This window comes from Trichocoleus sp. FACHB-40 (genome assembly GCF_014695915.1).
GTDB classification, from domain to species: domain Bacteria; phylum Cyanobacteriota; class Cyanobacteriia; order Cyanobacteriales; family FACHB-T130; genus Funiculus; species Funiculus sociatus.
In genome coordinates this window covers 1-57,671 of record NZ_JACJPF010000037.1, presented here as the reverse complement: position 1 = coordinate 57,671, position 57,671 = coordinate 1, and the positions used below count along the sequence as shown (strand labels likewise).

The window sequence follows — 57,671 nt, the reverse complement described above, 5'->3', positions numbered from 1 at the left end:
AGGCAATTTGGGCATTGATTCCCCGCGAAAAAGGGCGGAGCTTTGGAAGATGGCAGCAAAGGGCTAACGCGATCGCTTGAACCGCGTTCCCGAAAAAGCAGTAACGGAAAATTCCGTCTCAACCGGGACACAAAGAAAATCTGACCCTTGCACTCAGGCAGATGCAATGAGGCTCGGATGCGATCGCGGCGGCGCTAAAGTTGTACCAGCGATTGCAGGCAGATGCAATGAGGCTCGGATGCGATCGCGGCGGCGCTAAAGTTGTACCAGCGATTGCAGTCAAAGCGCGGCGACAAAGAGGCAAGCAACTTATGAACACTTGATGACCCCATGAACGCTTGGATACCCCATGAATGCCATTGGGAAATAAAATTGTTAGCTGCTAATCGAAATCTAAGATATGAGCGGACTCCTTATTTCGGGGAGTAAGCGATCGCTAGTTGTAGTTCATGAGCGCGGTATACCGCGCCCATGGGATTGAGCGATCGCGTTTGTCGTCGGAGCGATCTCGCTCGTTTAACTATTGCAATGAGATCGCACCAACAATTGTGTGCCAATCGTAGTTAGCAGAAAATTTACTACAAAACCACAACCTCGCCCTTATGCTTAGGCGTGGGCGTTAAGCTTTAAGCTAACGCCCACGCTCCTGTCCCTTTGTAAAGTCGCTAGGCTCAGAATTAACAGGACTTTTCAAACCCAAACAAAGTGTTTGAAAAGCCAGCTCCAAAAAACACCTTTTGGGAAGCAACAGAAGAAATTGATATCCAGAGCCAAAATTATCTCAACTTAATGCGCTTCTCTATGTCTATTCTGAAGGATTCTTGACCGATAACGGCGGCGGTGGAGGCAAAGAACCTGTAGGTAAAGACTGCAACGCCATTAATGCAGGAGCCACCTTTTGTTCAGGAGTACGACGGTCGTAAACCTTGCGCTGCATCTCTGGAGAATGAGCCATCAGATCAGCTAAAGCCACCAGCACCTCATCTGACGTACCAGAGAGTTTCAGATGAGTGACAATTGCATCTCTAACCATGTGGGGTGTAAAAGCCTGGCCCGTCAAGCGATAAACTCGTTTCCGCACATAGTTGTACAGAGATCCATCAGTCATCGGTTTCCCATTGGGTTGGGTGAAAACATAGGGATGAGTTGGTTTGAAAACCTGCCGCCATTGAGATAACCACTCCTCAAGCAACGGATAAACATTCGCTGGAAGCTCAACAATTCGTTTCTGACCATTCTTGCAGTAGCTGTCTCCAGTTTTAAAGTCAGCAGCAGTGTGTTCAACGAACCACTTACCATCCCGATTAATTAAAGTTCGTCCTACCTCCAATTCCCGAATTGTGCGTCCCCGGTCAGGGAAAAAACTTAGCACCAGAAAAATTAAAGCGATTTGATGACTTTGAGCCACAGTCTGCTCCGAACGTTTATTACCGCATTTAGTTCGGGGTGCACATTCTTCTAACAAACGCTCCGCACAGGCTTTAAACATCGGCCATGTTATCCACTTCTTCGACTCATCTGATTTGCGAGGCGTATTGTTAACCCGCACCATAATTTCGCATTCCAACCGCCGCAATTCCTCAATAATTGGAATATCTCTGTATCCAACCCGTTTGTTTGACACCACCTGGCGAGATTGGCATTTAGATTCCTTGTGATAGAGAAACTTAGCGATTGCCACACTAGCTTCCACAACTTTTAATTCAGTATTGGGGGATGCCTCGCGAGTCTCTCGTAACCATTGCAGGTGTTCGTCGAGCAAGTCCATTGTTTTATCGATAGCCGCTTCATCTCGCTGACCATCAGGGGTTAAGCCACTACCAAAAACGAGCTGTTTAAGGTTTAACTCTTCCAGGAGTACGCCTTTGTAATAATGAAGCCAACCCAACAATCTTTTGGCTGAATTAACGTGACCTTTAGCGCTACCTTCACGTATGGGTCCATCTTGGCGTTTGCGAGTGCCAATCACGCTGGTCTGAAACTTTAAAAAATCGTTGAGAGAGGCTTGTAATTCCCTGGGAATTTCCGGGTTTTTTAACCCATAAGAAAAATTAGGAGAACTAGGCGTTAGCTTTTTATTAGTGACCCGAACATTGTCGCTGACTCGACCTCTGCTGATCCGAATTGGGGGACAACATTGGTGAGCATCCGTTTTGGCAGAAACTTTCCACCAAGACTGCTGATGGCACCAATCCACCATTCTTTTTAGATGCAAGCGATAAGTACGAGAGCTACCAGGATTGCCCAAACTGACAAAAACTTCTTGTTGGTACTCAAGAGCATGATTCAATTCATGAATAGGAACCTGTTTCATAAAATCTAAACCAGCGTTAACATCCGCTTGTGTGAGCTTTTTCCGATTCGGTAAGGGAAATCCCCATTTAGGTAAGGTAAAGCGAATTAAAGCAGTACGAGTCGAAGCTGTTACATCAGTTTCCTTATCCAAATGTTGCGATTTAAGAGCATCGGAATAAAGCTGATAAGCATCGGCGAGAGTTTGCGGGCGGTTGATTAAGAGATACATTTTGTTTTCTCCGAGAGTGGTTATTTGTAACGTAGTGGGATAAACGGTATGGCACACTCAATTTATCCAAATTTCCTCTAACCTTTGACTGACAAGAAAGCTGGAAAAGCTTTTAGAATATCAGGTTGAAGCTTCAAGGTATTTGCCCAACGTAATAAATATTTGTTAGCAATATTTATTACGGCTATTTAGGCTAAGTTCCTAACTATTTGGTGGAAATTTATTTAGCCCAAAAAACAAAAAGGGCGGCTCAATACAGAGTCGCCCTTTTTGGGATTGGATATTTAATTAGTGCTGCTATAGAGCATAACCTTTAGCCGATTAAAGTGTCAAGGGCTTGCTGGCGAAGATATTTTTCCATCATTAGGATAGAATGCCTCACTAACTCTTCTGACTGTTCTTTGACTCCATGTTTACTGCTACCCACTCAACTTGCTTTGTAGAAAGTAGTTATACGGCTCATAGATATGTAGCGACCTGCATATTTACTCTTCCCTTTTTTGGATTTCACTAACATTTTTAAGCGTGCATAACCTTAGTGAATAACCCCGTTAAGCGACCCGGTGGAGTTTGAGCCACGATGTTTATATCAGTGCGAGCGCTCACACAATAATCTACCCACCCGCACCGGGTGCAATCCCAATGTACTAAGGGTGGCTTCTTCATCTCAAAGGGTATCTCACAGCAGGGACATCTGCCCGTAAACATGGGGTAATAATCCAGCAGCTCTAGCTTTGACTCTGGCGTGAATCGTTGCCAAGGCATAGACCCTGGTCTGCTGTCATAAATTGGTTGCTCCAGCACGGGATCGTTATCAACAAACCTCGTTCCCTTTTGTGCCCACAATTCAGCAGGTTCAACAGAGGGTTGAAAGTCGAGACAGCGATCTCTATCTAATCTCGTGGAATACACGGCAAAAACTATACAAGGATTACAAAGATTAAGCTGGTAGCGATCGCGCTTTAGCGAATCCCCCAGAAATCGATAGATTACTGCTTCTCAGCTCCTTGGCGGTGTCAAACCGTTTAATCAAATCTGTAATGATACGTGGGTGATTAGTCTTTAAGCCCACCTCTGGCTCTGTACTTGTGGTATCGGTAAAAAGTTGGACTTCTGGGTAGTCCATGAGCGATCGCCTGAAGGTGACAAACGCGATCGCGCTTCAACATCTGAGCGATCGCGCCTCACTCCGCCCTAAGTGTCTCTTTCGATTCCTTTGGTGTTTTCTCAAAAACTTGGATGTTTGGCTCCAGTAGCACAAAGCCGTTTTCACTCGTTTGGCCCATCTTTCCAGCGATCGCCAGTCGGGATAGGTACATTTCTCGACCGGCGATCGCCCTGGTGTCCGCTCCGTTTCTACATCGTCATACACTGATTGAGCGTCCGGTTCTCAACCGCTTCAATGAAAGGGTCATTTCCTTGAAGCTTTGCCTGCCAGCAGTTGGAGACAACGAAATAGAAAGCAGCTAGATGACCCCAGTAAGCTTTCTGGTCTTCTGTCTGAGCATATTTCAGAAGGCTTTTACTAGAAAAGTACATCAGGTACTTGGCTATAGATGGTTCGAGACTGGATGAGAAAGGGTTCATCTTTAAGAAGTGGTTTAAAGTTCAGAGTCAAGCGTCTTGAAGTGCGAATTGAAGCGGCAGTCTCGGCGGCTATCTTGCCGTGCGATCGCTTCCTGTTGCGACAGTCATTGGTAATTAAACATCTAAACATCCAATTGTTTAAACATTTAAACAATTGGATGCTTAAATGCTTAAATGCTTAGAACTGCGATAGAATTTGTCCATCAGGACTCATTGCCGCATCCCATGATTGTGACAGTGGATCTAAGCTTTTAAACATTCAAGCATTTAAGCATTTAGATGCTTTTCGCTTTGAACTGCGATAGAATCTGTCCATCAGGACTCATTGCCGCATCCCATGATTGTGACGGTTGCTTCATTTAAAGGAGGGGTGGGGAAAACAACCACGGCCTTACATTTGGCTGCCTACCTTCAACAGCATGCTCCAACTCTTGTGGTAGATGGGGATCTTAACCGCAGTGCTAGTGAGTGGGCTAGTCGAGAGAAATTACCGTTTAAGGTTGTGGATGAAAAGCAGGCAATCCGCTTTGCCAAACAGTACGAACATATTGTGATTGATACACCCGCCCGACCTGCTCCAGAGGAACTCAAAACCTTGGCATCAGGCTGCGACCTACTGGTCTTGCCCACTTCGCCTGATGCGCTGGCTCTCAGTGCCATGCTGCAAATGGTGGCGGCGCTGCATGCCCTTACTTCCAACTACCGAATTTTGCTAACTCTGATTCCTCCTCATCCCAGCAAAGTAGGAGCAGAAACGAGAGCTACGATTGAAAATGCCTCTCTACCTATCTTTAAATCGGAAATTCGACGGCTAGCAGTCTTCCAACGAGCTGCCTTAGAAGGGGTTCGTGTGTGTGATGTGAAAGATCCCTATGCTAAAAATGCTTGGCGCTGCTATACCGCTGTTGGGGAGGAGATACTGCCATGAGCCGTTTTGACGAGCTATTCAATGCCGCTAAAAAAGTACCTGCGCCTGAGGCCGAGCAGACCAAAAGTACCAAACTATCTAAAAGCAAAGACCCCAACTATATCCGTACAACTGTTTACCTTCCCAAGGAATTACATCGACAACTGAAGTCTGTAGCGGTGTCGGATGAGCAGGAGATGAGCCAGATTGTTGAAGAATCCCTTGCCCAGTATCTGAAAGCTCGATCGACTCATCTAGATGTTTAAATTCTTGTGCGATCTCGCCACTACGTCCTGATAGCGGCGATGGTAGCTACCAGCGCCTATTTTTCTGCCTCATCTCCCCGAAACAGCTATTGAGCCAATTGGTATATTAATGTTCTACTAGCTGGATTTCGGACTTTTCCTGGTGAGTCAGTAGTAGTGAGAGCGCTACAGATAGGCTATAGGCAAATTTGGGGAAGCAAGCACGGAACAAATATATCTCCTTTGAAGGCAGATAGCTCAGTTCTGAGCGGTCATTAGACTTCTTGCACGAATCAGGTAGAAAATGGCTTTCATTAGATCAGAGTGAGGAATCACCCATGACCTACGAACACCTCAAAGACCTAAAGCATAGTGCCTTCAAGCGACGAAGTGGCATTAATGAATCCAGCAATGATTGACCCACTAGCTCTCCCCTCACTACCACTGCTTGAACATCGTCATCTACCCAAGTGTCCAGCTATTTACTTTGCTCTGAAAGGCAATAAAGTTCTATCGCTCTTGTGTCACTTTCGGGAAATTCGACGAGTTTACGTTGTATCAGCCCACGAAAAATCAAGGTTTCATCCCAGTTTGACAGAAAAGCGCTACATTGGCAGAGCTAACAATCTCTATCGCCGCTGGCTAGCTCATCATCGTTGGAATCAATTTCAGAGTCTAATAATTACTGAAAACATTCAGATAGCATGGCTGGAGTGCGATGACACCAACTTACTACCGGAGATTGAGAAGGCGTTGATTAAGTATTTTTAGCCACGCATTAACGGCGCTAAAAATCGCCTCATGCGTCGAAATCCCAATGCCTCATATGTTTGTACATACATAACCCATGAAATGAAAAAAGAGTTGGAAGAATGGGCAAATGAGGAAGAACGCTCTATGTCTTGGCTTGTTGCCAAATTGATTGAGGAAGCGCTTCTTAGGCGTCGGTAACAGAAGCGCCAACAATCGTCGAGACAAAGTGAGAAGTAGCGATGCCTGTGACCCGAACTACGCACTCCTGACCCCAACCTAGGCAGAACGTAAGCAGGTTTTCAAAAGAACTGTCCAGCACAAATTAGATGTAGTTTAGTAAAAAACTGGATATAAATGTTAAGAAGCAGACGCACTCAGATTAAAAATTCTGCTAAACAACTCCAACAAGAAAGCGAGTTGCAATCCCCGGCTTTATTAGAACTAGCTAGAATTCTTTATGCTCGTTTAAACGAGCAAGGATTTGAATTTCCCAATGAAATCAAAAAGAGCTATCCAGAATTAGAAAAGTTTTTAACCACTAAGCTAGCAACATTCGCCGCCGAAGCCTTGCTGGAGCAGATTAATTTTAAAGACCTACCTGTAGAGGATATAACTGCTCTACTAGGACTTGAAAAAAACCCGACACCCGTCACAGAACCCAAGCTTTCAACCTTAGAAGAGATTCCTTCCTCATCTCCCTTTAGAGTAGGAGTAGAATCTTGCTACCGAATTGATAAATGGAAAAATAGCCCTGACAACTGGGGAGTTTTTGAATCTCCTTGCAAAAATAAACCTAGCAATAGTGTAGAAGTTTATATATCAGGGGGGAATGATGGCGAAATATTAGCGCTTGAAGCCGCCTTGCAAATCATCGATCTAATTGGCATAGATGCAGCAAAACTTCAGTTAGTTTTTGCTTCGCATCTACTTAATCAGCCTAACCCTTGTCTTGCTAAGTTTTCTTTGAAAGGAACCGAAGTCATCAAACAAATAGGCTGGGATAAAAAACATCGGTTAACCATTTCTGAAAAGCTAGCTCAACTTGCCAGCATTTCCTTCCATTTAGGAAGAATGCTGATGAGCTGTACGTGGGTTGAAGGAAAGCCCAAAGGCAATAAAGTTAATGCCAGTGTTAGCGTCTCTCCTCTGTGGGTTGTTAAAACAGATGTGATAGGGCAAAAGAACTTACTTACAGGGAAAGTAGAGCAGCCTGATGAGGTTTATATCACTGTCAGCCCTGGCCCTTGGGTTGATAGCTGGTTAAACCGTGTTGGAGCAAGAGCTGGTACGGCGTTATGTCAGTTTGGCTGGCTAGCTACAAACATCTTGAAAATTGACCCCTACCACGATGAACTTGCTCTCAAGCTGGCAATTCACCTGACCATGTTAAGCCGGATTAAGGCTAGGGATCAAAAACCCTACGAACACAAAGTGGGGGAGCTTTTAGAGGCGGTAGAACTGGAATCCCGAATTAATGCAGCTCGTTCTAATAGGGATAAAGCTCGCGACCTAAAGAATGACTGGAATAAGGCCGTGAGCCTGTTGACGAGTTTGGGTTGGCGAGTCATCTTTGACGATGCCACCTACCCAGAATGGTTAAGGCCCAATAGCAAATGTGAAAAACCCTCTGGCTGGAAAGACAAGAAAATCATTGATTGGCTCTGGGAAGCCAAACTGACGATTATTCCACCAGAACCAATTCCAGCCCTGCTAGCCACTAAAACGGAGCCTAAGCAACTAAAGCCAGCCCTCAAGCTCGAAAAGGTATCACCTCTCACACCATCTCAAGTGCGACAAGCGCGGCAGGCCAAAGGATGGAGCCAAGCTAAACTAGCGGGATTTCTGGGAATGTCGCAATCGCTAGTAACTAAGATTGAACGCGGCGAGCGTCCAATAAATCCAGAACTAGAGACTAAACTGCGAAAACTATTGGACATTCTGCAAGACTAGGAAGCGTTTCAGAACCTAAAACCAGCCCTTTCGTGGGCTGTTTTTTTTTCTAGAGATTAATACAAACTTGTATTAGAAAAAATTACCCAGGAAAATTGGCTTCAAACCTTTACAGTACAAAGGTTTCAGCTTTAGTACAAAAATGCCCCATCGTCCCACCAAAACGCCCCATCGTCCCACCAAAACGCCCCATCGTCCCACAAGGCTTTTTTGGAACCATTGCCCTGTAAAGCTTTCAGCGTTTTAGTACATCCCGATCAGTTTGAGAAGTTTGATGGGCGTACAGCCCTCCTTGAATCCGGGCTGGCATAATTAGGAAAAGAAAAAACAGCGCCGCGTCGCGAAAAAAACCACCGCTGATGGCAAGGCACAAAAACCACCAAAAATCAGCCGATGGCAAGGCTAAACAGCAGCAGATGACGACTTGGGGAAACCCAAGAAGCCAGCTAACCCTTGACGCGGCACTTAGCACATTGACTAGCAATGTGCTGGAAGACGCCCTAACCCAAACGCATTAGGCGATCGCCTAGTTGCCCTAAAGTAAAAACACACCTATTTAGAGGATTGCTTATGAGGCTGCGAAAAAAGCAGCCATAGTCAAAACCCTAAAACAACAACACCCCCACTCAAACGAGTAGGGGTATCGTGCAGACCTGTTGGTCTGTGGTCATCTTAATAAACGGAGCAAAGTCGCTCAGACAGTCCAATTAGGGAACGCTCTTTATCTTGGCGGATACTCGTTCTCTATCGCACTGGCTGGAACGCGGTTTTAGTGGTCTTCGATGCCTTGTAGCTATAAATTGGCATTCGTAGCTACAGATTGGCTTTGGCTAATTACTATCTAGCTTATCTCGAAATCCAAAGCCAGCGCAACACGCACGCGCCACCACAAACCGCACGACTTTGACTCCTACAAACCATACCCTGTAAGGAGTTTAGCTTGTGCCACTACAAATATTGGAGTTATTAAAGCGCGTGTGCCGCTGTCAACCTCACTTAGAGGTGGCAGCATGAGTCAATTCAAACTCTTTAAGCGCGGTAGCTGCCCCATCTGTAACGGTCTTCGGAAAGACTGCCGTGAGAACGCCCACACCCAGATCGTCCACTGTCGAGCTGATGTTGTTTCAGCGCCCCTTTACCGCTTCATCAAGCAAGACACCTGGGGCTTCAATATGTGGGCTGTTGACCGGGGACAAGATTCTTGGAACGAGCAAGAGTGGGAAACCCACCGTCGTCAGATAGCAGCCGAACGAGAGCAACGACTGCAAGAAGAAGCCAAACACTTTGCTTCTCTGCTTAATGTTGAAGAGCGAGATCGCCAAATCCGCAAGCTTCACCAACAGATGGGGCTTTCTACAAAACATCGGCAGAAATTAAGCCAACGAGGGCTAACAGATGCCCAAATTGACGCGGGGTTTTTCTTCAGCATTGCACCTTGGCAAGAAATCAGCGGCATCAATGCGAGACTCGCCGGGGTAGATTTGTGGGGTAAAAAGCTGTTAATTCCTGCTTCTGGCATTGGATGCCCCGTAAGGGATGAATTAGGGCGTTTAATCGGCTTCCAGACCCGCTTTGATGATGCCACTGATAGCAAGTACAAGTGGCCCACCAGCCGCACAGCCAAGCGTCCAAACGGTGCCACTTCTCACCTGCCAAACGGAGAGTTACCCATCAGCTGTTGCCGTCCCGCCACGACGGGCGAGATGGGCAGAAGTTACCTCACCACCCCATCCCCCAGCTCAACTAAAAGCATCGGGTTAGCAGAAGGCTTCCTCAAATCCTATATTGCCGCCCAAAAGCTCAATTCTGTAGTCATCGGTGCTGCTGGGGGGAACTTTACCGCTAGCCGTCAACAACTCAAGACATATCTGGAGGCGCTATCGGCTGAACTCAGCACTCACACAGTTAACTTGTACCCAGATGCGGGAGCCGTTGCCAACCCCTCTGTGATGCGGCAATATCAGCTGACGATTGAGTTAGTGCAGGGGTGGGGGTACGAAGTCCAAGTAGCTTGGTGGGGTCAGCTGACCAAAGAATCCCCTGACATTGACGAGCTAGAAGGCCTGGAAGCGATCGCTATCATTACCCCAGAGGAATTTTTAGCTAAAAGCCAATACCAGAGACAATTCAGCATCAATCTTCCATTGGAAAACGCTCCAGAGAGCGAACCCGACTCTGAAGAATACGCCGCCTATGTGCAGCGGGAAGCGGCAGAGGAAGCCCTAGAAGCCGCACAAGCAGCCCAACGGGAAAAGCTTCAGAAGGAGCAGTACGAGCAGCGCCTAGCAGCCGTACAAGCCCAACTGAGCGCTCTATCTTATCCACCGACGCTTTCCCTCAACCAGCGTTACTTAGGGAAAGACATTTGGAACAAGTTACCCAACCTCAAAGGTTCTATCTGTGGCATTAAGAGTCCCAAAAACACTGGGAAAACTTGGGCATTAATTGCCCTTGTAGAAGCCGCCAAGAGAAGAGAACAGAAAGTCTTGTTGATTTACCATCGGCGGATTTTAGGGCGCGAGGGCTGCCTGAAAGTCGGTGCGGACTACATTGACGACATCGGTGTAACTGGCAATTATGCGCTGTCTATTGAACTCTTGGGACATAATCCCACCTTGGGGCTTTGCTTTGACTCCCTGTGGAAATTAGATCCCTCTGACTGGGAAGGAGCAACTCTAATTCTCGATGAAGTCGAGCAATCCTTAAATCACCTGATGATGTCTACTACCTGTGAAGAGAAGCGGGGACTACTTCAACTAAAGTTTGCCAAAATCATCGAAACCGTACTTTCCACCGGAGGACAAATCATCGCCTTAGATGCCGATTTAACCGATTTGTCCCTCAACTACATCAAAGCCTTTGCTCCGGATACTACACCAGTGCATTTAGTTTTGAATACTGTACTCGCTCCATCTTGGAAGGTACAATTTTCCACCAATGCCATGAAATCAGGCATCGAAGCCACAATCATTCACTCTGTATCCGCAGGTAAGAAAATCGCTATAGCGGTAGATTCCCAAAAAGAAGCGGAAGCATTAGAGCGCGACATTCTCAATTCTTACCCGAACGTGAAAGTGCTGCGGATTGACCGCAAGACATCAGAACAGGAATTAATCAAGGATTTTGTCAAGCGTCCTAACGAGGGCTTGCAGGCGCTTGAACCACAGGTCTTAATCTACACTCCCACAATGGGAACTGGTGTCAGCATCGACATTCCCTATTTTGATGTAGTGGTGGGAATGTTCTTCGGACGCATTACCGACACTGAAGCACGGCAGATGCTGGGACGAGTGCGAGCGCCAGTCCAGCGGCTGGTATGGTGTAAGAAGTTTGCCTCTGACTCTGGCGTGAGTACATCGCTACTTCCCGATGTAGTTAAGCGTACCTGCCACCAGTTCCACAAAAGCACCTCTCGGATAGTCGATTTGGCAGCTGCACTAATTGAAGCTGAGGTTGACGCTGTTGAATTGTTTGAAACAGCGGCAGCACTCCTGAAAGGGAATAACTTTAATTGCTCTCATTTTGATATGTGGGCATCTTTGCAAGCGCGGCGTAATGGCTCTTTGACGAATCTTCAAGAGAGGTTAATCGCAGGACTAAAAGCCGAAGGGCATGATGTTGAAGTGGTTAATATCGGTCAATCAAAGGAAACGGCTCATACCATCAAAGGGATTAAGGAGGAATTAGAGTGGGAAGAGGCGACAGCACTCGCCACTGCCAAGGAGATTCCCTTAGAGGAAGCCAAGCGAATTCTTAAGACTGACCGCTCTACTGAGGAGCAACGCTTTCAGGCTCGTAAAGCTGTCTTGAAAGACAGATTACCAGGAATTGAGCTGACACCGGAGTTTGTTTACAAGGCAGCGATCGCCGAACATGGTCAATGGCTGCGTCAAATCAAGCTCTACTGGAGTTGTCTCAATCCCGATAAAGTGGCTCTGTTGGACAAAAAGACTTGGTTTTATCATTTAGCGAAGATTCTGCCTTTCCTGCCAGACATCCGTACTTACAGCTTTCAAGTGAAGGTATTGCGAGATTTGGGACTTTTAGACTTAATCGAAACTGGGGAGGTGTTGTCAAATTCTCATCCCCAGGTGCAACAGATCGCACAAAAGGCATTTAAAGACAGACGCCGAATCAAAACTGCCCTCAACCTGACAATCAAGCTGAGAAAGCCGGGAGACGCCAAGAGCAAAGGGCAGACCCCTATGCAAATCGTCAGCCGCTTGCTAGAAAAGCTTGGGGTGGAACTTGAGCAATTGGGGTACGATCACAAGCAGGAAGAATGGCTTTATGGGATTAACGAGGAATTTTGGCACGACAGCGACCGCAATGGGGTGTTACGGGCGCTGGATGAGAAATACGCAGACTTAACGGCTCAAGTGCCTGCTGCGTCTAATGTTCGGGCGGAGGAGCCAAAACAGCGCGATCGCTCGGCGCTTTATATAAATAATATGGAACGAGGCGATCTACCACAAAGCTATATAGAGCAAGCAGTCCAGACCTCAGACAATGCAGTTTTTGTTTCGATGAGAGCGGTTGAGGAATTTGACCAATTTGAGCCAGAAGACGGATATTACATCTCGATTAAAACCTGTGTTCAATTGCTTCAGGATGCTGTTGAGAAAGGCATTGATGCCATCAAATCCCTACTTAAGCCCTGGCGCTCACAGAGACGGTGGGGAGCTGTGCTATTGCTGGAAAGGCTTTCAGAGGAAGCTTTTAGGCGGTTAGAGCAGATGTCTCCGGATTTCTATAACTGGCTCGATGAGTCCTTTTTGCCGCTAGAAGGGGCAGGATAGCGATCTACGGAACGGAGTAACCCACTCCAATAAGGAAGCAGTTGCACGCCTATCTGAGTGCGTCGGCGAGCGTAGCAGAGTTTTTGTCAGAGCAAGAGCCGAAAGTTGACAACAACATAATTCCTGATGCTGACATCTGTTATTCCCCTCAAACAACTGTTGGCTGAATTGTTTGAGCGACACGTTACCGCCGCTGATAATCACCCCATTCTGGCTCCTGGTACAGCGACTACTCCTTGTAGCAGGGCTGCTGCTGCCGCCAGCGCACCCGTGGGTTCGACAACAATCTTCAGGCGCTCCCACAAGAAAAACATGGTGCGAAGAATTGCTTCTTCAGATACAGTCACCATGTTATCGACATAATGCAAAACCAGTGGGAAGGTAATCTGACCCAAGCAAAGCGTGCGAGCGCCGTCGGCAATGGTGTCAAGATTGTGAATTTTATGCAGCACCTTGGTTTGAAAGGAACGAGTTGCATCATCAGCTCGTTCGGGTTCTACCCCAATGACTCGGCAGCTAGGTGACAAGGTTTTGGCAGCAATGGCAGAACCGGAAAGCAAACCCCCACCGCCCCACCGCCCCAGCAGACTAAGAGTAAGTCGGAGATGGAAAAGTTGTTTTGCTTCAGCGAGCGTGAATTTCAAGTATTGTTAGTGTCATTAGTTTTTCGCCACTTGGTTGAGGCAATTTCCGAAACCCTTGATGGTCAGCATTCTAAAATTCGGATTTTCGTATGGCGAAAACTTCGTGGCACTAGCAAGTATTCAGTTCCGAGACTTTCAATTCAACACGCTCTAAATCCTTACGCAAATGTGCAATCCCTAAAAAATAGCTGATTGACTAGCCCAACAAGCTGCTTTTGAAACTGCGAGCGCAGACTTACGTAATTCTACTGTAGCCATTCGACGGTGGTAGCAGACTCCCGTAATTGTACTGTAGCTACCTGACGGTTTGGTGCCTGTTAATTCTAATTAGTAAGTGACTGTGTTTGACTACACTACTACTGACGAGAGGGGGCGCAATGTTTCAGATAACTCAATCCTGGCAGCTTTGGTGCTGGAAATTAGGGCTATTGAGTTCGTTAGCTGTGGGTGGGGCGCTCGCCTCTTCTGGAAATAGCGCCTTGGCTCAAATTACCTCCGATGGCACCCTTGGCGCTGAAAGTTCCGTGGTTAAACCGCTCAATCCGCAAGTTGACCGGATTGATGGTGGTGCCATTCGAGGCGCTAACCTCTTCCACAGTTTTCAGGAATTCAATATCGGTGAAGGACGAGGTGCTTATTTCACCAATCCAGCTGGGATTGAGAATATTCTGAGCCGGGTAACGGGAGCAAACCCTTCCCACCTGTTCGGGACGCTGGGTGTCTTGGGCAATGCCAACCTGTTTTTTCTCAACCCCAACGGGATCATTTTTGGACCCAATGCCAAACTGGATATCAGTGGTTCATTTGTAGCAAGTACAGCTAGCAGCCTGACCCTTCCTGATGGGACGAAGTTCAGTGCTACTAATCCGGGAACACCACCCCTGTTGACTATCAATGTTCCTGTGCCGATTGGATTGCAATTCGAGATGGAGCAGCCAGGAGCGATTGTCAATGCTGGGAACCTAGCGGTGGGAGTGGAACAAAACTTAACTCTAGTGGGGGGTACGGTTGCCAGTACTGGTCAACTGTCAGCACCAAGCGGCGCGGTTGCTGTGGTTGCTGTACCGGGGGCCAAGGTAGACAGTGGTATGCCTGTGGTGCAACTGGGGCAAGTCGGGCAGCTACTGAGTTTGGAGATGCAACCGCGGGCACTGGGCGGCAGCCAACCTTCGACACCAGTTTTATCTTTACCGCAATTGCTGGCTAACGGGGGGGATGAAACGGGTCTGACGGTCAACGGCAACGGACAAGTAGAGCTAGGGTCTGGTCTGCCGGTGAGCGCCGGTGATGCGGTGGTGCGTCAGCTGACAGCTCAGACGGCGACGCTGTCAGCTGCTCACAATTTGACGCTAGCGGAGAGCCAACTGTACACAACAGGAAATTTAAATCTGCTGGCACAGAATACCGTGCGGGTGCGAGATAGTGCGGTGAGTCCTTTTATTGCTTCAGCTGGGGGTCAGTTGCTGGTGCAGGGTAATCAAGGGGTTGATATTTTTGCTCTGAATCACCCTGACAGCGGTTTATTCTCTAATGGGAACATGGTGTTGCGAAGTGCCAACACCGTGGGAGGTGATGCCCGCTACACGACGGGCGGCAGTTTTCGGATAGAAAAGCTGGATGGAACTCTAGGAAAATTGTTCAGCCCCCATGACCCCATTATTCGAGCTAATGGGGATGTATATATCCAAGCCTACGAGGGAGCTTCTTTGCACATTTGGGCTACGGGTAAGGTAGAAATTCCTGACTATGTCTGGATTCAAAGCCCAGATCCAACCAACGGTGTGGTAGAGACAGTTACCTTATCTAATGGCACCTCTGTATCAATTAATGGAAAGAGCGAACCTACTCTTGATATTCGTGCAGGACTGACCCCTGCTGGGCTTAGTACCCCAACTGTAATCACTGCTGGTGGCACTTTCTATCCGCCCGCAACTATTACTACTCCTCCATCCAGTGCAGATATCAGCATCGGCACAATTTTCATTGCCGATGCCTCTGGCAATCCCTTGCCGGGAAGAGTCTTGTTAACGAATAAGTACCAACCCAACTCATTAAATGGAAACATTCAAGTTACAGACACTCAGGGACTGGGAGCAATTTTGATGGGTGGGGTTGCAGGGAATCGCTCAGTCGCTATCGACTCTCGCGGCAGTTTTACACTCGACGGCACGGTTAATGCTTCTGCAACCTCTATTTTTGGCAGTAATGGTGGCGATGTCACTCTGCTGGCCAAGGGCAACATCACGCTCACCTCTGGCTCTTCTATCCTCTCCCAGGGCTTATTGGGGGGTAATATCACCCTCAACAGCAATGCGGCAATCTTGCTAGCCAATAACTCCATCGTCAGCTCCAGCTATACCTCTGGATCGGGCACGGGTGGTGACATTAATATCAACGCTAGATCGATTTCTTTAACTGATGGCGCTCAATTAGGTGTTCTTACTTTTGGTACGGGACAGGGAGGAAATTTGACCGTGACTGCTGAGTCTGTGGAAGTCGTTGGTACCTCAGCAGGGGGAACTTCTAGTAGCTTGTTTGCCCAAACTAGAGGTTCTGGAGCTTCTGGAAACTTGAAGATTGTTGCTGGAAGGTTAACTGTCCAGGATGGAGCAATAGTACAAACTGGAACTTTCAGCGAGGGTCAAGTGGGGAAATTGGAAGTAACGGCTTCCCATTCCGTAGAGGTGGTTGGCACCTCAGCCAATGGTCAGTCTAGTAGTTTAGTTGCTCAAGTAGATGCAAAAGCTACAGGGTCTGGAGGAGATTTGACCCTTGACACTCCACGATTGAGCATCAGAGACGGGGCGCAAGTATCGGCTGCTACATTTGGTGCCGGGAGTGCAGGAAACTTGACAGTGAATGCTACCGACTCGGTGGAGGTGGTTGGCACCTCAGCCAATGGGCAGCCTAGTAGTTTAGTTGCTCAAGTAGAGCTAGGGGCCACAGGAAATGCAGGCAACCTGACTATTGAAACTGAGCGGTTGAGTGTCAGAGACGGGGCGCAAGTATCGGCTTCTACGTTTGGTTCAGGAAATGCAGGAAATTTAGCAGTGAATGCTACCGACTCGGTGGAGGTGGTTGGCACCTCAGCCAATGGGCAGTTTAACAGTAGGTTGTTTGCTCAAGTCAATCAAGTAGCTACGGGATCTGCGGGAGACTTAACTATTGAAACTGGACGATTGATCATTCAAGATGGAGCCTTGGTAGGAGCTAGAACTCTTGGCAGAGGACAGGGAGGCAATGTAACTGTAGCTGCCTCTAATTCTGTAGAAATGTCTGGCACCTCAGCCGATGGTCAGTTTACTAGTGCTTTGATTACTCAGACTGAAGGTATTGGAGATGCTGGAAACTTGGCGATTTCTACGGGGAACTTGATTGTCTGGGATGGAGCACAGATATTAGCTTCTACTTTTGGTTTAGGAAATGCTGGGAACTTAACTGTTGAGGCCAACAAAGTGGAGTTGATTGGCATCTCAACCCATGATCCGACTTCCAGTGGCTTATTTGTTAATGTCGGACAAGCCTCTGAAGGAATTGGAGGAAATATAACCATTAAAACTGGGCAGTTGAGCATCAGAAATGGTGCACGAGTATCAGCCTCTACGTTTGGTGCCGGGGACGCAGGGGATGTAACAGTTAGTGCCTCTGACTTTTTAGAAGTGCTTGGCACTTCAGCTGACGGTCAAATTCCCAGCCTGTTGGTTAGTCAGACTCTAGGGAACGGAGATACTGGAAATTTAACCATTGAAACTCCACAGTTGAGCATCAGAGATGGGGCGCGAGTTGCAGCTCTTACTTTTGATGATGGGGATGCAGGAAATGTGACCGTTCGGGCTTCCGAGGTGGAAGTGACTGGGACTTCATCTGATAATAAGTTTCGCAGCAACTTGTTAACTCAAGTTAACCCAGGAGCTAAGGGAGCTGGGGGAATTTTGACTGTTGAAACTGGGCGATTGCTAGTTGAAAATGGGGCACAGGTAGGATCTGGAACTTTTGGTGAAGGGAATGGGGGAAGGTTGGCAGTGAAGGCTTCTGAGTCCGTGGAGGTGCGCGGCGAAGCACCAGATGGTCTTCAGAGCGGCTTATTTACAGATACTACTGGTTCGGGAACCGCTGGAGATTTGACGATTGAAACTAGGCAATTGAGTGTCCGAGATGGAGCGGCGGTGTCAACTTCTACTCGTGGTTCAGGGAATGCTGGAAATCTATCCATTCGGGCTTCTGAAGTGGAAGTGCTGGGAACCACAGATGATAGTCTTCAGCCTAGTGTCTTGACTGCTGATGTCAAACCCGAAGGTACAGGCAATGGGGGAAACTTGACAATTGAAACTGCACGATTGACTCTCCGGGATGGAGCACAGGTAGCAGCGGGTACTCGTGGTGAAGGAGATGGAGGAAACTTAATTGTTACCGCCTCCGAGTCTGTGAAGCTGATTGGCACCTCAGCTAATGGTCAAACTAACAGTGGCTTGTTTACTCAGACTGAAGGTGCTGGAAATGCTGGAGACTTGACGATTGCCACCAAGCAGTTGATTGTGCAAGATGGGGCACAGATATCAGCTTCTACTTTGGGTCAGGGTCGAGGGGGAAGTTTGGCAGTGAATGCTTCTGACTCAGTAGAACTGATTGGAAGATCAGCAGATGGTCAGTTTGCTAGTAGCTTATCGGCTCAGGCTCAAGATGCTGGGGATGCTGGAAACTTGACGATTGCCACGAAGCGCTTGATTGTTCAGGATGGGGCAGAAGCATCAGCTTCTACTGCTGGCAAGGGTCGAGGAGGAAGTTTGACAGCGAATGCTTCAGAGTCTGTAGAACTAATTGGCACCTCAGCTGATAGTCGGTTTCGCAGCGGCTTGTCTGCTAGCACTATAGGGGCTGGAAATGCTGGGAACTTAAGCATTGCTACAGGAAAGTTAATTGTCCGAGATGGAGCATCCGCAACAGTTTCTACTGTAGGCACTGGTCAGGGGGGAAAATTGGAAGTGACAGCCCCTGAGTCTGTAGAACTGATTGGAAGATCAGCAGATGGTCAGTTTTTTAGTGGCTTGTTTTCTCGGACTTTAGGTTCTGCAAATGCCGGAAACTTGAAGATTGCTACTGGGCAGCTAATTGTTCGGAATGGGGCTCAAGTAACTGTGAGTGGCACAAGCTCAGGGGACGCAGGCAACATAGAAGTCGCCGCTCGCTCAATTTTTCTGGATAATCAAGGAGCCATTACTGCTGAAACTGCCTCCGGTGAGGGCGGGAATATTATGCTACAAGTGCAGGACTTACTGCTGCTGCGCTATAACAGTTTGATATCCACGACCGCAGGCACAGCACAGGCTGGTGGAAATGGCGGCAACATCACTATCAACGCCCCATTCATTGTCGGCGTACGTAAAGAAAACAGCGACATCACGGCCAATGCTTTTACAGGCAATGGGGGTAGAGTCGAAATCACGACCCAAGGCATCTTTGGGCTAAAGTTCCGTCCACGCCTAACCCCTTTGAGTGACATCACCGCCAGTTCTGACTTTGGAGTAGATGGCGTAGTGGAAATCAACACGCCTGGTATTGACCCTAGTCGCGGTTTAGCCAACTTGCCAGGAGAACCACGCAGCGTGAACATTGCCTCTGGCTGTCAAGCGAGTGGGGGGCAGGCATCTGTTGAATTTTTCAATATCGGACGCGGTGGCTCGCCGCCTAGGCCAGATGAGCCACTCAGTAGTGACACGGTTGTAGCCGATTGGATTAATCTCTATTCTGAGATAGAAAACGGCTCTGACCCAGCTACTACCATAAATCCATCCCACTCCCCGCCCCGTTCGGCTGAGGAAACTCAAGTCGGGGCGAGCAGTGCCAATGGTGAAGCGGTTCGCACTGCTCAAGCGCCCACTGCCAAGACTCGCCTGCTCCCACCTTGCCATGTCCACTAGGCGTTCCCAGAGGCACCGCCTTTTTCAGTACTGGCTGCGCTTGAATTTAGTGGTTTTGACCAGCAGCTTGAGAGCGGGTTCTTTGAGTGCACAAACTCTCGACCTTGCTCAAGCTCCTAACCGTGCGACTCCAATTCCTCCTGCACTGTCGGCTCCGCCGCCACAGGATTTGAGACAACCCTCTCCCTCGCCTACCCCTGTTCCCCAAACACCTTCTCTGCCACCCCCACCACCAGAAGAGCTACTGCCGTCTCCTACCTCACCTTCAACCGCTCCAGAGAGACCTCCCAATACGATAGACACCATTACCGTTACAAAGTTTGAGTTCGCTGGCAATAGCGTCTTCACCTCTGAAGAATTAGCTGAACGAGTCACCGCTGGCTTAATCAACAAGCCCCTTTCGTTGTCTAGATTGCTCCAAATTGCTTCTGATGTAGCCAATCTTTACAAAGAGCGCGGGTACAGCACTTCTGGTGCCAAAGTTTTTATCCCGCTCAAAACGCAGCGCAACCGAACAGGAATAGTTGAAATTCAGGTTATTGAAGGAGAATTAGAAGAGATTAAAGTGATACCAGTCGGCTCCCAGCGACTGAACCCAAACTATGTGCGCTCGCGCTTGGCTGTCGCAGGTTTAAAACCGTTGAATGTTGACCGTCTACAGGAAGGCCTACAACTACTAAGGCTCAACCCTCTCATTGAACAATTGTCTGCCCAGCTATCCGACGGGTCGGCTCCTGGAAAGAGTGTACTGGAAGTCCAGGTGAAGGAGGCGAACTCCTTCAGTACCCCACTCAGTACCAATAATGGTCGCTCCCCTAGTGCTGGGAGTTTCCAACGCCGAGTTGGTCTGAACGAAGCCAATTTATTGGGGCTGGGAGATGGCTTAAGCTTGGGCTACACCAATACTGATGGCAGCAACGGCTGGGATGCCAGTTACACTTTACCCCTTAATCCCCGCAATGGCACTCTCAGTTTTAGCTACAGTACCACATCGAGCAGTGTCATTGAGCCTCCTTTTAACCGACTTGATATTAATGCCAATTCGCGCACCTACGAAGTGACCCTGCGCCAGCCGATAATCCAAACCATTAAGCAGCAGACCTTTCAGGAATTTGCCCTCGGTTTGACAGCATCTAGAAGGGAAAGTGAAAACTCACTCTTAGGCATTCCCTTCCCCCTCTCACCAGGAGCTGATGACCAGGGACGCACCCGCATCTCAGCGTTGCGGTTTTCTCAGGAATGGACGCAACAAAACTCCAAAGAAGTCATAGCTGTCCGCTCCCAATTTAGTCTCGGACTCGATGCATTTGGCTCCACTATCAATGAACCTATTCCCGGGGTTGAGGCGATTCCCGATAGCCGTTTTTTTTCCTGGCAGGGACAGGCGCAATGGGTACGCCTCCTAGCTCCGGAAACTTTGCTGTTGGTTCGTGCTAATGCTCAACTGGCAGATCGGGCACTTGTACCTTCAGAGCAGTTTGCTATAGGCGGCTTTGGCAGTCTACGGGGTTATCGTCAGGATACCCTACTGACCGACAACGGTATTTTCGCCTCTACAGAAGTCCAGTTGCCTATCCTATATGCCTTTAGTGGACAAGGTGTCTTACAGCTAATTCCGTTTGTAGATTACGGTATCGCTTGGAACAGCTCAGGAGCAGAAGCTCCAAATCCCAACACTTTGGCTGCTGTCGGTCTTGGTTTGCAGTGGCGACAGGGCAACCGTTTTACAGCTCGTCTTGACTGGGGCATTCCTTTAGTCTCCGTAAAATCTAGAGAAAGAACATGGCAAGAAAACGGTTTGTATTTCTCCGTGCAGTACAACCCCTTCTGAAGTTGGCAAACTTAAGGATGCATGGTCGTACTCTCCTGAATCGAGTACACCATCGTGTGCTTATTCTGAGCCTTCTGGCTCTGTTTCTCACTACAGGAATACCGCCTGTCCTATCACAAATGCCTGCAATGAAGCAGATTGTCCAGGAGATATCTGATGCTCAACAGCTGGTGCAACAGGGTAAAGAACATTACGATGCAGGACTATTCTCTAAAGCAGTAGAGTCTTTGCAACAAGCATCTCAACTCTTCAAAGCCAGCAAAGATGAACTGAAGCAAGCCATAACGTTGAGTAATCTTTCATTGGCTTATCAGCAACTCGGAAAGTTCGATGTGGCAGAACAGGCCATCGAAGATGGTCTGAGACTACTAAAGCCAGAGCGAAATCTGGGCGATCGCCAAAAACAGCTGAAAGCTTATGCCCAATCTTTGAATATCCGAAGTCGTTTCTGGTATTTGCGGGGACAACCGGAAGAAGCCCTAAAGAGTTCGCAAAAAGCTACTGATATTTACAAGCAATTAGGCGAACCCGTCGGAATGATTGGTAGCCTGCTCAACCAAGCTCAAGCCCTGCAAGCTTTGGGATTTTACCAGCAAGCTAAGACGATGTTAGAGCAGGTGAAACAAATTCTCGCACAAACACCAGACTTTACCATCAAGGCTAGAGGATTGCGTAGTTTGGGTAATGTCCTCCGCGCTGTCGGTGACTTAAAGCAGTCCCAAGAGGTCTTGGAGGAAAGTTTGGGCGTGGTTGAACGATTGCCATCTCCTCAAGCCAAAGGTGAAGCCAAAAGTGCTGCTCTGCTTAGTTTAGGGAATACTATTCGGGCTAGAGGTAATCTGGAACGCGATCGCCTTGATACGACAACTGAGCAAAATTCTCTACCTTGGCGCTGCGTAATTAAACTTATTCCAGATCAAGCTGCAAAGTTTTATCGGGAGGCGGGTCAAAATTATCAGCAGGTGATTGATGAATCCTCCTCACCAACTACACGAGTACAGGCACAACTCAATTACCTGAGCCTACTGCTAGAAACTGAGGAATTGCCTGCTGCACAAGCTTTATGGCCTAAGATTCAGATATTTGATTTGCCTAAAAGCCGGATGGCGGTTTACGCTCAGATTAACTTGGCTAGAAGTCTGGCTTGCTTGCAACAACAGAAGAACATCTCTATCAGTCCCCCCTTGTGGGAGAAAATCGACAACCTGTTAGCAACAGCCGTTCAAGATGCCAGAGAACTAGAAGATCCACGTGCAGTGTCTTATGCTCTCGCTAATCGCAGCGGGTTGTACGAATATTTTGCTTGGTTAGATGAACAGTACCAGCAAAAGCTGAAAGCACAGGAGTGGATTCAGAAAGCCCAGCAACTTACTCAGGAAGCCTTACTCCTTACCCAACCGATTGAGGCACCGGACATAGCTTATCAGTGGCAATGGCAGTTAGGGCGTCTTCTTCAAGATCAAGGAAAGAAAGAAGAGGCAATTGCTGCTTACGAGGCTGCTGTCGAAACTCTCAAGTTTGTTCGTGGCGATTTGCTTTCCGTCAATTCAGATGTCCAGTTTTCCTTTCGAGATAATGTGGAACCCCTCTATCGAGAGCTAGTAGCTTTGCTCTTGCCACCAGGGGAAACTCAACCCGAACAAAAAAATCTCGAAAAATCTCTTAAGTATACTGAATCTCTTCAACTGGCAGAACTAGAGAACTTCCTACGGTGCAACTTACTAGATGCCAAACCAGTGCAGATTGACAAAGTTGCTGAACAGGAAGACCCGACGGCAGTAGTTTTTTATCCCATCATTTTGAAAGATCGGTTAGAAGTTATCCTGAAGTTACCTAACCAGCTAAAACTAATACGCTACCAGGCTCCTGTAAAGCAAATTGACTTAGAGCATACGCTCAATGAACTAAGGGGGAAGCTAACAAACAAATATTCCGGCCGTGATGAATATGAGCCTTTATCCAGCCAGGTTTATGACTGGCTGATTCGACCTGCTGAGAAATACTTTAATCCAGACATAATTAAAACTTTAGTTTTTGTATTGGATGGTTCCTTAAGGAATATTCCCATGTCGGCTCTGTGGGATGGTAAGCAATTTCTTATTGAAAAGTATGCTGTAACCATCACTCCCGGTTTGCAACTATTGGGTCCAAAACGCTTGGAACGGAAAAGATTAAAAGCTCTAGTTGCTGGCTTGACTAAAGGAGGCACGCTAACTATAGAAGGTCGCATATTTAATTTTAGTTTACTGCCAAATGTAGGAACTGAGGTAGATAAAATCAAGAAGATTTTGCCTGATTCTATAGAACTATTAGACGAGCGGTTCAAAACTGAAAATTTGCGTAGTCAACTCAACTCGTCTTCTTACCCCATAGTTCACCTGGCAACTCATGGAAATTTCAGTTCCAATCCTCAGGAAACTTTTATCCTCACCACATCGAATAATCATATCAATATCAACGAGCTACAAAACTTACTGCAAGCTGGGAAACAAAGCAGACCTGATGCAATTGAATTACTGGTTTTCAGTGCTTGTGAGACAGCCACAGGTGATAGACGGGCAGCTTTGGGGTTGGCAGGAGTGGCGGTACGCGCAGGAGCAGGCAGTACAATGGCGACGCTATGGTCAGTGAATGATAAGTCCACCGCCTTATTGATTGAACAGTTCTACCAAAATTTGAAACAGGAGCTAGCTCAAAAACAGGTAACTAAAGCCGAAGTTCTTAAACAGGCTCAACTGTATTTGTTGCAGAATATAAATTACACTCATCCCTACTACTGGTCTCCTTTTGTCCTAATTGGAAATTGGCTGTAATAGTTGGTTATTGTTTGGGAGTGCAGCATTGAATAACTTGCTCTGTTGCGATCACCTCCAAGCCAAGAGATTGCAACAGGCTAGTCCAATCACTTTCAGCTTGTGGGTCTGTATAGCGAATCTCTGCCAGCAGTGTCAAAGCATCCAGCAAAATGCCTTCTTTTGTATAAAGAGCTGCGAGTTCCCGTTGCGAGACTTTTCCTGTTAATTGACTTGCTAGACTAGGGCTGGGATCGACCCGTCTGAGCCACCCGTCAACACCCGGATTTTTTGATTCGTCTGTTGGCTCACAAATAATGGCAAAAGACCAACGATAAAGCTTTTCTTTCTCCAATGATTTTGGCAAACGCACCCTGACAACTCCTGGTGTCCCAGATAGTGTCATCAGAATCGGTTTTATAACGTTGTAGCCCTTATCGTCCCGTAACGAAAACCTAGCCTCAAGAGGAGTGGTGGATGCATAGGGAACATAAAACAAGAGTGTGGGAGAATCGCTGGTAGTCAAAGCCTCACCCTTTTGAGCTACTAATGCTGTTAAAGACTCTTGTTCATTTTCATTTTTCACAACTGGACAATTACCGCGATCGCTCCCAGATGTACGATTGGGGTCTCTGCCTCCCCCTGACGGATCGGAACTTCCCCCGTTTCCTGTGTTCTGTGCCTGGATTTGTGGGTAGTTAGTAGCCAAGCTAATTAATACCCAAGTGATAGCTAAAATAACTTTGATCCAAGTCATAGTTCAAAATATTGATATTGAATAAAATAATTGAACGGCATTAAACTCTAGTATGATTTGTACAGTATGTAGAAAACTGTTAATTTTATTTTCTATAACAGCTACTTTTAAAACTAATTAAACTAATCTTAATATCCCTCTTAGTAAGGTAGTAAGCTACATAGCTACTTACTACTAAACCCAGCGCTGCTGGAATGAGAGGTACCCAAACAGCATGACTGAAATAGCTAAAGCAGATTACAAATATTCCCGAAATTCCGAGGCTTATAACAACTATCAAATGCTTTATAAAGCGGAATAAAAGAGTCAAAATGCCTCCCATTATTGACCAAACTAAAATCCATATATTTTCGCTTATTTTTGACCAAGAAGACAACAAAGAATGATGATTTTCAACCGTGTTGAGAAGTTGACTGACTACATGAGCATGAATTTTAACTCCGTGCATTTTCCCCACAGGTGTTGAATGGTAATCTGGACTGTTACTTGTCACATAACCAATAAGAACAATCCGATTTTGAATCAATTGAAGTAAATCGGAGTCTGAATTATTCATAATGTCCGTAAGCGAGACTTCTTGAGCAACCTGGCGGGAAGGGGAGTAGTCGATCAGTATTTGATACCCCTGCATATCATTTTTTGGTCGTTGATACCCGCCAGAATCAGGTTTTAAAGACTTGAGTACAATAGAATCAATCCTTAGGTTGTCACCGGGATTATACCTGTACTGAGTCTGAGGAGACAGGTAATGCCTGACTACTTGAAAGCTGAAAGAATAGAGTGTAGAGCAAAGCGATTCCCGTCGTAAATCCATAATTAATGAATAGCGACGGACAATATAATTATCCGGATTGGTATCGCGTATCAAGGCATCACTGAAGCCTATACGTTCTGAGGAAACTCCGGGAGGGGATGCCTTAGCACGCAGAGGTTGATACTGCCTATTTACTTCACCAACATCACAGATAGCAATGATAGGACGAACACTATTTTGTATATGTTTACCTAAGTTTTCCCAATCTGCTTTTGTGCCTCCTGTTGCTTCCGGCCGCTGAATATCTAGCCCAATGACTTGCGGTTGATATTTCTCTAGTTTAGTTAACAGTTGGGTTACTACCCGATCGCTGAGGGGCTTTTTAAACTGCTTAACATTAACATCCTCATCGTTAACTGCAACTATGAGAATTCTTTTGTCTAGTGGTGGAACTGATTTTAACTGCATGAAGCGGTCATAAGCCCAGAGTTCTAAAGGTTCAAGTACGCTGTGCGATCGCAGTCCTACTAGCAAGATGGTGATAATCAAACTTGCCAGGAGTACCGCAAGCAGCTTGGGCTTTCTCGGAAGAGGCGGCGGTGCCAGCGGTATGACTCGATATTGGTCGTAGGGAAACTTGCTATCAAATTCAACAGAACTCCCCTTAGCTTTAATGAGAAACTCCTTCCAAGTTGGTGGCACTTCCAAGTGACTCTGAAGAATCACTGGCAACCACGTCGCACCAGGCAAGTCGGTAAATTTTTCTAACCTTGCTTGCGCTCGTCGCACTGCGGTATGTAAAGGTTGTCCCTCGGCATATTCACTCAAAAACTCCTTCAAAAACGATTGTGCAACTATGTCTGGTACCACGTCTTGCATAACGATAATCACTGGAATCTGCAAAGAAGCCAGCTTTTTCGCTAATCCCAAACCGTCGCACGAGTTGAAAATCGCTATTTTCAAACCATTACGACTAGCTTCTTTCAAAGCATTCTTGAACTGGTCAATTTCTAAACTCTCGCTTTCATTGATATAAATTCGACCTGTATCCCTTTCTGTCTGGCTATGACCCGCAAAAAAGAAAATATCCCAGCCTTTTTTTTCCCGAAGCGTTTCGATCAATTTTTGTGCTTTAGGCTGTCGTAAAGGAACTGGCTCCGCACCTTCTAAATTATCAATTTTTTCCCAATCTGGTTGCAAATTAATATTCCTGTCATCTCCAAAAACCGCTAAAATCCTTACTAGATGATTCTCGGTAACTATTTTTTTGACTATTTCTGGTTTTTCAAATTCTGGTAGACTGAAGCTAATACCAATATCCGGGTAATTTTCCAACAAGTCCCATACATACCAATGCAGTTTCCACAGCAGGGAATCTGAGGTTTGGAGAATTACTTGAATTCCATCGGCTTGATTGTCTAACTCTTTCACCAGTCTCTCTCTAATTTTTCCCCATCCTTGAGCGGGGGATCGTTGGAGCCAATTTTGTATACTTGTTTCCATACATATGACAAATTGGCGGCAAGCTTCAACCCCCTCGCTAGTAAAGCGATTAGTAACTAAGCTTTTATCTACCTGCCAATCATCATTGTTTCCCCGCTGGTAATTTTGCTCATCTTGGTACGACGATCTCAGGCTGCGAAAAACTGTCTGCCAAGATATATATAAACCTTCAATTTCTGGTTTAGGCGGTAGCTCCCCTTTAATTTGTGTCAATTGAACACCATCTTTAAAGATTTGTAGCCAAACTACAAATCCTTTGTCAAAGTCACCATCCTCTATTTTTAGAACTGCTAACCTGCTCATAACGGCTTTCTTTGGTTGCTTTAGCTAGGCAACAAAATCCTCGATAACGTTAACATCATTGAGCGTAACTTTGACGCGGAACCGTTTACCAAGTGGGGGGTTAAAGCGCAGTGCAATGGATTTATCCTTATCACCTGTGTAACCTTGTCCTTCATCATTACTTCTCGCTGCGACTTCTAACCCAGGAATTGTTTCGCTTGACTCTGAAAGTACACTTAGTTTGAGATGAGGAGGCAACTTTGTTTCTCTATATGGCTGTACTTGCAGAAAAACGCCGGTTCTCCCGTCAGCTCTTGGCATGATGGCAACAACTAGGGCAACTGCATGATCCCCCAATTGCATTCCCAAGTCAATCAGTCTGGCTTTTTTAATACCAGCTTGGGGATTTCTTGGGTCGATTTTTCCCAAGCTTAGGGCAGCTTGCCAACGAGTTTCTTCATCCTGAGCAGTGTGCAGCAATTCAGTAAGAGCTTTTATGGCCTCAGGATTCCCAGCACCAATTTCACCTAAGACTCCTGCTGCTTGGCAACGGATCTGTTCGGGTTGATTAGGTTGTAGCAGGGAAATTACAGGAGCGATCGCATCTGGAGAGGTAAGAGCAGAGCCTCTCGTACCGCGAACTGGATTTGGTTCTAGTGGGGCGAAGAAGGTTTCAAATGTCTGCCAAACTTCCTCAACCAGATTCCGCCTTTCCTCAACCAAATTCTCCAACCACTGCCTTAAGTCCACAACAAACCTACTGGATGTAGCTGCCGCGACAGCCGTAACTTGACTCCTACTGGATGTAGCTGCCGCGACAGCCGTAACTGTACTATCCGGATTTACCATACGTCGGTTGTATAGTTGCTGTCTCCATTTATCATCCACTAGCAACGCCGCCCATTGCTCAAACGGCACATCCACCCGTAGACGAGGGGAATAAATAGAGGAATCGCTCAACAGTTGCAACAACTTTTTAGCCTCAGCCTCAGATAAAGTTGGTAATTCTGGAATTTCCTCTTGCATCCGCAGTCCTAGTGTCACCTGCATGACGGTGAGGTTTTCAGTTAAATTTTCTGCTGATAATACATAGGTGCGATCGCTTGAGTTGTATCTGCCTTTATACTTTAGCTGGCGATGAGTAGCGAACCCGCACACCCCCATCCAGCAATCATCCTCATCCCCCTCCAAATTAATAAGCACCGCTAAGTAATAATCAGCTGCAAAGCTGGGAATATCCACCCACTCCTGGGGGACGCACAACTCTTCTAAATCTGTTGTTTCACTTGGTATAAGCACTATTCGACTCTCGCCTAGCTGAATTGCCGTACCATTCACCACTTCCCAAATACTGGGTAAGGTATCCTCACTGGGCCAAATTGAGGGTTTAGGCGCAGATTCTTCTGCCAGCCAGTCTGAAAGCCAGTTGAGGAAGGTATGCAAGCAAATGCGATTGAGATAGGCATTGTAACGAGCGATCGCATTAGAATGATTCTGAGCCTGCTCCCAAGCTTTTCTTTGCTCTGCCGCTGAAATCTTCAACCCGAACTGGTTGGAAAAAGCCGTTGCTAATTCTTGCAATTCATACATCAGTTCATCCTCCTTGATTTGATTGATGCAACCCTTTTACACATTCCTCTAGAACTGCTTCAATTATTTTTGAATCTTCTTTTTGTATTAGGAAGATATTTAGGTTTTCACAGGCTGATTTAACCAGGTTTTTCCCAAAAACCCAAAGCCATATACTTATATATTGTTTAATTTTATTATTAATTACGTTCAATAAAGCAATCTGTAATTTAGATTTAGCTTTTATAAGTGCCTCATTAACTTCTGATTTGGTTATGCCAAGCTGAATAGCAATTTCTTGCTCATCTAGTTTTTGCCCGTAGCGAAGGCGCAATAACTCTCGTTCTTGAGGGTCAAGTTTCTTGATTGCCTCAACCAAAGCAGCATGAATTAAATCTAAGTAAATAGGAGCTTGGTAATTATACTCCAACCATCCCGCTACATACTGCGTGACCCATTCAGTAGGTTGACCTAATCCAGATAAAGTTTTTATCAGTCTCAATTCAATTGTATTAAGGCGACGAGAAATCGCACTCTGCGTGACTTCAAATCTAACTGCTAGCTGGGCTTGCTCCAGCCCAAAACCATAGTAAAGTAGTACAAGTTCCTGTTGTTCTGGTTTCAGAGAAAGCAACTGCTGCCGCAAAGCAGCCTCAGTCCGATTAACAAGATTTCCCTGGTTTTCGACCGACTCTTCTGCTTCGATAGAACCCTGCAAGTCTAGTTCTAAAATTTCCTGTGACTCTTCAGACTCAACTTCACGGCCTGCTGATTGGAGTGCTTCAATAGAAAAGCGCGGCGCTATTGATTTGGGGTAATTTTGTAAAGCTGCAATACAAAGTTCCATCCAAGCTTTTAGTTGCTCATCAGTAATGTTTGTACTAGCAGAGACTTCGTGGGGTGCAGAGGGCAACAACTTCTCAGCATTGTAATATTTAACAGCTTCCTGAAAATCTTGGCCATCGGGATTGGGCCATTTCTGCCCTGTTCTTTTAGTAGGGTTTTGAACTTGGTTAATCTGATAAACTTGTTTAAAATATTTACGAGCAAAGAGGAACCTTGAAATTTCTGGTTCACTATGTCCGTCTCTGAAAAGTGCTTCTTTCAGTTCTTTATCACTTTTTTTGCACAATAGCCGCCAGCGCGAGAACTTAGAAACGGCTGCCTTATCTTTAATAGTTCTTATCAAAACTCCCGTAATATAGGTATTGAGAGAAGAATTATCAAAATTATATTTATCTAAAATTTGTTTAAATTTATTTTGTTCATAAATAAAACATCTAGCAAAAAATAGATATTCTTCCCAAGATTGATATTTATCCTCTTTCCATACCTGTTCAGCAGCCCTGTAGCAACTCTCTTCACAGTAAACAGTTAAGTGTTCTAATGCCATTTGTACCCGATTCGCTGGCTCCCATTCTTCTTTTGGCGTTAGATCCTTGAGAGCTATGTCCATCCAGAACTGCACTAAGCCTCTGCCTTTATCTTGCTGGTTGCATAATGATACAAACTTCTTATGTCTGTTTTTATATAACTCAACATTGCGTTTCAAATTAGGCTCAGATTTCAACTGAATAGTCAAGCGACCGTTTTTATTCTCCAGTGTCATATAGACAGAGAATAGCTCGATAGGGTAGTCACGGTTTGGTAGTTTGGGTATGCTGCTGAACATCTAGACCTCTTTTTTTTCCCCTGTTATGGCGATGTTGAGTGTTTGTCGGTAGCCATTACCACGCGGTCAATTAGATTGACCATATCTCAGTTGAACTGCTTTGGTGTAAGGGGCGGCGGCAATTGTGGCAAAATCTCTACTTCTGTTTGAGCATAGTGGCTAGGTGACTGCTTTATTAAGGCGTGCTACTTAGCTCTTTGGTGTCGTCATCTGGGCGTTATGACTAATTCTCTTGCGGCTGTGGGCATCTAATCCAAAATTTCTTATGCCGAAGTCAGCAGACCGTTAGATAGGGGCTGGTGAGCAGTAGTACATGACAGGTTTTACGTTAAAAGTGCCTCTTCCAGGCTGAACCAGAAAAATCTACGGAAAAAACCACATTACCCTCATATTCCCCCAGAGCTGCTCCCAATTAAACCAGTAGAAGCAACTCAAGCCCTTTAAGAATGAGACAACAAGGCGCTCATTAGAAAGATCCTTGCTTGAAATGCCTGCAAATCAGGTTGAGCTATCACTAGGCTTATGACACTTTTGTTAAGTTCGCAAAATGTTACCGATTATTTAGTTGGGCTGGGTTTCTGCACCCAGTCAGACCGAGACAAGCTCCAGATAGAGCCAGTAGCTGCCAAGAATTTTAATTTGTTAGTGAAGTTCCTAGAGGGTCGCAAGCTCCTCGTCAAGCAAGAGCGGCACAATCGGGATGGGAAAACTGCGGGCGAGTTTCTTAGCGAGGTTCGAGTCCAAAGGTTTTTAGAACAGTTCCCAGAAGTGAGGCACCTTCGCCCCTTTTTGCCGATGGTACTCCATTTTGATGTAGAGCACTCAATTATTGTCTTTAACTACTTAGATGACTATCGCGATTTAACTGATTTTTACGCCAAGGAGAATATCTTCCCGACAGCGATCGCATCCTCAATCGGAACTATTCTAGCCAACGTCCATCGCGCCACTTTCAAGCGTCAGGACTATCAAGAATTCTTCTCTCAAAATACTAAGGATGGACTCGGAGAGCAAGTTCCTAACTTGATTCGTAGCCTGGAACGAATTAGCCCGGAAATCTTCGGTGTAGTTCCTGCGGATGGGCTGAGATTTTTTGCTCTCTATCAACGCTATGACAGCTTAGGACGGGCAATGGCAGAGCTATCTACTGCTTTCGCACCCTGTTGTCTAACGCACAATGACCTGAAGCTAAATAATATTCTTTTGCACAAAGATTGGGAGCAATCCGGTGACAACATCGTGCGACTAATTGATTGGGAACGTTCAGCTTGGGGAGACCCAGCTTTTGATTTAGGAATGCTAATTGCTAGCTACTTACAAATATGGCTGAGTAGCTTGGTTATCAGTCAGGCACTCAGTATCGAAGAATCTTTGCGCCTAGCCGCAACTCCCCTGGAACTGCTACAGCCTTCGATTGGAACCCTAACTTTAGCTTACCTGGACAATTTTTCAGAAATTTTAGAGCATCGCCCTGATTTCTTTCGCCGAGTCGTGCAATTTGCTGGTTTGGCTTTGATTCAACAAACTCAAGCCATGATTCAGTACCAAAAATCTTTTGGCAATGCGGGGATTTGTATGCTCCAAGTTGCCAAAACTTTATTATGCCGTCCGGAACAATCAATGCCAACTGTTTTTGGAACCGCTGCTGCTGACCTAAATCGGCTCAGCTGTTCTGCTGCTTAAAATGTTTAATCACAACTCAAGTATTATGCAATTACTAGATTCTCTTCCTACTCAAGAAGGTTGTGCAACAAGCAATCGCATACTGGATGCTCTGCAAGACATAATCAAAGTTCAAATCCAGTCCAACTTCTGCATTCTCCATCCCGATTACAAACCTTGGGAACTTCCATCGGAGGTAGTAACCCGCTTTCAGGGAATGCCAACAGAAGTCCAGAATCGATACATAAGTTTGCAACTTCGCAGTTTTCTTTACGGTATCCATTACAACGGCTCCCTGAAAACAGCCCTCGCAAATTCAGATGCCAAGCCACTGTACCAGGATTTAGAAAACAATACTGTCTTGGGGGTAGACTTGGCGTTTTACGAGCGATTGCACGACAGCAATGCTGGAGAAGGTTACTTTGACCTTGGTTGGTTGGTAGTACGGCAGGAGAGTGATGGTAGTCTGGCTGTAACCAAAGGCGGTTTGACTCTGCATATTAAGCGAGAACAGCATCTCCAACCCACCGAACAATCTGCCGCTGTCGGCGACTCAGTTGCCATTCGGATGCCCAAAAATTTTGTCCAAAACGGATTTTACATGGCGGTTGGCAATGCAGGGCCAGAAAGTCATCAGTATCCAGAAGGGCATCCAGAAACCGTGCGTGTTTACTTCAATTTAACTACTGAAGGTGCAGTTGCAGTCATGGCAAGCCTGACGCATCTGCTGAATAAAATCTCGCTTCCCTTCACCTTTAAAGTCTTATACAACCCAACTGATTACGGGCGCTACGACTCAGGAGTTCTTTACTTTGAGAAAAGCAACTATGAAGCAGTCCGGCAAGTTTTGCTGACGGTTTATACACAAGCAAGAGTGCATTTTCAGCCAGAAATTCCTTTATTCACCAAGTTACTTGCACCAGGGTTGGGATTAGCAGAAGAACCAGACTGCAAATTTGCTGCCCAAGAAAGTTTTGGGATGAATCGCTGCCAAATTGTCGCTAATGGCTTACTGGAAGCTTGGCACAAAGGGGATGACTCCTCAGAAGGTCGGATTAGCGCTGTCTTCCAGCACTTCTCTCTCTTGGGTATTGATTGGCAGCGTTCCTATCTCAATGCTAACTCCGAAAACATTTACACACCGTTAAACCTATGAAAATAGCCGATATTTCCTCGAACTCGGTAATTTCATCCGACGCTGTGGAGCATGCCGTTAATAAATTTCCAGAGTCTAATTTGCCGTTTTACCGCAAACTTGGAAGGACTGATTTAACAGTTAGTTGTCTTGGATTGGGTGGCGGCGGTGGCATTTCTAGTGAGGATACCCTGTATGCCTTTGACCAGGGAATTAACTACTTTTTTTACTCCAGCGACTTGCACCACTATATCTACAGTTCGATGGCTGATGCGCTGCGACAGTTGTGTGGTCGTCGTTCCTCGGTACGAGAGAAAGTGGTGCTGGCAACGGTGACATACATCAAGAGTCCAGAAGTAGCCTTAGCAGCTTTATTAGACCAGTTTGTAGAACTGGGAATTGACTATATCGATGTGTTGTTCTGGGGTTGGATAGGTTCCAATGATGGGCAAGCTTTCCAAGACTGCTTGCAGCTTTCCCCGGATTTGCGAGGTGCCAGTTCCGTTTATCAGCGCACCATAGAAAGATTTTTTGGCGCTTCTGAACGCCTAAAAAAAATGGGAGCTGTTCGTTATATTGGTGCTTCTTTCCACGATATCAATCTGGCTCGACAGTGGTTGCAAAGTCCACTGTTAGATGTAGTGATGGTGAGACACAATGTGGCTCATCGTTCTGCCCAAAGTCAGGTATTCAATCAGCTGGATACCCAAGATGCTAAGCGACCCGGAATCGTCACTTTTAAGTCTACAGGCTCTCATTCAGGAGCGCTTTGGGATGCTCCTGCTGGTTTGCCAGCGGGGTGTTGGCAGCCTTCGGTTCCAGATTTGTATCGCTATTCTTTGAGCCAAAACTGCGTAGATGTCTGTTTGACGGGTTGGCAATGCCGGGAAGAGATTGATGCTGCCATTGCTGGAGTCCAAAAGGGCAAGCTGACAACTGCTGAATTAGATTACCTCAATTTGTATGGCGATTTACATCGTCAACGATTGAAAGTCTCAGAAATTCCACAGGAACGGTTGTTGTATTGCTTGGGTTATTGAGCGGGCGATTCTTAAAAGAGGTCTGTTAACTGGTAAGTTCTAGCTCCAGGCTATGAACAAGTTATTTCAAGAAGGGCATAGCATGATTGACCAAAGATATGTGTTTGACTATCGATACTTAGTCAAAAATTTTAGTTGCCAAAAAGAGCTAGGCAGTTGGATTAGAAGATATGTTGAGGTACACGGCTTCCTAATCTTGCAAGATGTAGAAAGTAGCTCTGATCTAGAGCGTGCAAGTCTATTTTTAACTCAACTTTGCTCCTTAATTGGTACTCTAGTACCCCATAATCCTGGCAATAATGACTTTGTTTGGCAAATCAAATCTCAATTATCTACCTCTGCTCTAAAGACCTTTTCTGAACATAATCAACACGCTCCACTTCACACAGATTCCCAATATAGGAACCAGCCTGAAAGATTCATTGCTTTAATGACGTTACACCAAGCTCATTGCGGTGGTGGCTATACAGAATTAGTTGACTTTAGGAAGATTTTCCAAGAGCTAAAGTGTACAGATTTGGGAAGTAGAGTTGTCCAATTTCTTAAAAGCGAAAGTTTTCCTATTGCTATTCCAAGTGTTTTTCAGGAAGCTTCAAAACCAGCATACATAAGAGCAAAGCTGGTTTCAGAAAGCCCTTTAATTCGATATAGGTACGATACCCTGAAAGCTGGATTGTCTCTAATAGAGGATCATCGAGTTGCAGCTTTTCATGAGAATCTTGATTTGCTTAACAACTTTATTCAATCAAGTCCTCATCGATTTCGTTTTCTATCATTACCTAACGAAATTACCTTTCTTGACAATCACAGATTCTTACATGGTAGGTCATCATTCACTGATTTAAACAGATTACTACTCCGAACTCGAATGAACTGAATATTTCAACACATGAGGTCAGTAGACATGACAAACTATCTCGAAAAATACTCAAAAGTTGGTCAGGGTGCTTGGACTGCAAAAGCTTTCTATGATATTACTGTAACTGCTTTATTGAATAATCAATTCAATGAAGTGGAAGAATTCATTGGTATTTTTAATATCATTTGTGGAAACTTTGGAGGTGAAGCAGCAGCCCGCAAATTAAGAAGTGCGGCTAATCTTTTAAGTACATATGGAAACCAAAAAGCATTAGCTGAATACTGCATAAATTTATCCAAACAAGTTCAAATTCAGCCTTTAGCTTCTTCTTGTATTCCGTTACCACAAATAGAAAAAAACTATGAATCCGAACAAATAATCTCTTCTCGAATAAGCGAGATTTGCGATTTCCTAAAATGCTCTAAAGCTGATTTGGAAAATTCTATTAAAGAGGAGATTGAGTCAGATATTATACCAGCAGATTGGGCTTTACAAATCCCTTCTCTCTACGAACAAGCCTACACTGAATGGTTCAGCAAAGTAGTTGAAACGCATCTTATAGGATATCTACCTAAGCGATGTTTTCCCTACTCCGCCCCGTGTGTCAAGGTTATTGGTTGGAGCTCTGAAGTTTGGCGTTGTTGGAGATTGTTGAAGCGTCCTACTTTAATTGATCCAGGAATTTTCAGACCTTCGCAGTTTTTCGTATGGCATATAATTCATGACTCTGTTCATATTTGGCAAATGCAAGCGTATGGCGAAAAATGGTCTAACATTTTGTCTCCAAATGAGTTCTTATTCCTGGAGGCACAAGCGATGTATGCAGAGAAAGTTTTCTTGAACTTAATGCAACATTCAGTGATTGAAGTGCCAAGCTGGTATCCCTCATCTTCAAAATCTATAATGCTTCGTCTACTGATTGGTCTTCTTGAACGGGAAATTCGTCTTGACTTAGACTTAAAAGTGCATCTTCACGGTCAGAATTTCTCAAGCTGGTTGAGAGAGATTTCAAAAATAACAAATTTATCGCCAGACTACTTCCAGGGTCTTACAGCTGAGTTGCTAGGTATGCCTGGTTTTTGTGCAGCGTATACTGTAGTGACTGATGCTTTTCAACGCATTCCTCAACAACAGCGAGAGATCATGCTTCAAGAATTTCCCAACATTACTTACGAGTCCATCGTGGCAGCACCAATGACGGCAGTATAAACCTAATTGGATAAGGCTAGCAAGGTTAGTTACTTTTGTAAATCAATTGCTCGGCAGATACTCAACTAGAAAGTTGTATTGCGCTTAGTTATCTAAGGTTTTAGGTTGCACCTAATATCTATCGCCCATACCTTTCAGGGTGGGGTTAAAGAAACAAAACCTTCCTACGCAAGCTTTCAGAAAAAATACATTTCTCAATTTCACAGGATCAAACTATGCAAGAAACTTCGGAAAAATTGCTATCCCCAGAAATTTTTGCTGCAACTGACGACGCTGTTGTCGCCTACCTGCGTCATTCTTTCAAATTTGTTGAAATAGCAGCACTGGCTGAACGGGATGCTTTAATTTTGGCAGTTTGCGAACAGCTTGGTATCACTATTTCTGATGAAGAATTGCAAGCGGCGGGGGATGCTTTTCGCTTGGAAAACAAGTTATTAGGTGCATCTGAAACGTTGGCTTGGCTGGGACAACAGCGAATTAGTGTAGAAGATTGGTCGAAAGGAATTCGAGTATCCTTACTGACGCAGAAGTTGAAAGAGCATCTTTTCGGGGAAGCGGTAGATAATCATTACATGACCAGCCGGGATGATTATCGGCGGGTGGCTCTGTCTCAGATTTTAGTTCGCGATTTGACAGAAGCTTTGAAAATTGCCCAAGCGCTGCGGGTGGAAAATGCTTCTTTCTGTGCGTTAGCTTTGGAATACTCGAAGGGGAAGCAGTCGCAACAAAATGCTGGTTTTGTGGGGATTCGGTTTTTGGCGGAATTGCTACCGGAGATTGGGAAGGCTGTTGCTGAGGCGAAGGAAGGCGAGGTAGTTGGGCCTATTCAGACCAAGTTGGGTTATCACATTCTGAGAGTTGAGAAGTGGTTTGCGGCTGAGTTGAATGAAGTCAGGGAACAGGTTTTAGAATCACTGTTTCAGGGTTGGCTACAAACGGCAAGCAGTTCTGATGTTGGTGCTGAAATGCGTTAATGAGATAATCAAGGTTTTGAATTCTCAACTGGGTAGCTAAGCTTTGCGAGTGCAATGCCTACCTCTGATTTAGTTCAGGGGTAGGATTTTTATTTGTTTGGATAGACAAATGCAAAACCATCTCGGTATCCAGTTTTTTCCGACAAAATTGTTTTAATTTTAACCTTATTACGTGAATCCATAATACTTTTTATGCGTCTATGCAACATTAATATAATTAAGACATCCACTAAAATTAAGGTTGAAAAATTATAATTGATAATATTATGTCTTTTTAAGTAGATTATTTATATTGCAATCCATATCTTATTAAATTTCAATAGTTAATAAGAGTTAGGCGAGCAAAAGTCTAACCACCAAAAAATAATAAATTTTGGAGGAGATTTATCAATGGCTACAATCAAAATTACCAACCTTCATCCTACTGGCTCTGAACTGTTCCATGATTCCGAAAGCTACCTTAATGAATTAACAGATGATGAGCTTAATTTGCCTGGTGGTGGTACGCCTGGTATTGTTACTACTTTGGCTATTCGCTCTGGGTATAAGTGCGCTGAAGTTTCTATTCGTGTCACTGTAGCTACTTACAACTTTGGGAGGAATCAGAAGTGGTGGTAACCGATAAAACAACGTAAGCCTCCCTTGCATAAATCAACCTCCTATTAAAGATGGAGGTTGATTTAAAAGAAATTAAATGGCAAAAAACATCTCAATAGCTGATCTCAAAATTCTCAACTTTCATCCAATACGCCCTTCTGCACTTTGGGCATAGAGTTTGACTCTACCTAAGCTTTTCGTAAATTCCAAATAGAAGGAGATCTTTCAATGGCTACTATCAAAATTACCAATCTTCACAGCACTGGTTGCGAACTGTTCTATGATTCCGAAAGCTTTCTAAATGAGCTAACAGATGAAGAACAGAATGTTGCTGGTGGTATCTACTACACTTGGTTACTCCGAAAGATGCCTCCTTTCCGTCCTCCTGTATTTTGGGCATAGAGTTTGACTTTACCTAAGCTTTTCGTAAATTCCAAATAGAAGGAAATCTCTCAATGGCTACGATCAAAATTACCAATCTTTATTCCACTGGTTCTGAACTATTCCAAGATTCAGAAAGTTACCTGAACGATCTAACAAATGAAGAAATGAATTTGACAGGAGGTTTGATATTTACCCCTACACCTCGTTCTACACCATTTTGTACCCCTTGGATTATTATACTACCTCCCAAGCGGTGGTACTAGCTAGCTCATACTCATAGCTTTGTAGTTAAACAAATACACTCTAATATTTATTAGAGTGTATTTTTTACTAAAAAAATAAACTACGATCTAACCCAATTTATCTAAGTCAAAATTAGTCATAAGTTGCATTTTATCAAGCTGCTGCTTCACCCAACCCTGAAACAAATCAGAAATAATTTGATAACGCAACTTCTCATCCAACTGTGGTTTAATCACTTCATCAACCCAAATCAAATATACACCCTTAGCACCCACAATCGGCTTCAGAACCTGCGGCGGTTTAGCAGCAAAAACAGCAGCAGAAATCTCCGGTTTCATCTCATTACGCCGCACAACTCCCCGATATCCTCCACGACGACGTAACTCGGTATCCTGAATATATTGATGAGCAACTTCAGGAAAACTCATTTCCCCCTCTTGCAAAGCATAAAACAATTCCATCGCCAAATCTTCATCATCTAAAATCACTTCATAAATCACAGCGCCAGCATAATCCAATTGATGTTCCACAAACCAAGGTTCTACCTTGTCTGCAAACAAATGTTGCGCCAATTTCCCAGAAATCACGTTAGTGTAAACCATTTCTTCAAAATCATCCAAAGATAGGCAATTTTTCTTTAACCATTCCCAGGTTTCATCAGCAGTCTTCAATTTGCTGATTAGCCGAATATTATCTGCGGCTTGCTGTAATTCTTCAGCCTCCACTCTGATACCCGCCTCCGCTGCTGCATCCATTAGTATCTTCCGAGTAACTATTTGCTCGACAATAGAGGGAATTTGGCAGGATAACTTGACTTGATGAAGGATATCTTGAGTAGAAATAGTAATAGCTTGTGACATGACATTCTCCTGAAATGTAAAATTGATTCAATTATTTGTAGATGCACCGCATAATTACAGCTTTAAATCGCCTTTTTGTAACTTTTTAAAGGGATCAAGAATGAAATCAATAATGCGACGCTGACGGATAATTACCTCAGCCGTTGCTGGCTGACCTGACTTGAAGGGAATACACTTACTTTCTGGCTGAATACAATGTTGAGCCAGTTCGATTTCCAAGTCATAAGTAGTTATATTGCCCTGAGTTGTTTGGGTAATCTTGGAGTCTGGTGATATCCGACTCAGTTTCCCTTTCACAACTTCGTAATCTTGGAAGGGGTACTCATCAAATTTGAGATTCACATCTTTCTGTAGTTTCCCTGACCGTAACGACTCGCTTTCCGACGTAGGAATCTGTCCCTTGAATACGAGACGAGTTCCCTTTGGTGCAATCTCAGCAATCAGCTGTTTGGGTTGTACCACAGCACCTTCCCGCGTGATAGGAAGCTGAAAAATCGTGCCATCAAATGGCGCACGAATTGCATATTTTTCTAACTGCTCCTTAAGAGAATTAGCCTGCGTTTTCATTTGGGTAATTTCCGATTGCAGTGTAGCGATTTGTGTTTCCAACTCGTTCAGTTGTTGTTCACTTTTAGACACGGCTAATTTACCTGCCTCAATAAGGCTTTGATAGCCGCGTTGCTGCTCTTCTAGGCGGAGCTTGGCTTGCTCAATATCCGCCTGAACTTGACGAATAGTTCTCTGATAGTTACCTTGCTGCTCTTCTAGACGGAGCTTGGCTTGCTTGATATCAGATTGAGCTTGAGAGCGCAACTGTAGCTTTTCTTTTGCCAACCCTTCCATTTCTTTGACTTTGATTTCTGCAACCGCACCTTGTTGATAAAGTTTGCGGTAGCGTTGGACTTCAACCCGAGCATCGGTATAACGAATATCTGCTAAGTTATAGGCAGTTGTGCTATAGCTAACAGCCTGCCGCGCTTGCCCCACTTGTGCAAATTTTTCCTCTTTTTGTAAGTTGGAGGCAGCCTTAAGAGCATCAAAATTTTGCCGCGCCTGATCCACTTGTGCAATTTTTTCCAATTCTTGAGCTTTGTTCTGTTGCCGTTGGGTAGCAAGCGCGATCGCTAATTGGTTTTTTAGCAGTTCCAGCTGGTTAAGCCGATTTTGTTGACCTTCCAGTTTAATCTGGTTCTGCTGAATCTCATCGCGAACAGATTTAGAATCAAGCTCTACTAAAATCTGACCAGTCTTTACTTCGTCGCCTTCCTTGGCGTGAACCTTAACAACTGCAATGCTTTCTTGAATGTCTGCTTCTCGCTTAACAGTATCTCCCTTCAGCTCAAGTCGCCCTCTGGCAGTACCAGTCTCATCGACTTTGTACGACATTGCCCAAGGTAAAAGGATAGCTACAAACACCACCAAAAAATACAGCAACCCCCGCGTCCAAGTCTGGGGCAAGGTATCAAGTAATTCCTCAGTAGCGTAAGACCAGTCATCGCTATGGGTTGATTTCCCATTGCTTAAATTAGTAGAGTCCAGCAACTGTGTGGGCAAACCTTCGTTCTGACCCTCTTCTAAGTTCAGTTGGGGTGGAACGTGTGAATTGGATGTGTGAGGCATATTTTTCAGTAACTAATGTTAGATTTCAGCAGCAGTCCGTGCAGACGAATTCGCGTTTTGCGTATCCAGAGCGGTGCCGTGCTTCTTTGTGTCGTCGGGTTATTCAGCCCGTTACATCGCGTTGTTGCTGGTTGAGGAAAAAGTAATAACCCTCCTTCGCCATCAACTCGTCGTGGGTTCCGCTTTCGACTAAAACGCCTCGGTCTAACGCCAGAATTAAATCTGCATTACGCACAGTGGAGAGACGATGAGCGATGATTATTGTGGTTCGATTTTTGCGAATGGCGCTGAGGTTGTCCTGAATAATTCGCTCAGATTCAGCATCGAGATGACTGGTTGCTTCATCGAAAATCAACAGTTGGGGATTTCCTAATAAGGCACGAGCGATGGCGATCCGTTGTCGTTGTCCACCAGATAACATTCCTCCGCCCTCGCCAATTTGCGTCTCGTACCCCATTGGCAGTTTCTTAATAAACTGATCTGCCCCAGCTTGACGAGCAGCTTCCATAATTTCTCCTAGGGTGACTGATGGATAACTAATGCTAATGTTTTCCCGAATTGTGCCACCAAACAAAAACGTATCCTGGTCAACTACACCAATCTGAGAACGGAGCGATCGCAGTGATAGGCTGGTTATATCTTGACCATCAATCAACACCTTCCCGTCTGTGGCGGGATAAAGCCCTAAAACCAATTTGGAAATCGTAGTTTTTCCAGAACCACTGCGTCCCACCAGCGCTACAGTTTGACCGGGTTTCACCTCAAAACTGAGATTTTCCAAAACGTTGACATCGCTTTCTGGGTGATAGCGGAAAGTGACCTTATCAAAGCGAATGTTACCGCGAAGTTGGGGTAAAGATTGACGAGATTGATGTTGTAAATCTTCTTCTGGTTCCGCTTCAATCACATCATGGATGCGCTCAATCGCAATCACCACTTCCTGCACCTCATTCCACAACACCGTCAGCCGCTGGAATGGATTAATAACGTTGCCTAAAAGCATATTGAAAGCAACTAATTGACCAGGGGTGAGTTGACCTTGAATTACCTGCAATGCTCCAAACCACAGTAATCCTGTTGTTACCAACGCTTCGATAGTAGAACTGAAAACATGCAGCCTGTTGCCTATGACCTGTCCTGCAAAATTGCTTTTAACCGATTTATTGAGGAGTTCTTCCCAATGCCAGCGAACAGTTTGCTCAACCGCTAAGGATTTGACCGTCCGGACACCAGTGAGGGATTCGATTAGATAACTACTTTCGGCAGCTAAGGCATTAAAGATTTCTCTGGAAGTTTTTTGCAAGAAAGGTGTTGCAATTAGCGCCAGGAAAACAAACGGTGGGACAATAACCAATGCGCCAAGCGCCATCTTCCAGCTATACCAAAACATCAATCCCACGTAGATAAAAACTGTCAGTAAATCGAGCAAGATTGACAGTGCTTCACCAGTGAGAAAGCGCTGAATCTTATGATTTTCCTGTACGCGGGAGATGATGTCGCCTACATAGCGCGACTCGAAATAGCTTAGTGGCAACCGGAAGGTATGTCTAATAAAACCAACAATCAGCGCCAAATCAACTCTATTCGCTGTTTGGTCTAGCAAATATTGCCGCAGTCCAGTCATGGCGACTCGGAACAGGCTAAAGATGAGCAAACCTAATCCTACTGTTGTCAAAGTCAACTCAGATCGATGCACGACCACTCGATCCAAAATCAACTGGGTAAACAGAGGCGTAATCAGTCCAAATAGCTGAATGAAGACGGAAGCAATGAATACCTCTAGCAGTACCAGCCAGTGAGGTTTGACTAACTCAAAAAACTGCCAGAATGGGGTATTGGCATCCTTAGCATCTCTAATTAACGCTGTAGGCTGCAATAACAACGTATAGCCAGTCCAACCCGCTTTAAATTCCTTGTGGCTGAAGGTGCGTTGACCGATGGCTGGATCGGCTACGATAACGTGCTTGCTGGTTATTTCATAGACAACGACGTAGTGCTGCCCTTCCCAATGAGCGATCGCAGGCAGGCTTTGTTTAGCCAGCTGGTCGAGGCTAGCTTTCACAGGTTTGGTCGAAAAGCCGATGCTTTCTGCCGCTGCTGATAATCCTCGCAGTGATGCCCCATTGCGGTCAACATTAGCCAAATCCCGCAGACGATTGACACTAAAACGCTTGCCCCAGTAACGAGCTACCATCACCAAGCAAGCAGCACCGCAGTCGGAAGCACTCTGTTGTTGAAAGAACGGGTAGCTCCGGATGAGTCGCTGCCACAGATGACCAACTTGCAAAGTGGGGCTGGGGAAGTAGGCTTTACTAATCTTTCTCTGGTTTTTTGGCGGTTGGGCTGGTATGGAAAACCCAACTGGTTCAGCGAAACTGGTAACAGCTGCCACTGGTGGGACATCAGCATCTTTAGGGGTATCAGACGCTCGAAGCCGCGAATCTTGCAGAACTGCCTGACGATGAAGATGCTCTCTGATAGCGGGATATTTGCGAATAAGGTCAGAAAGACACTTGCCCGGAAGGTAGCAGATAGTCGGCGCATTTTGGGTAGCTCTCACCGAGTAAGGCTCAAAGGACTCTTCTGGAAACAGAGTCAGTTCACCGAAAGACTCCCCTACTGAGAGCGAAGCCAACAAGTTATTGTTGCTATCAGTTAGCCTCACCTTACCAGCAGTGATGATGTAGACACCGACTTGGGCATTGGTGGCTTGCCAAAAGAGTTTGCGTGGCGATGGCTCTATGACTTGAATGTGTTGGCTTACGTGTGAGAGTTCCTGCTCTGTAATAGCCTGTCCTAGTATTTTGAAGAGCAGGCTGCTAGAAACAAAAGGTGCGGATGGATTTTGAACCATAGCTGCAATCTCAACGGATAGAATTTAATGACCACAGAGAAGCAGGGGACTCTGGCACTGAGCCGGATGTCAGATCGCGAATTACAAGGCGGGTGCCGATGTCGGTTTGAGGGGCTGTTTCCTCATCTATAGCGGGTTTAGGTCGGGTGGTTAGTCCTATGTCTTTGAGAAGTCGGTTGATGTGGCGATCACTAACTTCAATGCCAAACTCTTTCGCTAGATGCTTGCTCAGCCATTTCGCTGTCCAGCGCCGAAATGAGTAGCCAAACTCCTTCGGACTCTGGCTCACCAATTCTTTCAACCGCTCTAGGTGTTCATCATTAACGGTTTTAGGTCGGCCAATTGGGTTATCGTTCCAGTTATGAGCCAAGCCTGCCTGTGCCATGAAAATCCAATGCCGTGCCGTCCCTTGAGAACACCCTAAGGCTTGACAAATTTGGGTCTGAGTTTTTCCCTCATCTGCTAGCAGCATGATTTGGAGGCGCTGACGGTACTGTTCCGGTAAATCGTCTTGTAGACTTTTTTGCAGTAGTTTGCGCTGAAATGGTGTCAAGCAGTGACCCTGAAGAGTTTGGTCGCTTCTGTCCGTGTCGGATTTCGAGCGTTCGTGTGGCATATCCGTGAATTGATGGGAATCTGAAATTGTTTTTGGGGACAAAAGGATCTCAATATGCGGGTGTACGGAAGTTAATGGCACAGCGACTTCCTTTTATGGAAGTTCAAAGGAACGCACGCCCGGATGCCAGTCTCGTTCTCGACTACAAAGGCTTCACTGTAAGCGACAAGCTTTGCAGGGCTGCTTGCTCGTAGAACCTTTGCAAAGTTGAATTGATATAGGCAGCGTTGCTTGCTCGTAGTAGGAGCCTCTACATATTGGATCGGACTTCAAGCTAGGGTATGTCTGCAAAGCTGTTTCCCTGCCGCTGCGATCGCACTACGCAAGCCCTCAGGAGAGGAGCCAATTCACCCAATCATCGAGTGTGCTGCGGGTTTGTAGAAAACACGCACACTAGAATTTTTTATAGACTTCTGGCGCTTTTCGTTTCAACGGAATTATGGGTTCGCGGACAAACCGACAGCTGCGAATGCACCGCATGACGGACAATTGGGAGTAATATCGAGAACAAAACTTCTGATAAATCTATGCCTCGTCTCAAGCCAGAGGTGGCCTCCGAGCTGGTACTGACTGAGCCACTGCCACTCACTTCTCATCCAGCCGCGGTGTACCTTTCTCTTTTGGCACCCGGCTCTCGACCGACGATGCGCCAGTCTTTGGATGCGATCGCGTCTCTGCTCACTCAGGGTCAGTGTGACGCGATGACGCTCAATTGGGCGGCGTTGCGGTATCAGCACACGGCAGCGGTGCAGGGAGCGTTACTGGCCTCGCGAAAGCCGGCGACGGCTATAAAAATGATGTGCGCCTTAAGGCGGGTACTCAAAGAAGCGCTGCGACTGGATTTGATGGATGCGACTGCTTATGCCAAGGCAATTGATTTACCTCAGATTCGGAGCAATCCGGAACTCAGGGGCCGTGCCTTAAGCGAGGATGAAATTGCGGCGTTATTTGAGGCGTGCCACAATGACTCGACGCCTGCGGGTGTTAGAGATGCGGCTTTGATCGCGATTCTTCGGGTGGGATTGCGTCGGGCTGAGGTGGTGAAATTAGAGTTGAAAGATTTTAAGGCGAGTACGGGAGAACTGAAAGTACGGGGCGGTAAAGGCGGGAAAAACCGCACGGTGTACCTTCCAAGCGATGCCATTGTACTGGTGGAAGATTGGTTGAAGGTGAGGGGACGATCTCCAGGTGCGTTGCTGTGTCCTACTTGGAAACAGGGTCGCATCCATATCAGACCTCTAACGCCCCAAGCGGTGCTGATGATTCTTCGCAAACGGGCACTGGAAGCTGAGGTCGATCTGTTTTCTCCTCACGATTTTCGGCGGACGTTTTGCTCAGATTTATTGGATGCGGGGGTTGATATTGTGACGGTGGCTGCTTTGGCGGGACACTCTTCGCCTGAAGTGGTGGCTAAATATGACCGTCGGGGAGAGGAAACTAAACGAAAAGCTGTGGAGAAGTTATCAATTCCTAGCAAAGGTCGAACTACTCAATAGCGTAGTAGCATGACGAGATTGACTTGACCTTCAGGGTGTTAGTTTCTGCTTACCATCGAGAACACCCCGCAAAAACTCGGCTAGTTCAGAAAAGTGGTTAGGGTCTTTATCAACCACCCATTCTGTAATCATAGTTGGGTGTCTTGGTTTCCGAAATTTTACCCGCGTCTCAGAAAAGTTTGCAAACAAGTCATCAAGAAGCTTCGCGGCATCAATATTTTCATCAACCCATTTTGAATCTGAGAGTTTCTCCTGAGGAGTGCCGTTCGGGAAATAATGTTTCTTGTGCTTATTTTCTTCGAGCCATTCCTGAACTTTAAGGCTGGTGATAGGTTCTTTCTGTTCCTCTTTATCCTCCTCGTTGAGGATGTAAGCTATAGCCTCTGGATGAAGCAAATAATTTTCATACATCCGCCGATTTATGAATTCAATTGGATGAGAGCTTCTTCTCTTGATATCATCGATCTCTCGTTCTAACAGCCCCTCTCTGTCAAAGACAAATCCAATAGCAGGTGGAAACAAGGTTTTTCCGCTACTGAGGCGGTCGTATAGCTCAAACATAACGTTAGCAAGTTGAACCTTTTTACCCACTAAATCGCTAGTGTTTTTTACACCAATGATTTGGGTGCCTCTTAAAGGCTGCTGCGCTACCCTCTCTAGTATCAGTGGAAAGCATCGCTCTTCAGTTTGCCCTTCCACCCAAAGAATGTTATCGGCACCAAAAACGTCAGACAAGCTGACTCCAATTTCAGCTAAGAGGGAGCGCAGTTGTCTTGTCTCTTTTGAGCCCATCACCGAGGCTTTTGTTTCACTATCCTCATAACGGAGCTGCACGATAGTAGAGGGATTGGCAGCAGAAATAATCTGAGGTGAATGAGTAGCAATAAAATATTGGTGTTGGGGAAATTCTTTGAGAATCTCTACCAGTTTTTTAGCGGCTCCTGGATGCAAAAATGACTGGGGTTCATCGATAATAATTATTCGCGGCTCTGGAGCGGTAATTACGACATAGAGAATCGCCAAAACTTGACCAATTCCAGTTCCGGACGCTGAGAGTGGAAATGCTAAGTCGTCCCGGTCATTTTCAACAGCTTCTTTCGACCAAACTAGGATTTCAAGACGAGAAGAATCCCGCAGGGGAATTTCATCCTTCTGCTTAGGCTGTGGTCGAACAGAAATCAATTTTATCTCTGGAAAAATGATGGAGACGTACTGGTTGAAACGTTCATACACACTTTTTTTTCCGGGCAATTGCAATAGGCTGAGAACTTCAGCGAGATTTGAGGCATTTGGCTTAAGTGTAGAACTGCTTCCATGAGGGCAACTCCCAACATTTAAGCGTTCGGCATAGAATCGGTATATTCTCTGCCTGAATTCTTGGCAGAGAGTAACGAGAAAAGGTTCTGCATCATTGTCAAAAACTATATTTCCATCTAAATTAAACCGCCCGTCCTTTCCCTGTCCAAGAGAGAGAATTTTGGATGAGTTTCTAAGCCTTATAGAAGGTCTATTTTCTTCTACTTGCTTGTATAAACACACGCGAGGGTCTAGGCCAGTAATCTGGATGTCCCTGCTGCTAGAAATAGTTAGTTCTACATCGGCTGGATTATCTATCCATTCCTGAAATAGATTAACTGCTTGGTTTAGGGTAGGGGGATTGCCGTCTGGTGGTAAAATTCCCAAATCATGAGGAAGTAACTGGTCTATTATGGCGCTGATTTCAGCTTTTTTAAAAGTAACTGAAAATTCCACGCTAGATTCACTTTCTAGTCTTAAGGAGGGAGTCGGTAATGTTTTGATACTCCGGTGCGGGTGCGGCTCATGAGAAAGATTCAGGGTAAGGGCTTTAAGAAGTGCTGTTTTACCGGAGTTGTTTTGCCCAACAATAATGTTGATTCCAGGTTTGAATTCTAGCAGTCCAGAGTCTCGAAAGGATTTGTAGTTGAAAAGTTGAAACTTTGAAAGATACATGACCTGTAGTTGGGTTCTATGACTTGCCAAAACCAAGCTAGGCGATGGTTGTAGTATTTTGTATTATTTTAAGGGAACTAAACCAAGAGTGGGATACTGTGTCAGAGAGTGGCTCAACGTGGGGGACGAAAGGCACAACAGCGAGCGCACTCCTTCCCCTCTCCGGCTTTACCTACGATCGCAGTTGTTCTTTTTTTACTCCTAGAACTTCCTCCATAACAACTGCAATTGGCACCAATCGCCCAATGGTTGTGTAGTAGCTACTACCTACCGATGTCGTTGTCGAGCGTTCCCGAAAGCGATCGATGTTAGCAACAAACCAGTCCCGCGTTGCTGGCATCGGTAACATATATAAGGTGCGGGGTGTGACAAAGTAATAAAACAACCAATCGGCTTGGGTGTAGAGGAAGCAACCAGGGGTGCCTTTCTCAAAGTTGCTGTACGTTTCAAAGAAAAAATTGCCAGTCTTGTGCCAGCGATCGCCCTTAATCTCCACCTGGTGGGAGCCATTGTGCGTTGTCCAAATCAGGTCAACGTCGATTTGTTGGTAAGCTGGCTCCAACTCGACATTCCGAACGCTGACGGTTTCGGAATTGCGCCGCAACCAAGCTTCAATATCCGTCGTGGCTTGTTGGGCTACGGCTACACTCTCATCTATGCTATACATAATGGTTAATCCAGTTGTAGGGGTGACGCGAGCGCCTTTTTGGCACCCAGAAAGTTGCAAAAAAGCAGCACGCCAATGGTGCGAAATAGTCCAGCAGCGGGAATGGCTGTTACCACCAGGACTTATGCAGCTTGCAAACCCAAACATTACCTGTGGAGATGCTGCGTAAGTCCTGAAGAGAACGGTTTAGGCTGAGATGTTAGGCTTCCATTGATTGCGGATAGCTTCAACCAAAAGTCCTTCTGGGTTCCGCACTGTTCTCCACTGCTGATTTTCCGCAACAACCGCTATTGCATCCCGTACCACCTCAACGCTGGTGGAGAGGAGCAAGTTCTTGAGCCAGGGATTCAGTTGGAACCCGGCTGCTTCTACTTCTTGCAAGATGGCATCTGGGTTAGCACTTGCGGGAACTGGTTGAGTCTTGGGAGAATTCTGATCGGCCTCAGCTAAGGTCATTAGATGATCTAGGCGCTCCACACCGTAAGAATCCGCAAAGTCTTTAGCTACTCGTATGTAGTTAATCAGTGATATCATTTTTTACTCCTCTGGGTTGTTTAACTCACTGAACTCAGAGTAATTTCCACGTAGTACCCCAAGCCTAGAGGGGTCTAATAGAGGCTGGAAGTCCTTTAAAATCAAGCTATGCAGCTTGGGTGGCGTTTGGGTCTACCCCAACCTTTTTTGCGGGAAGTCTTTTAAAATCGGTATATGCAGCTTGGGGTAGGCTTGGGTTAACCCAAACCGATTCAAAAAACTATTGTAAGTAATTAAACTTATGGGGCGAACGGATAACTGGGGAGAGGAGCCACTGAAGCGGGCGAAGCACCTAATTAGGTTTCTAGCGTCTTACAACAATTCTCAAAAGAGCAGCTTGTCCGCAGAATGGCGAAATGAAGACAGTGATCGCCCTGAGTTAGACATTAGGACAACTCTGTTAAATCTGGTACTGCTGCTTTACCCTGAACGCATCACGTCCAAATACGACCCCAAAGCCGAGAAGGAAAAACTTGAAGTTCAGAATACAATTAACCGCCTCAAAGAATTAAAAATTGTGCGAGAGAATAGCACGCCAGGAGAAAAAAGTAAGGGGATACGGTACTTCACGTTTGTTCTTTGGCACAAAATCCATTTAGAAGAAAATCGGACACAGATGGAGTTAGCTTGGCGAAACCGCTCTAAATCGGGAAAATCCAAAGTTGAAAAAACTCCGCAAACGAATAATCAGCAGATGTATGAGACTCCTAAGAGAGAACTAGAGCCACGACTTGAGGAAATTGTAAAACTGTATCTTGCTGCATCTTTTAATCAAGATGCTTTTGCGGAGTTAGACCAAGCCGGTGAAACCGATCCAGACCGTAGAACAAAACTAAAACAAGTCTTTATTGACCTGGATGTTAAAACTCGTAAAGGGTCAATACCTCGTGATTTTAAATTAGAGAATCTTCCCCTTTCAGCAAGGAATGATACTGATGACATCCCCTTCTAATATTGAAGAAAATGAAATATTGTCCATTGTAGAAAATAAAGTTTTTTCTGCAATGGACTGCCTTCTAAATGAGTGCTGTAACAAAATTGTAATCATTGGTGGGCCTGGTCAAGGAAAATCTACGCTAGGGCAACAACTAGCACAAGTGCATCGTGCTAAATTGCTTGGCAAATCTTATGAGTGCCACCCCTATAACTTTCAACCTCGGATTGAACGCATTCCCTTCCGAGTTGTGCTGAAATACTTCGCTCAGTGGCTAGTTAAGAACCATAGTTTTGACAATTTAGAGTTTTACCTAGCCGAAAAAGTATGTGAACTAGCTGCACAACCAGTGGGGTCTGTTTCTACAAATGATATCCAGCAGATTCTTCGCTGCCGACCTTGCCTTTTAATTCTAGATGGGCTTGATGAGGTCGTAGGAATTGAGTTGCAAGAGAAGATGCTTGCACGTATAAATGATTTTATGGAACGAGCAGAGCAGTTAGATGCCGATTTAATGGTGGTAGCAACCTCTCGTCCAAAAGAATATGAAAGAAAGTACAAAAATAATTTTATCCCGGCATATTTTTGGCATTTGGAGTTGCTTAAACTTTCCAAAGAAAAGGTAAACGACTATGCAAAAAAATGGATACCCGAAAAAATTTTGCGGAAAGAGGAAACAAACCGGATAGCTGAGCATCTAGAAGAATGTCAGCAGAATGATAATATATCAACTTTGTTAACAACCCCCTTACAAGTAACTATCATTTTGCTCATCATCAAAGATGGCGGACGCCCGCCATCTCAGCGAGAAGCTCTCTTTGATGAATACTGGCGTATTATATTTCGGCGCGAGAAAAGCAAAGCCAAGGGGATTATCCAAAGTGATGAATCGATGCTGTTCGAGCTGCATAGCTATCTTGGTTATTTATTGCATCGTCGAGCATCTGAAGAAAATGTTCAATCTCTCTTGCCTGAAGACGAGTTTAAGCAATTTGTTCGCGAGTTCTTGCGTAAGGAAGACAGACGCTCATCAGACAATGCTATCAATTCAAGGATGGAGGAATTATTTAGTGGACGAGATAGGTTAGTATTGATTGTTGAACCTCAGCAAGGCTTATTCGGCTTTGAACTGCGCTCTTTTCAAGAGTTCTTTGCAGCAGTTCACTTGGCGCAAACTGCCGTTAATACCGAACAACGCTTTGAACGTCTCAAAGCAATTGCTTGTTCTCAGCATTGGCGCAATGTTGCCTTATTATGTGCTGGTCGGATTGCACGTAACTTCAGAGGAGAAGCAAGCAATATTTTTGAATTAGTTTGTCGTCCTGTGGATCGGGGAGAGCCGAACCGTTATCTAAGACTAGGAGCCTGGTTTGCTATGGAAATTGCGGCTGATGGCGCTCTTAGTGCTAACCGTAATCTTCAGTACAACGCTGTTGAATATGGTTTAGAGGTTTTAAGAATAGGTTTAACTAGAGACCAAGAGCGTGAGCTAATCTTTCTGACAAAGAGATTGTCTGAAGAGGATAAACGCGACATTCTTCATCCTGCGTTAGAAGAAAAACTTGACTCCTTACCACAGGGGTGTTTGGAAAAGGCTTTAAATCTTTATGGTCAAAACTTTGGGGCAACAAGTCTCTTTCAAGAAAAGATTGACGTTTTGCTTAAGACGCGACGAGAAAACATTGTGGTTTCTGCATTGAACATAGCCCTACGCTATAAACCCGATCCTTTATGGATGGTGAAGCGGTTACAAGATCACTGGAACTACTGGAGAAAAGACTTACGGCAGGTATGGCATCATCAGCCTGAGTCCAGGATAAAGGTTTTCTCATACGAGTATGCTGAAAACCTGTTGAGTGTTTGGCAACTTTCTAAAACTCAGGCAACAGAAATAATCGAAGCAACTGTTGAAAATCCTTTTTTACATGAACATTGGTATTGCGAACCGCAACCTATATGGACTATACCGGAACCAGAAACAGTCTCAGAGCAACTGATACTGCTATTAAGGTGCGTTAACCTAATAAGTTTCTGGAACAACGCACTAGAAAGGCACAATTGGAGAAGACAATCGTCAAGAGCTGAAAAACTCAATCCGAGTCAATCGGGTGTTATTTTACTACCTGCAATAGGTATAGAAATAAAAATATTTAAGAAACAATTTTTATTTTCTCTTCCTAAAGACACGGCACAGATTTTAAGTAGCCTTTTGCAGCGATCTGACTTAATGCCGTGGCTCCAAGTATTTTTGTGGATAATTTTTTGGTACATTGACGAGCCTAGCCAAGCTGATATATCTACCTTCTTTGAGAGTATCTGGTTAAGTTATCAGGATACAGAACTTTTTAGGAATTTAGGGTGCAATTCTAGCTTACAGAAAGCTTGGCCCCTTTTGAGTATAGCCGTCGAACAACAAAAAAATCAAGGACATAAAGATATTAATAGATTACTGCCATTTTTAGATGCGAAGAATCAAATATCTGCTGCGGAACAAGTAGTATCGACAATTCGGGAGTATCTTGAACAGTCAGACAAGGCACAACAAAAACAGCTTTATATTGCGCTAAAAGCGCAGCATGGATTAGATAAAATTTTACCTTCTTTAATTCTATTGGCAAACCAGCTAGACATAACGGTTGAGCAGTTAGTAAATGTTTACATTGAAGGTTACAGATTTAAAAATGCTCCTTTTTTTAACATAGAATGTTCAAGTGACCAACTCCAAGGTTTACTAACAGCCTCCGAAGACGCTATAGAAATCCCTGAAAAACTTGTAAGACTACTGAGCTGTCTTATTGAGTTAGAATTTTCACCTAAGCCAGTTGCGTTAAAACAAGCTCAAAGACTCCTAGAATTAGTTATAAAACATTGGTCAAACTCTTCAGATTTACATCTTGTTAGACTAGGCATTATTTTCTGGTTTAAACTCTTAAGTTATGACACTAAGATAAAGCAAATAGCACCTCGTTTGTTTGCAGCCATACCCAAGACGGAACTATTAGGGTTAAGTGATTGGCCCGTACAGATAAATCGTGGTAAGTTTTTCTTGAGCTCTCTATTTGCGCTGAAATCTTTTCTTTACCACGAGCAAGAAGTAGTACGTGTGGGGAGTGCGCTCCTTCTTAAAGGGATGGTTAACAGCATAGGTCGCTATGGCTATCAGGAAGTTAGGCGGAAAGAACTCCAAGAATTGATAAATGCTGGATTGGATGCAGATTTAGGATGGAGTTTCGCCAACACTAATAACAGTAAAGTTCGCTTAATAGGAATTACACTTCTCAGCCTGTCAGACCATCCAGTCGAGAATAGCAACTACCAACACAGGCTTTTAGAGGCTTTGCAGCAACCGCAAAGTGCTGCGGAAGATGAGGCTTGGGCTGAGCTTTTACAAGAAATTCCAATGTTTAACGAAAAATATATAGGATGGCGTAACCTTTTAGAAGAAATTTTAGGTAAACCCTGGAGCTATAGCAATTTGGTATTAAGTGCAGCAATGGAGAGGTATCAAAAGCTTGCCAGTCCTGCTGGCAGCACAATATCTGAAGTTGACGAGAGGGCGTTGGGATTGCTGTAAGCGCTTATTTTCTGTAAAAATTTGCCGACTTGCTGAGTAATGTAGGAGTTGAGTAGGAGTTGGTGAACGTGCTAACCCTTCACCAACTCCTACTCAGCATCAGAGACTGACTGTAAGAGAGTAGTGATCGCCTCTTTCCATCAACCCCAACCAGCGAAGCACTCACACTTTATAAACAGCCTAAGCTGTCACCCAAGACAAGCACATAGCAGCGACTCTAGCCTCTGAATGGGCAATAGTGACTCAAATGAGGCGACAGTCAAGGGTTGTCTCACTCAGGTCATGTAGAGGGAACGCAGTGTCAGTCAATGCCGATAAACCACACTTGTGGAAGCCAGATATCGCCCAGTCAGTAGACTTCTACAACCGTTGGTTCATGCAGTTCGCTCCCACCGCATACCGCGATACTCGCATTGCCACCACTATCTCTGTCGAATCCGCCTTAGCCCGGACAGCTAATCTCACCAACATCACACCCGCTGTGTTACGGCAACATCCAGAAGTTCTGCCCATCCTACGCATGGCGACAGCACCGCCTATCGCCCGCGATCGCTTGATTGGTCTAGCGGGAGTTCCGCCCAACCTTGTCAAAAACATGGAAGAGAAACAGCGAATTCCACCCCGGATGAGCAGTATATTAGTTGATGCTGAACTTCAGAAAATCAGCCAAATCCTGGCACGGCTGACCGACAAAGACATCTTTCCCTGGCTGGAGAACCGACTGGAACCGACCGATACACAAGTTCACCGAGCAGCGACAATTGTTGCAGATCGTCTATGTGGTGCGCTTGCTGACCCCATTGTTCGCAATGCCCAAGAGCGCAGACAGCTGGCTACAATTAGGCAGTGGCTGGAACAGCGTGGCTATTCATACATTAGGGCAGGGCCTGGGTTAAGCTTTCAGACGATGCAGCCTGGAACTTTCTCGTTTCGGCTCAATATTCCGGTGAGCTTACAGGGAGGCATTAAACAGGTTAATATCCCGATTGACACTGTAATTAAGCCGCTTCAGTCCAGCCCTAGTGACTTACCGTTACTGATTGAAGCAAAATCCGCTGGGGACTATACCAATCCCAATAAGCGACGCAAAGAAGAAGCCATTAAAGTCGCTCAATTAAGACTCAACTACGGCAATAATATCTGTTTTATTCTGTTCCTTTGCGGTTACTTTGATAGTGGCTATTTGGGCTATGAAGCAGCTGAAGGAATTGACTGGGTGTGGGAACATCGCATCGATGACTTAGCGTTGTTTGGAGTGTAAAACATAAGCGGAATGTCAGCGACTGAATTAACACGAGCATTGCTAAATAAGCAACTTGATTCTGCCAAAACCCAAACTGAGCGAAATCAGCTTGGTCAGTTTGCCACATCAACGGCACTGGCAACAGACATTCTGGAATATGCCAGAGGGCTATTACCATCAAACTTCAAGATTCGTTTTCTTGACCCGGCTTTTGGTACTGGTTCTTTCTACTCCGCATTATTGCAGCGATTTTCGTTATCACAAATTGTTTCGGCAGTAGGTTACGAAATTGATTCACACTACGGGGATGAAGCGATTAAGCTTTGGGGTGACACGCCGCTACAACTCTCTATCGCTGACTTCACCCAAGCTAAACCTCCCAACTGTGACGAAGCTCTAGCTAACTTGCTCATTTGCAACCCGCCGTATGTCCGACATCATCATTTGACCAAGCTTGAGAAGCTGCGGCTCAAAAGGGCAACGGAGCAGACATCCGGTATAAAGCTGAGCGGGTTAGCCGGACTCTACTGCCACTTCCTCTGTCTTTCAGATCCCTGGATGGCTTCTGATGCTCTGGCTGGGTGGCTAATCCCCAGCGGGTTTATGGATGTGAATTATGGACAGCAAGTAAAAGAGTACCTGCTCAATCGCGTTACGTTGCTGCGCGTTCATCGTTTTTATCCTGATGATGTGCAGTTTGAAGATGCACTGGTGTCTAGTGCAGTTGTTTGGTTCAGGAAGGCTTTGCCACCAGTAAATCATGCTGTTGAGTTCACTTATGGCGGGAGTCTGACAGCACCAAAAGTGAGAGAGTTGGTTTCAGTGGAGGTGCTACGCCATACGGTCAAGTGGACTAAGTTTGGGCTGGGGTATAGTAGCAGGAATTCCAATGGTCAGCAGTTGAAGCTTAAGGACACCGCCTCTACTGAGGGAATGCCGCTTTCCTCTGAGGGCAGAAATTCCGAATTTCTGTCGTTGAAATTGTCAGACTTATTCACGATTAAACGGGGTTTGGCGACTGGAGCTAACCATTTCTTCGTGCTGACACCAGAGCAAGTTTCTACTCACCAACTGCCTCTTGAGTTCTTAAAGCCGATTCTGCCGAGTCCCCGGTTTTTATCAGTTGATGAGATTGAAGCTGATAGTGTTGGTAATCCCATTTTGAAAAGCAAGCTATTCCTGTTGACGTGCAACTTGCCTTTATACGAGGTGAAAGCCAAGTATCCGTCGCTTTGGAAATATCTCCAGATGGGAGTAGAGAATGGAATTAGCGATCGCTATCTGTGCAAGCATCGCTCTCCCTGGTATTCACAGGAAAAGCGTCCTCCCGCCCCATTTCTCTGCACCTATATGGGGCGTCAGAACACCAGCAGAGGTAGACTCTTCCGATTCATCCTGAATCACTCAATGGCGACGGCAACCAATGTCTACTTGATGTTGTATCCGAAACCAGCTCTGGAGAAGGCACTCTTGAAGAAGCCTGAGTTGCTACGGCTGGTGTGGCAGGCTCTCAATCAGATGGATGATGAGACACTGATGGGTGAGGGTCGAGTGTATGGGGGTGGACTGCATAAGCTGGAGCCGAAGGAACTGGGTAACGCGATCGCAGAGAAATTTCTTGAGATTTTACCAAGTTTAAGCTATGTGGCAAATCCACTGTCGGAGTCGTTACTATAGTTGGAATTCATTCATCGTCTTTTTCCTCCCTACTGAGTCGCTCCAGTTGCTCCACATACTCCTCCAGAAGTAGTTCAGGAATCAGCCTGATGACGTTTTCCCCATCTCAGAATTTCCATGCCTTGCGGATACTGATGCCCACTCGAACACAAGGGTTGATTTCTGTCCCACTCGTAAGTTGTGGCACGGGCGTCGTATTCCACCGAGAACAGAAAGTTATTAATCTCACAGCTTTCTCGCGAGAGCCATGACCAGAGTTCCGTGGCTACTAGGTTGGTCGGTAACGGGATACCAAACTCCAAGGTATACCACCTCAAAGCTTTCCCCGTCCGTGGTGCGGCAACGTTAGGGTTCTATGGTTGTCCACTGTTGGAGTTGGAATCTCAGATTAGATTCGCTCATGTGCGCTCTTTATTTAGAGCTTTTCAAGCCTAATTATCTAGGTTATAGAACAAATGTACTATAAATTTTATTCATTAAGGGACGCGGGTTGTGCGCTTTTTGTGTGATTCTAAACTCCTAATCCCTTACTGCCAAACTTCAGTTTCAACCTGAATTCAAGCTTAAATATGTACTCGCATAGCTGGTCAGTACCTATTTAATAGGTATCGTACCTATTTCTTCCGATGACGAGCATCCGAACCTTGACCTAGACATTCAAGCGCCCACCCGATAGAACCAACCCAACAATCAGGCTCTCAATCAAACATTCCACGTGGGGCGTAATCAGAATATGGATGTTGGGTATTCTGAACTTGAGAGGTAATGACCTACTCTCAAGCACGACGCAGAGACACCCAAGTAAAAGCAGAGAGACAGTGGAAGTGAAAATTGAAGTGATTGACGATCATCCCCCCATTTGCCAGATGTCATAAAACTGGGGGATGCCAATAAAAAAACTCTTGGTTTTCTTCAAAATAGACTAACAGCCGGGGAATTTGGTCATGGTAGCCCAATTTTTCCAAGATTTCGGCTTCGCTACAGAATAGACGCCGAGCGATTTGCAAGCATTCGGAATCGCTACTAGCAGGTTTG

General features: G+C 45.4%; 45 protein-coding genes and 2 pseudogenes (1 of these 47 running past the window's edge). 28 read left to right on the top strand and 19 right to left on the bottom strand.

Going from position 1 to position 57,671, the window contains the following annotated elements:
• Together H6F63_RS05995 and H6F63_RS05990 are read left to right on the top strand one after the other, a co-directional pair.
• Window positions 1–80, top strand: the 3' portion of a protein-coding gene (locus H6F63_RS05995) for a hypothetical protein (RefSeq protein ID WP_190635717.1). 73 nt of this gene lie to the left of the window's left edge; the window shows 80 of its 153 coding nt (coding positions 74–153); the start codon falls outside the window, past its left edge; it ends in the stop codon at window positions 78–80.
• Window positions 77–259 (top strand): hypothetical protein, encoded by a 183-nt coding sequence (locus H6F63_RS05990; RefSeq protein WP_190635715.1) that lies wholly within the window; start codon window positions 77–79, stop codon window positions 257–259. The genes H6F63_RS05995 and H6F63_RS05990 overlap by 4 nt, the downstream gene beginning before the upstream one ends.
• A gap of 546 nt (window positions 260–805) precedes the next feature.
• Here the strand turns inward: H6F63_RS05990 and H6F63_RS05985 are convergent.
• The 3 genes from H6F63_RS05985 to H6F63_RS05975 all read right to left on the bottom strand — a co-directional run bounded on the left by H6F63_RS05985 (window position 806) and on the right by H6F63_RS05975 (window position 3,650).
• Window positions 806–2,524 carry a site-specific integrase gene (locus H6F63_RS05985; protein ID WP_190635713.1) on the bottom strand — a complete coding sequence of 573 codons (1,719 nt, stop codon included), beginning with the start codon at window positions 2,522–2,524 and terminating at the stop codon, window positions 806–808.
• A 519-nt stretch (window positions 2,525–3,043) separates the two neighbouring features.
• On the bottom strand, window positions 3,044–3,436 hold the full coding sequence (locus H6F63_RS05980) for a hypothetical protein (protein ID WP_190635711.1): 393 nt from the start codon (window positions 3,434–3,436) through the stop codon (window positions 3,044–3,046).
• A gap of 28 nt (window positions 3,437–3,464) precedes the next feature.
• Window positions 3,465–3,650, bottom strand: coding sequence for a hypothetical protein (locus tag H6F63_RS05975; protein ID WP_190635709.1), 186 nt, complete (start codon window positions 3,648–3,650; stop codon window positions 3,465–3,467).
• Here H6F63_RS05975 and H6F63_RS30395 point away from each other — a divergent pair.
• The gene (locus tag H6F63_RS30395; RefSeq protein WP_277876351.1) at window positions 3,649–3,780 is read left to right on the top strand and encodes a hypothetical protein; all 132 of its coding nucleotides are present in this window, start codon (window positions 3,649–3,651) and stop codon (window positions 3,778–3,780) included. The genes H6F63_RS05975 and H6F63_RS30395 overlap by 2 nt on opposite strands.
• Before the next feature lie 100 nt (window positions 3,781–3,880).
• Here H6F63_RS30395 and H6F63_RS05970 read toward each other — a convergent pair whose 3' ends face one another.
• Window positions 3,881–4,063, bottom strand: coding sequence for a hypothetical protein (locus H6F63_RS05970; RefSeq protein WP_190635707.1), 183 nt, complete (start codon window positions 4,061–4,063; stop codon window positions 3,881–3,883).
• On the bottom strand, window positions 4,050–4,241 hold the full coding sequence (locus tag H6F63_RS05965) for a hypothetical protein (RefSeq protein ID WP_190635705.1): 192 nt from the start codon (window positions 4,239–4,241) through the stop codon (window positions 4,050–4,052). Before H6F63_RS05965 ends, H6F63_RS05970 begins: the two co-directional genes overlap by 14 nt.
• Before the next feature lie 207 nt (window positions 4,242–4,448).
• Between H6F63_RS05965 and H6F63_RS05960 the strand changes: the two genes are divergently transcribed.
• From H6F63_RS05960 to H6F63_RS05930, 7 genes are all read left to right on the top strand, one after another.
• Window positions 4,449–5,039: a ParA family protein gene (locus tag H6F63_RS05960; protein ID WP_190635702.1), complete on the top strand. Its 591-nt coding sequence runs from the start codon at window positions 4,449–4,451 to the stop codon at window positions 5,037–5,039.
• The gene (locus H6F63_RS05955; protein ID WP_190635700.1) at window positions 5,036–5,284 is read left to right on the top strand and encodes a hypothetical protein; all 249 of its coding nucleotides are present in this window, start codon (window positions 5,036–5,038) and stop codon (window positions 5,282–5,284) included. The genes H6F63_RS05960 and H6F63_RS05955 overlap by 4 nt, the downstream gene beginning before the upstream one ends.
• Before the next feature lie 351 nt (window positions 5,285–5,635).
• Window positions 5,636–6,034, top strand: a complete 399-nt coding sequence (locus H6F63_RS05950) for a GIY-YIG nuclease family protein (RefSeq protein WP_190635698.1) — start codon at window positions 5,636–5,638, stop codon at window positions 6,032–6,034.
• A gap of 30 nt (window positions 6,035–6,064) precedes the next feature.
• A complete protein-coding gene (locus H6F63_RS05945) occupies window positions 6,065–6,214 on the top strand; it encodes a CopG family transcriptional regulator (protein WP_190635697.1) in 150 nt (49 codons plus the stop codon).
• Between the two features lie 156 nt (window positions 6,215–6,370).
• A complete protein-coding gene (locus tag H6F63_RS05940; protein WP_190635695.1) occupies window positions 6,371–7,966 on the top strand; it encodes a helix-turn-helix transcriptional regulator in 1,596 nt (531 codons plus the stop codon).
• 359 nt (window positions 7,967–8,325) lie between these two features.
• A complete protein-coding gene (locus tag H6F63_RS05935; protein WP_190635692.1) occupies window positions 8,326–8,484 on the top strand; it encodes a hypothetical protein in 159 nt (52 codons plus the stop codon).
• A gap of 492 nt (window positions 8,485–8,976) precedes the next feature.
• The gene (locus H6F63_RS05930) at window positions 8,977–12,765 is read left to right on the top strand and encodes a plasmid replication protein, CyRepA1 family (RefSeq protein ID WP_190635690.1); all 3,789 of its coding nucleotides are present in this window, start codon (window positions 8,977–8,979) and stop codon (window positions 12,763–12,765) included.
• Window positions 12,766–12,939: 174 nt separating this feature from the next.
• On the opposite strand, the pseudogene H6F63_RS05925 reads toward H6F63_RS05930, so the two are convergent.
• Window positions 12,940–13,337 (bottom strand): annotated as a pseudogene (locus tag H6F63_RS05925) (pyridoxal-phosphate dependent enzyme); the annotation flags it as partial.
• A 449-nt stretch (window positions 13,338–13,786) separates the two neighbouring features.
• Here H6F63_RS05925 and H6F63_RS05920 point away from each other — a divergent pair.
• The 3 genes from H6F63_RS05920 to H6F63_RS05910 all read left to right on the top strand — a co-directional run bounded on the left by H6F63_RS05920 (window position 13,787) and on the right by H6F63_RS05910 (window position 23,971).
• Window positions 13,787–19,327: a filamentous hemagglutinin N-terminal domain-containing protein gene (locus H6F63_RS05920; RefSeq protein WP_190635688.1), complete on the top strand. Its 5,541-nt coding sequence runs from the start codon at window positions 13,787–13,789 to the stop codon at window positions 19,325–19,327.
• Complete coding sequence (locus tag H6F63_RS05915; protein WP_190635686.1) at window positions 19,317–21,158, top strand: ShlB/FhaC/HecB family hemolysin secretion/activation protein; 1,842 nt, start codon at window positions 19,317–19,319, stop codon at window positions 21,156–21,158. Before H6F63_RS05920 ends, H6F63_RS05915 begins: the two co-directional genes overlap by 11 nt.
• 128 nt (window positions 21,159–21,286) lie before the next feature.
• The gene (locus H6F63_RS05910) at window positions 21,287–23,971 is read left to right on the top strand and encodes a CHAT domain-containing protein (protein WP_199297762.1); all 2,685 of its coding nucleotides are present in this window, start codon (window positions 21,287–21,289) and stop codon (window positions 23,969–23,971) included.
• A gap of 7 nt (window positions 23,972–23,978) precedes the next feature.
• On the opposite strand, the gene H6F63_RS05905 is transcribed toward H6F63_RS05910, so the two are convergent.
• The 4 genes from H6F63_RS05905 to H6F63_RS05890 form a co-directional block, all read right to left on the bottom strand.
• Window positions 23,979–24,707: a DUF928 domain-containing protein gene (locus H6F63_RS05905; protein ID WP_190635680.1), complete on the bottom strand. Its 729-nt coding sequence runs from the start codon at window positions 24,705–24,707 to the stop codon at window positions 23,979–23,981.
• A gap of 85 nt (window positions 24,708–24,792) precedes the next feature.
• Window positions 24,793–27,267, bottom strand: a complete 2,475-nt coding sequence (locus H6F63_RS05900) for a CHASE2 domain-containing protein (RefSeq protein WP_190635679.1) — start codon at window positions 27,265–27,267, stop codon at window positions 24,793–24,795.
• A gap of 24 nt (window positions 27,268–27,291) precedes the next feature.
• On the bottom strand, window positions 27,292–28,836 hold the full coding sequence (locus tag H6F63_RS05895; RefSeq protein WP_190635677.1) for a DUF1822 family protein: 1,545 nt from the start codon (window positions 28,834–28,836) through the stop codon (window positions 27,292–27,294).
• Between the two features lie 4 nt (window positions 28,837–28,840).
• Window positions 28,841–30,487 carry a sigma factor-like helix-turn-helix DNA-binding protein gene (locus H6F63_RS05890; RefSeq protein ID WP_190635675.1) on the bottom strand — a complete coding sequence of 549 codons (1,647 nt, stop codon included), beginning with the start codon at window positions 30,485–30,487 and terminating at the stop codon, window positions 28,841–28,843.
• A 522-nt stretch (window positions 30,488–31,009) separates the two neighbouring features.
• Between H6F63_RS05890 and H6F63_RS05885 the strand changes: the two genes are divergently transcribed.
• The 9 genes from H6F63_RS05885 to H6F63_RS05845 all read left to right on the top strand — a co-directional run bounded on the left by H6F63_RS05885 (window position 31,010) and on the right by H6F63_RS05845 (window position 38,610).
• The gene (locus H6F63_RS05885; protein ID WP_190635672.1) at window positions 31,010–32,170 is read left to right on the top strand and encodes an aminoglycoside phosphotransferase family protein; all 1,161 of its coding nucleotides are present in this window, start codon (window positions 31,010–31,012) and stop codon (window positions 32,168–32,170) included.
• A 25-nt stretch (window positions 32,171–32,195) separates the two neighbouring features.
• Window positions 32,196–33,305 (top strand): T3SS effector HopA1 family protein, encoded by a 1,110-nt coding sequence (locus H6F63_RS05880; RefSeq protein ID WP_190635670.1) that lies wholly within the window; start codon window positions 32,196–32,198, stop codon window positions 33,303–33,305.
• Complete coding sequence (locus tag H6F63_RS05875) at window positions 33,302–34,324, top strand: aldo/keto reductase (RefSeq protein ID WP_190635668.1); 1,023 nt, start codon at window positions 33,302–33,304, stop codon at window positions 34,322–34,324. The genes H6F63_RS05880 and H6F63_RS05875 overlap by 4 nt, the downstream gene beginning before the upstream one ends.
• A gap of 52 nt (window positions 34,325–34,376) precedes the next feature.
• Window positions 34,377–35,201, top strand: coding sequence for a TauD/TfdA family dioxygenase (locus H6F63_RS05870; protein WP_190635666.1), 825 nt, complete (start codon window positions 34,377–34,379; stop codon window positions 35,199–35,201).
• Between the two features lie 27 nt (window positions 35,202–35,228).
• Entirely contained in the window at window positions 35,229–36,392 is a 1,164-nt protein-coding gene (locus H6F63_RS05865) for a hypothetical protein (RefSeq protein WP_190635664.1), read from the top strand.
• A 215-nt stretch (window positions 36,393–36,607) separates the two neighbouring features.
• Window positions 36,608–37,366 carry a peptidylprolyl isomerase gene (locus tag H6F63_RS05860; protein ID WP_190635662.1) on the top strand — a complete coding sequence of 253 codons (759 nt, stop codon included), beginning with the start codon at window positions 36,608–36,610 and terminating at the stop codon, window positions 37,364–37,366.
• Window positions 37,367–37,756: 390 nt separating this feature from the next.
• On the top strand, window positions 37,757–37,984 hold the full coding sequence (locus H6F63_RS05855) for a hypothetical protein (protein WP_190635661.1): 228 nt from the start codon (window positions 37,757–37,759) through the stop codon (window positions 37,982–37,984).
• 207 nt (window positions 37,985–38,191) lie between these two features.
• The gene (locus tag H6F63_RS05850; protein WP_190635659.1) at window positions 38,192–38,365 is read left to right on the top strand and encodes a hypothetical protein; all 174 of its coding nucleotides are present in this window, start codon (window positions 38,192–38,194) and stop codon (window positions 38,363–38,365) included.
• A gap of 53 nt (window positions 38,366–38,418) precedes the next feature.
• Entirely contained in the window at window positions 38,419–38,610 is a 192-nt protein-coding gene (locus tag H6F63_RS05845) for a hypothetical protein (protein WP_190635657.1), read from the top strand.
• Window positions 38,611–38,697: 87 nt separating this feature from the next.
• Here H6F63_RS05845 and H6F63_RS05840 read toward each other — a convergent pair whose 3' ends face one another.
• From H6F63_RS05840 to H6F63_RS05825, 4 genes are all read right to left on the bottom strand, one after another.
• The gene (locus H6F63_RS05840; protein ID WP_190635654.1) at window positions 38,698–39,450 is read right to left on the bottom strand and encodes a peptidylprolyl isomerase; all 753 of its coding nucleotides are present in this window, start codon (window positions 39,448–39,450) and stop codon (window positions 38,698–38,700) included.
• Window positions 39,451–39,504: 54 nt separating this feature from the next.
• Complete coding sequence (locus H6F63_RS05835) at window positions 39,505–41,070, bottom strand: HlyD family efflux transporter periplasmic adaptor subunit (RefSeq protein WP_190635652.1); 1,566 nt, start codon at window positions 41,068–41,070, stop codon at window positions 39,505–39,507.
• A 103-nt stretch (window positions 41,071–41,173) separates the two neighbouring features.
• The gene (locus H6F63_RS05830; RefSeq protein WP_190635650.1) at window positions 41,174–43,924 is read right to left on the bottom strand and encodes a peptidase domain-containing ABC transporter; all 2,751 of its coding nucleotides are present in this window, start codon (window positions 43,922–43,924) and stop codon (window positions 41,174–41,176) included.
• A gap of 10 nt (window positions 43,925–43,934) precedes the next feature.
• Window positions 43,935–44,540: a helix-turn-helix domain-containing protein gene (locus H6F63_RS05825; RefSeq protein ID WP_190635648.1), complete on the bottom strand. Its 606-nt coding sequence runs from the start codon at window positions 44,538–44,540 to the stop codon at window positions 43,935–43,937.
• A 527-nt stretch (window positions 44,541–45,067) separates the two neighbouring features.
• Here H6F63_RS05825 and H6F63_RS05820 point away from each other — a divergent pair.
• Window positions 45,068–46,036 carry a site-specific integrase gene (locus H6F63_RS05820; protein WP_190635645.1) on the top strand — a complete coding sequence of 323 codons (969 nt, stop codon included), beginning with the start codon at window positions 45,068–45,070 and terminating at the stop codon, window positions 46,034–46,036.
• 30 nt (window positions 46,037–46,066) lie between these two features.
• On the opposite strand, the gene H6F63_RS05815 is transcribed toward H6F63_RS05820, so the two are convergent.
• Together H6F63_RS05815 and H6F63_RS05810 are read right to left on the bottom strand one after the other, a co-directional pair.
• The gene (locus H6F63_RS05815) at window positions 46,067–48,007 is read right to left on the bottom strand and encodes an AAA family ATPase (RefSeq protein WP_190635644.1); all 1,941 of its coding nucleotides are present in this window, start codon (window positions 48,005–48,007) and stop codon (window positions 46,067–46,069) included.
• Window positions 48,008–48,179: 172 nt separating this feature from the next.
• Complete coding sequence (locus tag H6F63_RS05810) at window positions 48,180–48,674, bottom strand: hypothetical protein (RefSeq protein WP_190635642.1); 495 nt, start codon at window positions 48,672–48,674, stop codon at window positions 48,180–48,182.
• A 1-nt stretch (window position 48,675) separates the two neighbouring features.
• On the opposite strand from H6F63_RS05810, the gene H6F63_RS05805 reads away from it, so the two are divergent.
• Window positions 48,676–48,843: a hypothetical protein gene (locus H6F63_RS05805; RefSeq protein ID WP_190635640.1), complete on the top strand. Its 168-nt coding sequence runs from the start codon at window positions 48,676–48,678 to the stop codon at window positions 48,841–48,843.
• Between the two features lie 17 nt (window positions 48,844–48,860).
• Here H6F63_RS05805 and H6F63_RS05800 read toward each other — a convergent pair whose 3' ends face one another.
• Window positions 48,861–49,208 carry a hypothetical protein gene (locus H6F63_RS05800; protein WP_190635638.1) on the bottom strand — a complete coding sequence of 116 codons (348 nt, stop codon included), beginning with the start codon at window positions 49,206–49,208 and terminating at the stop codon, window positions 48,861–48,863.
• A 241-nt stretch (window positions 49,209–49,449) separates the two neighbouring features.
• On the opposite strand from H6F63_RS05800, the gene H6F63_RS05795 reads away from it, so the two are divergent.
• The 4 genes from H6F63_RS05795 to H6F63_RS05780 all read left to right on the top strand — a co-directional run bounded on the left by H6F63_RS05795 (window position 49,450) and on the right by H6F63_RS05780 (window position 56,636).
• On the top strand, window positions 49,450–50,160 hold the full coding sequence (locus H6F63_RS05795; RefSeq protein ID WP_190635636.1) for a hypothetical protein: 711 nt from the start codon (window positions 49,450–49,452) through the stop codon (window positions 50,158–50,160).
• Window positions 50,135–53,716, top strand: coding sequence for an NACHT domain-containing protein (locus H6F63_RS05790; protein ID WP_347276775.1), 3,582 nt, complete (start codon window positions 50,135–50,137; stop codon window positions 53,714–53,716). The genes H6F63_RS05795 and H6F63_RS05790 overlap by 26 nt, the downstream gene beginning before the upstream one ends.
• Before the next feature lie 298 nt (window positions 53,717–54,014).
• Window positions 54,015–54,977, top strand: a complete 963-nt coding sequence (locus tag H6F63_RS05785) for a XamI family restriction endonuclease (protein WP_190635633.1) — start codon at window positions 54,015–54,017, stop codon at window positions 54,975–54,977.
• Between the two features lie 12 nt (window positions 54,978–54,989).
• Window positions 54,990–56,636, top strand: a complete 1,647-nt coding sequence (locus tag H6F63_RS05780) for an SAM-dependent DNA methyltransferase (RefSeq protein ID WP_190635630.1) — start codon at window positions 54,990–54,992, stop codon at window positions 56,634–56,636.
• Between the two features lie 74 nt (window positions 56,637–56,710).
• Here H6F63_RS05780 and H6F63_RS05775 read toward each other — a convergent pair whose 3' ends face one another.
• Both H6F63_RS05775 and H6F63_RS30900 read right to left on the bottom strand, forming a co-directional pair.
• The gene (locus tag H6F63_RS05775; protein ID WP_190635628.1) at window positions 56,711–56,953 is read right to left on the bottom strand and encodes a hypothetical protein; all 243 of its coding nucleotides are present in this window, start codon (window positions 56,951–56,953) and stop codon (window positions 56,711–56,713) included.
• Between the two features lie 576 nt (window positions 56,954–57,529).
• Window positions 57,530–57,671 (bottom strand): annotated as a pseudogene (locus H6F63_RS30900) (serine/threonine protein kinase); the annotation flags it as partial.

Bases quoted from the DNA above. Each gene is read 5' to 3' on its own strand.
- H6F63_RS05885 (WP_190635672.1), top strand. From the start codon at position 31,010: ATGACACTTTTGTTAAGTTCGCAAAATGTTACCGATTATTTAGTTGGG.
- H6F63_RS05905 (WP_190635680.1), bottom strand. From the start codon at position 24,707: ATGACTTGGATCAAAGTTATTTTAGCTATCACTTGGGTATTAATTAGC.
- H6F63_RS05955 (WP_190635700.1), top strand. From the start codon at position 5,036: ATGAGCCGTTTTGACGAGCTATTCAATGCCGCTAAAAAAGTACCTGCG.
- H6F63_RS05935 (WP_190635692.1), top strand. From the start codon at position 8,326: ATGGCAAGGCACAAAAACCACCAAAAATCAGCCGATGGCAAGGCTAAA.
- H6F63_RS05930 (WP_190635690.1), top strand. From the start codon at position 8,977: ATGAGTCAATTCAAACTCTTTAAGCGCGGTAGCTGCCCCATCTGTAAC.
- H6F63_RS05870 (WP_190635666.1), top strand. From the start codon at position 34,377: ATGAACAAGTTATTTCAAGAAGGGCATAGCATGATTGACCAAAGATAT.
- H6F63_RS05890 (WP_190635675.1), bottom strand. From the start codon at position 30,487: ATGTTCAGCAGCATACCCAAACTACCAAACCGTGACTACCCTATCGAG.
- H6F63_RS05855 (WP_190635661.1), top strand. From the start codon at position 37,757: ATGGCTACAATCAAAATTACCAACCTTCATCCTACTGGCTCTGAACTG.
- H6F63_RS05860 (WP_190635662.1), top strand. From the start codon at position 36,608: ATGCAAGAAACTTCGGAAAAATTGCTATCCCCAGAAATTTTTGCTGCA.
- H6F63_RS05780 (WP_190635630.1), top strand. From the start codon at position 54,990: ATGTCAGCGACTGAATTAACACGAGCATTGCTAAATAAGCAACTTGAT.
- H6F63_RS05880 (WP_190635670.1), top strand. From the start codon at position 32,196: ATGCAATTACTAGATTCTCTTCCTACTCAAGAAGGTTGTGCAACAAGC.
- H6F63_RS05875 (WP_190635668.1), top strand. From the start codon at position 33,302: ATGAAAATAGCCGATATTTCCTCGAACTCGGTAATTTCATCCGACGCT.
- H6F63_RS05920 (WP_190635688.1), top strand. From the start codon at position 13,787: ATGTTTCAGATAACTCAATCCTGGCAGCTTTGGTGCTGGAAATTAGGG.
- H6F63_RS05910 (WP_199297762.1), top strand. From the start codon at position 21,287: ATGAAGCAGATTGTCCAGGAGATATCTGATGCTCAACAGCTGGTGCAA.
- H6F63_RS05970 (WP_190635707.1), bottom strand. From the start codon at position 4,063: ATGTACTTTTCTAGTAAAAGCCTTCTGAAATATGCTCAGACAGAAGAC.
- H6F63_RS05985 (WP_190635713.1), bottom strand. From the start codon at position 2,524: ATGTATCTCTTAATCAACCGCCCGCAAACTCTCGCCGATGCTTATCAG.
- H6F63_RS05850 (WP_190635659.1), top strand. From the start codon at position 38,192: ATGGCTACTATCAAAATTACCAATCTTCACAGCACTGGTTGCGAACTG.
- H6F63_RS05895 (WP_190635677.1), bottom strand. From the start codon at position 28,836: ATGTATGAATTGCAAGAATTAGCAACGGCTTTTTCCAACCAGTTCGGG.
- H6F63_RS05915 (WP_190635686.1), top strand. From the start codon at position 19,317: ATGTCCACTAGGCGTTCCCAGAGGCACCGCCTTTTTCAGTACTGGCTG.
- H6F63_RS05965 (WP_190635705.1), bottom strand. From the start codon at position 4,241: ATGTTTAGATGTTTAATTACCAATGACTGTCGCAACAGGAAGCGATCG.
- H6F63_RS05900 (WP_190635679.1), bottom strand. From the start codon at position 27,267: ATGAGCAGGTTAGCAGTTCTAAAAATAGAGGATGGTGACTTTGACAAA.
- H6F63_RS05795 (WP_190635636.1), top strand. From the start codon at position 49,450: ATGGGGCGAACGGATAACTGGGGAGAGGAGCCACTGAAGCGGGCGAAG.
- H6F63_RS05820 (WP_190635645.1), top strand. From the start codon at position 45,068: ATGCCTCGTCTCAAGCCAGAGGTGGCCTCCGAGCTGGTACTGACTGAG.
- H6F63_RS05845 (WP_190635657.1), top strand. From the start codon at position 38,419: ATGGCTACGATCAAAATTACCAATCTTTATTCCACTGGTTCTGAACTA.
- H6F63_RS05810 (WP_190635642.1), bottom strand. From the start codon at position 48,674: ATGTATAGCATAGATGAGAGTGTAGCCGTAGCCCAACAAGCCACGACG.
- H6F63_RS05825 (WP_190635648.1), bottom strand. From the start codon at position 44,540: ATGCCACACGAACGCTCGAAATCCGACACGGACAGAAGCGACCAAACT.
- H6F63_RS05835 (WP_190635652.1), bottom strand. From the start codon at position 41,070: ATGCCTCACACATCCAATTCACACGTTCCACCCCAACTGAACTTAGAA.
- H6F63_RS05790 (WP_347276775.1), top strand. From the start codon at position 50,135: ATGATACTGATGACATCCCCTTCTAATATTGAAGAAAATGAAATATTG.
- H6F63_RS05940 (WP_190635695.1), top strand. From the start codon at position 6,371: ATGTTAAGAAGCAGACGCACTCAGATTAAAAATTCTGCTAAACAACTC.
- H6F63_RS30395 (WP_277876351.1), top strand. From the start codon at position 3,649: ATGAGCGATCGCCTGAAGGTGACAAACGCGATCGCGCTTCAACATCTG.
- H6F63_RS05830 (WP_190635650.1), bottom strand. From the start codon at position 43,924: ATGGTTCAAAATCCATCCGCACCTTTTGTTTCTAGCAGCCTGCTCTTC.
- H6F63_RS05945 (WP_190635697.1), top strand. From the start codon at position 6,065: ATGCGTCGAAATCCCAATGCCTCATATGTTTGTACATACATAACCCAT.
- H6F63_RS05840 (WP_190635654.1), bottom strand. From the start codon at position 39,450: ATGTCACAAGCTATTACTATTTCTACTCAAGATATCCTTCATCAAGTC.
- H6F63_RS05800 (WP_190635638.1), bottom strand. From the start codon at position 49,208: ATGATATCACTGATTAACTACATACGAGTAGCTAAAGACTTTGCGGAT.
- H6F63_RS05805 (WP_190635640.1), top strand. From the start codon at position 48,676: ATGGTTAATCCAGTTGTAGGGGTGACGCGAGCGCCTTTTTGGCACCCA.
- H6F63_RS05960 (WP_190635702.1), top strand. From the start codon at position 4,449: ATGATTGTGACGGTTGCTTCATTTAAAGGAGGGGTGGGGAAAACAACC.
- H6F63_RS05815 (WP_190635644.1), bottom strand. From the start codon at position 48,007: ATGTATCTTTCAAAGTTTCAACTTTTCAACTACAAATCCTTTCGAGAC.
- H6F63_RS05975 (WP_190635709.1), bottom strand. From the start codon at position 3,650: ATGGACTACCCAGAAGTCCAACTTTTTACCGATACCACAAGTACAGAG.
- H6F63_RS05865 (WP_190635664.1), top strand. From the start codon at position 35,229: ATGACAAACTATCTCGAAAAATACTCAAAAGTTGGTCAGGGTGCTTGG.